At 63.4% G+C, this 57290-nt stretch carries 52 protein-coding genes and 2 tRNA genes (2 of these 54 running past the window's edge); 23 read left to right on the top strand and 31 right to left on the bottom strand.

Annotation, left to right across the window (positions count from 1 at the left end; translation table 11 throughout):
• The 4 genes from BLW08_RS17220 to asd form a co-directional block, all read left to right on the top strand.
• Nucleotides 1-119, top strand: partial view of a thymidylate synthase gene (locus BLW08_RS17220; protein ID WP_090817671.1) — the end only. The gene continues 685 nt to the left of window position 1, outside the view; only the last 119 of its 804 coding nucleotides appear in the window; its start codon lies off the left edge, out of view; it ends in the stop codon at nt 117-119.
• Nucleotides 116-715: a dihydrofolate reductase gene (locus tag BLW08_RS17215; protein WP_090817668.1), complete on the top strand. Its 600-nt coding sequence runs from the start codon at nt 116-118 to the stop codon at nt 713-715. Before BLW08_RS17220 ends, BLW08_RS17215 begins: the two co-directional genes overlap by 4 nt.
• 9 nt (nt 716-724) lie before the next feature.
• Entirely contained in the window at nt 725-946 is a 222-nt protein-coding gene (locus BLW08_RS17210) for an NF038396 family protein (protein ID WP_091326617.1), read from the top strand.
• A gap of 106 nt (nt 947-1052) precedes the next feature.
• Complete coding sequence (gene asd, locus BLW08_RS17205) at nt 1053-2195, top strand: aspartate-semialdehyde dehydrogenase (RefSeq protein WP_090817661.1); 1143 nt, start codon at nt 1053-1055, stop codon at nt 2193-2195.
• 83 nt (nt 2196-2278) lie between these two features.
• Here asd and BLW08_RS17200 read toward each other — a convergent pair whose 3' ends face one another.
• Nucleotides 2279-3412: a winged helix DNA-binding domain-containing protein gene (locus tag BLW08_RS17200; protein WP_091326615.1), complete on the bottom strand. Its 1134-nt coding sequence runs from the start codon at nt 3410-3412 to the stop codon at nt 2279-2281.
• Between the two features lie 85 nt (nt 3413-3497).
• Here BLW08_RS17200 and BLW08_RS17195 point away from each other — a divergent pair, with 85 nt between their 5' ends.
• Nucleotides 3498-3977 (top strand): hypothetical protein, encoded by a 480-nt coding sequence (locus BLW08_RS17195; RefSeq protein ID WP_090817655.1) that lies wholly within the window; start codon nt 3498-3500, stop codon nt 3975-3977.
• 44 nt (nt 3978-4021) lie between these two features.
• Here BLW08_RS17195 and BLW08_RS17190 read toward each other — a convergent pair whose 3' ends face one another.
• The 7 genes from BLW08_RS17190 to BLW08_RS17160 form a co-directional block, all read right to left on the bottom strand.
• On the bottom strand, nt 4022-5089 hold the full coding sequence (locus BLW08_RS17190; protein ID WP_091326613.1) for a UDP-N-acetylmuramate dehydrogenase: 1068 nt from the start codon (nt 5087-5089) through the stop codon (nt 4022-4024).
• A gap of 9 nt (nt 5090-5098) precedes the next feature.
• Nucleotides 5099-6394, bottom strand: a complete 1296-nt coding sequence (locus BLW08_RS17185; RefSeq protein ID WP_091326653.1) for an MFS transporter — start codon at nt 6392-6394, stop codon at nt 5099-5101.
• A 41-nt stretch (nt 6395-6435) separates the two neighbouring features.
• A complete protein-coding gene (locus BLW08_RS17180; protein ID WP_091326612.1) occupies nt 6436-6873 on the bottom strand; it encodes a MaoC family dehydratase in 438 nt (145 codons plus the stop codon).
• A gap of 2 nt (nt 6874-6875) precedes the next feature.
• The gene (locus BLW08_RS17175) at nt 6876-7325 is read right to left on the bottom strand and encodes an FAS1-like dehydratase domain-containing protein (protein ID WP_091326610.1); all 450 of its coding nucleotides are present in this window, start codon (nt 7323-7325) and stop codon (nt 6876-6878) included.
• A 49-nt stretch (nt 7326-7374) separates the two neighbouring features.
• Nucleotides 7375-7599: a DUF3188 domain-containing protein gene (locus tag BLW08_RS17170; RefSeq protein ID WP_091326609.1), complete on the bottom strand. Its 225-nt coding sequence runs from the start codon at nt 7597-7599 to the stop codon at nt 7375-7377.
• 147 nt (nt 7600-7746) lie between these two features.
• The gene (locus BLW08_RS17165) at nt 7747-8667 is read right to left on the bottom strand and encodes a DUF2797 domain-containing protein (protein ID WP_091326607.1); all 921 of its coding nucleotides are present in this window, start codon (nt 8665-8667) and stop codon (nt 7747-7749) included.
• A gap of 2 nt (nt 8668-8669) precedes the next feature.
• Nucleotides 8670-9533 carry an HpcH/HpaI aldolase/citrate lyase family protein gene (locus BLW08_RS17160; protein ID WP_090817637.1) on the bottom strand — a complete coding sequence of 288 codons (864 nt, stop codon included), beginning with the start codon at nt 9531-9533 and terminating at the stop codon, nt 8670-8672.
• 376 nt (nt 9534-9909) lie between these two features.
• Between BLW08_RS17160 and BLW08_RS17155 the strand changes: the two genes are divergently transcribed.
• The 4 genes from BLW08_RS17155 to BLW08_RS17140 are packed head-to-tail and all read left to right on the top strand — an operon-like array spanning nt 9910 to nt 13739.
• Nucleotides 9910-10938, top strand: coding sequence for an ABC transporter substrate-binding protein (locus BLW08_RS17155; protein ID WP_090817634.1), 1029 nt, complete (start codon nt 9910-9912; stop codon nt 10936-10938).
• A gap of 2 nt (nt 10939-10940) precedes the next feature.
• Nucleotides 10941-11831 (top strand): ABC transporter ATP-binding protein, encoded by an 891-nt coding sequence (locus tag BLW08_RS17150; protein ID WP_091326605.1) that lies wholly within the window; start codon nt 10941-10943, stop codon nt 11829-11831.
• Nucleotides 11831-12751 (top strand): ABC transporter permease, encoded by a 921-nt coding sequence (locus BLW08_RS17145; protein WP_091326603.1) that lies wholly within the window; start codon nt 11831-11833, stop codon nt 12749-12751. The genes BLW08_RS17150 and BLW08_RS17145 overlap by 1 nt, the downstream gene beginning before the upstream one ends.
• A gap of 55 nt (nt 12752-12806) precedes the next feature.
• The gene (locus BLW08_RS17140; RefSeq protein WP_090817623.1) at nt 12807-13739 is read left to right on the top strand and encodes a TauD/TfdA dioxygenase family protein; all 933 of its coding nucleotides are present in this window, start codon (nt 12807-12809) and stop codon (nt 13737-13739) included.
• 102 nt (nt 13740-13841) lie between these two features.
• Here the strand turns inward: BLW08_RS17140 and BLW08_RS17135 are convergent, their stop codons facing one another.
• From BLW08_RS17135 to BLW08_RS17115, 5 genes are all read right to left on the bottom strand, one after another.
• Nucleotides 13842-14801, bottom strand: coding sequence for an aldo/keto reductase (locus BLW08_RS17135; protein ID WP_091326601.1), 960 nt, complete (start codon nt 14799-14801; stop codon nt 13842-13844).
• A 45-nt stretch (nt 14802-14846) separates the two neighbouring features.
• Nucleotides 14847-16601, bottom strand: coding sequence for a glycoside hydrolase family 13 protein (locus BLW08_RS17130; protein WP_091326599.1), 1755 nt, complete (start codon nt 16599-16601; stop codon nt 14847-14849).
• Between the two features lie 77 nt (nt 16602-16678).
• Nucleotides 16679-17587, bottom strand: coding sequence for a carbohydrate ABC transporter permease (locus BLW08_RS17125; protein WP_090817613.1), 909 nt, complete (start codon nt 17585-17587; stop codon nt 16679-16681).
• A complete protein-coding gene (locus BLW08_RS17120; protein WP_091326651.1) occupies nt 17587-18501 on the bottom strand; it encodes a carbohydrate ABC transporter permease in 915 nt (304 codons plus the stop codon). The genes BLW08_RS17125 and BLW08_RS17120 overlap by 1 nt, the downstream gene beginning before the upstream one ends.
• A 23-nt stretch (nt 18502-18524) precedes the next feature.
• Nucleotides 18525-19784: an ABC transporter substrate-binding protein gene (locus tag BLW08_RS17115; protein ID WP_254779937.1), complete on the bottom strand. Its 1260-nt coding sequence runs from the start codon at nt 19782-19784 to the stop codon at nt 18525-18527.
• Nucleotides 19785-20035: 251 nt separating this feature from the next.
• Here BLW08_RS17115 and BLW08_RS17110 point away from each other — a divergent pair, with 251 nt between their 5' ends.
• Complete coding sequence (locus BLW08_RS17110) at nt 20036-21256, top strand: ROK family protein (RefSeq protein WP_091326595.1); 1221 nt, start codon at nt 20036-20038, stop codon at nt 21254-21256.
• 100 nt (nt 21257-21356) lie between these two features.
• On the opposite strand, the gene BLW08_RS17105 is transcribed toward BLW08_RS17110, so the two are convergent.
• The 9 genes from BLW08_RS17105 to BLW08_RS17065 all read right to left on the bottom strand — a co-directional run bounded on the left by BLW08_RS17105 (nt 21357) and on the right by BLW08_RS17065 (nt 30258).
• Nucleotides 21357-22925: a Na+/H+ antiporter gene (locus tag BLW08_RS17105; protein ID WP_090817601.1), complete on the bottom strand. Its 1569-nt coding sequence runs from the start codon at nt 22923-22925 to the stop codon at nt 21357-21359.
• 143 nt (nt 22926-23068) lie between these two features.
• Nucleotides 23069-23725: an NAD(P)-dependent oxidoreductase gene (locus BLW08_RS17100; protein ID WP_091326593.1), complete on the bottom strand. Its 657-nt coding sequence runs from the start codon at nt 23723-23725 to the stop codon at nt 23069-23071.
• A gap of 65 nt (nt 23726-23790) precedes the next feature.
• A tRNA-Met gene (locus BLW08_RS17095) sits at nt 23791-23864 on the bottom strand.
• A gap of 61 nt (nt 23865-23925) precedes the next feature.
• A tRNA-Thr gene (locus BLW08_RS17090) sits at nt 23926-23997 on the bottom strand.
• 130 nt (nt 23998-24127) lie between these two features.
• Complete coding sequence (locus BLW08_RS17085; protein WP_090817392.1) at nt 24128-24628, bottom strand: LysM peptidoglycan-binding domain-containing protein; 501 nt, start codon at nt 24626-24628, stop codon at nt 24128-24130.
• Between the two features lie 150 nt (nt 24629-24778).
• A complete protein-coding gene (locus tag BLW08_RS17080) occupies nt 24779-26935 on the bottom strand; it encodes a DEAD/DEAH box helicase (RefSeq protein WP_090817389.1) in 2157 nt (718 codons plus the stop codon).
• A gap of 380 nt (nt 26936-27315) precedes the next feature.
• A complete protein-coding gene (locus tag BLW08_RS17075; RefSeq protein WP_091326649.1) occupies nt 27316-27972 on the bottom strand; it encodes an MOSC domain-containing protein in 657 nt (218 codons plus the stop codon).
• A 67-nt stretch (nt 27973-28039) separates the two neighbouring features.
• The gene (locus BLW08_RS17070) at nt 28040-28714 is read right to left on the bottom strand and encodes a response regulator (protein ID WP_091326590.1); all 675 of its coding nucleotides are present in this window, start codon (nt 28712-28714) and stop codon (nt 28040-28042) included.
• On the bottom strand, nt 28711-30258 hold the full coding sequence (locus BLW08_RS17065) for a sensor histidine kinase (protein ID WP_091326588.1): 1548 nt from the start codon (nt 30256-30258) through the stop codon (nt 28711-28713). Before BLW08_RS17065 ends, BLW08_RS17070 begins: the two co-directional genes overlap by 4 nt.
• Before the next feature lie 152 nt (nt 30259-30410).
• Here BLW08_RS17065 and BLW08_RS17060 point away from each other — a divergent pair, with 152 nt between their 5' ends.
• Genes BLW08_RS17060 through BLW08_RS17050 form a run of 3 tightly spaced genes read left to right on the top strand, consistent with a single transcriptional unit; the run spans nt 30411 to nt 33849 of the window.
• Nucleotides 30411-31118: a Tat pathway signal protein gene (locus BLW08_RS17060; RefSeq protein WP_091326586.1), complete on the top strand. Its 708-nt coding sequence runs from the start codon at nt 30411-30413 to the stop codon at nt 31116-31118.
• A 2-nt stretch (nt 31119-31120) separates the two neighbouring features.
• On the top strand, nt 31121-32326 hold the full coding sequence (locus BLW08_RS17055; RefSeq protein ID WP_091326585.1) for a glutathionylspermidine synthase family protein: 1206 nt from the start codon (nt 31121-31123) through the stop codon (nt 32324-32326).
• Nucleotides 32323-33849: an APC family permease gene (locus BLW08_RS17050; RefSeq protein WP_091326583.1), complete on the top strand. Its 1527-nt coding sequence runs from the start codon at nt 32323-32325 to the stop codon at nt 33847-33849. The genes BLW08_RS17055 and BLW08_RS17050 overlap by 4 nt, the downstream gene beginning before the upstream one ends.
• Nucleotide 33850: 1 nt before the next feature.
• Here BLW08_RS17050 and BLW08_RS17045 read toward each other — a convergent pair whose 3' ends face one another.
• Complete coding sequence (locus BLW08_RS17045) at nt 33851-35215, bottom strand: glycosyltransferase 87 family protein (protein WP_091326581.1); 1365 nt, start codon at nt 35213-35215, stop codon at nt 33851-33853.
• Between the two features lie 190 nt (nt 35216-35405).
• Between BLW08_RS17045 and BLW08_RS17040 the strand changes: the two genes are divergently transcribed.
• The gene (locus tag BLW08_RS17040; RefSeq protein ID WP_091326580.1) at nt 35406-36581 is read left to right on the top strand and encodes an acyl-CoA dehydrogenase family protein; all 1176 of its coding nucleotides are present in this window, start codon (nt 35406-35408) and stop codon (nt 36579-36581) included.
• Here BLW08_RS17040 and BLW08_RS17035 read toward each other — a convergent pair.
• On the bottom strand, nt 36578-37189 hold the full coding sequence (locus tag BLW08_RS17035; RefSeq protein ID WP_175538739.1) for a TetR/AcrR family transcriptional regulator: 612 nt from the start codon (nt 37187-37189) through the stop codon (nt 36578-36580). The two genes, BLW08_RS17040 and BLW08_RS17035, sit on opposite strands and share 4 nt — an antisense overlap.
• 149 nt (nt 37190-37338) lie before the next feature.
• Between BLW08_RS17035 and BLW08_RS17030 the strand changes: the two genes are divergently transcribed.
• Genes BLW08_RS17030 through BLW08_RS17015 form a run of 4 tightly spaced genes read left to right on the top strand, consistent with a single transcriptional unit; the run spans nt 37339 to nt 43605 of the window.
• Nucleotides 37339-38673, top strand: a complete 1335-nt coding sequence (locus BLW08_RS17030; RefSeq protein WP_091326578.1) for an ABC transporter substrate-binding protein — start codon at nt 37339-37341, stop codon at nt 38671-38673.
• Nucleotides 38670-39617 carry a carbohydrate ABC transporter permease gene (locus BLW08_RS17025; RefSeq protein ID WP_091326576.1) on the top strand — a complete coding sequence of 316 codons (948 nt, stop codon included), beginning with the start codon at nt 38670-38672 and terminating at the stop codon, nt 39615-39617. Before BLW08_RS17030 ends, BLW08_RS17025 begins: the two co-directional genes overlap by 4 nt.
• Nucleotides 39614-40528, top strand: coding sequence for a carbohydrate ABC transporter permease (locus tag BLW08_RS17020; protein WP_091326575.1), 915 nt, complete (start codon nt 39614-39616; stop codon nt 40526-40528). Before BLW08_RS17025 ends, BLW08_RS17020 begins: the two co-directional genes overlap by 4 nt.
• Entirely contained in the window at nt 40528-43605 is a 3078-nt protein-coding gene (locus BLW08_RS17015; protein WP_091326573.1) for a glycoside hydrolase family 2 TIM barrel-domain containing protein, read from the top strand. Before BLW08_RS17020 ends, BLW08_RS17015 begins: the two co-directional genes overlap by 1 nt.
• Nucleotides 43606-43783: 178 nt before the next feature.
• Here BLW08_RS17015 and BLW08_RS17010 read toward each other — a convergent pair whose 3' ends face one another.
• A complete protein-coding gene (locus BLW08_RS17010) occupies nt 43784-45202 on the bottom strand; it encodes an MFS transporter (protein ID WP_091326571.1) in 1419 nt (472 codons plus the stop codon).
• Nucleotides 45199-45738, bottom strand: a complete 540-nt coding sequence (locus tag BLW08_RS17005) for a winged helix-turn-helix transcriptional regulator (RefSeq protein WP_090817346.1) — start codon at nt 45736-45738, stop codon at nt 45199-45201. The genes BLW08_RS17010 and BLW08_RS17005 overlap by 4 nt, the downstream gene beginning before the upstream one ends.
• Before the next feature lie 246 nt (nt 45739-45984).
• Between BLW08_RS17005 and BLW08_RS23925 the strand changes: the two genes are divergently transcribed.
• Nucleotides 45985-46782 carry a peptidoglycan-binding protein gene (locus BLW08_RS23925; protein WP_175538738.1) on the top strand — a complete coding sequence of 266 codons (798 nt, stop codon included), beginning with the start codon at nt 45985-45987 and terminating at the stop codon, nt 46780-46782.
• A 116-nt stretch (nt 46783-46898) separates the two neighbouring features.
• A complete protein-coding gene (locus BLW08_RS16995) occupies nt 46899-49037 on the top strand; it encodes a phosphocholine-specific phospholipase C (RefSeq protein WP_091326570.1) in 2139 nt (712 codons plus the stop codon).
• On the opposite strand, the gene BLW08_RS16990 is transcribed toward BLW08_RS16995, so the two are convergent.
• The 4 genes from BLW08_RS16990 to BLW08_RS16975 all read right to left on the bottom strand — a co-directional run bounded on the left by BLW08_RS16990 (nt 49034) and on the right by BLW08_RS16975 (nt 53457).
• On the bottom strand, nt 49034-50368 hold the full coding sequence (locus tag BLW08_RS16990) for a glycosyltransferase 87 family protein (protein ID WP_091326568.1): 1335 nt from the start codon (nt 50366-50368) through the stop codon (nt 49034-49036). The two genes, BLW08_RS16995 and BLW08_RS16990, sit on opposite strands and share 4 nt — an antisense overlap.
• Before the next feature lie 3 nt (nt 50369-50371).
• Nucleotides 50372-51541, bottom strand: coding sequence for a cystathionine gamma-synthase (locus BLW08_RS16985; protein WP_090817338.1), 1170 nt, complete (start codon nt 51539-51541; stop codon nt 50372-50374).
• Between the two features lie 46 nt (nt 51542-51587).
• Nucleotides 51588-52973 (bottom strand): cystathionine beta-synthase, encoded by a 1386-nt coding sequence (locus BLW08_RS16980; protein WP_090817335.1) that lies wholly within the window; start codon nt 52971-52973, stop codon nt 51588-51590.
• A 91-nt stretch (nt 52974-53064) separates the two neighbouring features.
• Nucleotides 53065-53457, bottom strand: coding sequence for a VOC family protein (locus tag BLW08_RS16975; RefSeq protein WP_090817332.1), 393 nt, complete (start codon nt 53455-53457; stop codon nt 53065-53067).
• Nucleotides 53458-53600: 143 nt separating this feature from the next.
• Between BLW08_RS16975 and BLW08_RS16970 the strand changes: the two genes are divergently transcribed.
• From BLW08_RS16970 to BLW08_RS16960, 3 genes are all read left to right on the top strand, one after another.
• On the top strand, nt 53601-54572 hold the full coding sequence (locus BLW08_RS16970; RefSeq protein ID WP_091326566.1) for a DNA-3-methyladenine glycosylase family protein: 972 nt from the start codon (nt 53601-53603) through the stop codon (nt 54570-54572).
• A 106-nt stretch (nt 54573-54678) separates the two neighbouring features.
• Nucleotides 54679-55653 carry an ATP-binding cassette domain-containing protein gene (locus tag BLW08_RS16965; protein WP_091326564.1) on the top strand — a complete coding sequence of 325 codons (975 nt, stop codon included), beginning with the start codon at nt 54679-54681 and terminating at the stop codon, nt 55651-55653.
• Nucleotides 55653-56465: an ABC transporter permease gene (locus tag BLW08_RS16960; protein WP_090817326.1), complete on the top strand. Its 813-nt coding sequence runs from the start codon at nt 55653-55655 to the stop codon at nt 56463-56465. The genes BLW08_RS16965 and BLW08_RS16960 overlap by 1 nt, the downstream gene beginning before the upstream one ends.
• On the opposite strand, the gene BLW08_RS16955 is transcribed toward BLW08_RS16960, so the two are convergent.
• Nucleotides 56466-57290: the 3' end of an AMP-binding protein gene (locus BLW08_RS16955; protein WP_091326562.1), read on the bottom strand. It continues 852 nt past the right edge of the window; the window shows 825 of its 1677 coding nt (coding positions 853-1677); its start codon lies off the right edge, out of view; the stop codon is at nt 56466-56468. It abuts the gene before it with no gap.

Raw genomic sequence — 57290 nt, 5'->3', positions numbered from 1 at the left:
ACTACCCGCAGCTGAAGATCCTCCGCAAGCCGGACTCCATTTTCGATTACACGCTGGATGACTTCGAGGTTGTGGACTACCGCCACCACCCCACCATCAAGGCGCCGATCGCGGTATGAGCACCTCTTCTTCCGACATTCCGGCACAGCTTCCCAGCGTCATTTTCACCCAGGAGACTGCCGCCACCATGACCGGCATCGGCATGATCTGGGCGCAGACCACCTCTGGCGTGATCGGCAAGGACGGCAGCATGCCGTGGCACCTGCCGGAGGATCTGAAGCACTTCAGCCAACTCACCACAGGCCACCCTGTCATCATGGGCCGCAAGACCTGGGAGTCCTTCCCGGAGAAGTACCGCCCGCTGCCCGGACGCACCAACATCGTGGTGACCCGCAACGCTGAATGGGCCTCCACGCCCGAGGCGGAGGGCGCTTTGGTGGTCTCCTCCCTTGACGATGCCCTGCTGGAATCACAGTTCGCACCCGGCGGCCACAAGGTGTGGATCATCGGCGGTGCCGAGATCTTCGAACAGTCCATGGGCATCGCCAACCTCGCGGTGATTACCATCATCGACGCCGACTGTGAGGGCGACACTTTCGCACCGGAACTCGGTGACGACTGGACCTTCGACACCATGGCGCCGGCCGAGGGCTGGCTCACCGCCAAGAACGGCACGAACTTCCGGTTCACCACGTGGCGACGGAAAGAAAGCTAGGAAAGCAGTATGTTGAAAAAACCTGAAACCCTGTTCGTGCTGGGCTACATGCTGCTGCCGCTCTTCGCCCTGATCTCCGCCATTGTGGGGCTGACCATGATCCTGGGTGGCAACCGGATTGTTGGCATCATCATCCTGGTGGTGGTGACGCAGGTATTTACCTTCGGTGCGTTCTTCGCCCTGCGCAAGCGCAAGGCCGTGTTGCTGCAAGAACCCGACATCGGACACTAGCCGCAGCGGGAGGCGCGCAGGCCGCCCGGCCAGGAGCCGACGTCGTACGTCGCACGCGTGACGTAACCAACAGCGGCAGTTTGCTCCCAAAGTTTAGACTTGGTGAATGACTACAGCAGCTAATCCGTCCGTAGGACTGGTCGGTTGGCGTGGCATGGTCGGCTCCGTCCTGATGCAGCGCATGCAGGAAGAGAACGACTTCGCCAACATCAACCCGGTATTTTTCTCCACCTCGAACGCAGGAGGTGCCTCCCCGTCCTTCGCTGATGGGGCCGGCAAGCTCGAGGATGCGTTCGATATTGAGACGCTGGCCAAGCTGCCGATTATTGTCACTGCCCAGGGCGGCGACTACACCAAGCAGGTCCATGGCGAACTCCGCAGCCGTGGCTGGGACGGCCTCTGGATCGATGCTGCTTCCACCCTGCGCATGAATGACGATTCGATCATCGTGCTGGATCCCATCAACCGAGATGTCATCGATGCCGGCCTTTCCGGTGGCGTGAAGGACTTCATCGGCGGCAACTGTACGGTCTCCTGCATGCTCATGGGCCTCGGGGGCCTGTTCAAGAACAACCTCGTGGAGTGGGGCACCTCCATGACGTACCAGGCCGCATCCGGCGGCGGCGCCCGCCACATGCGCGAGCTCCTGAACCAGTTCGGCACCCTCAACAATGAGGTCAGCAGCGAACTGGACGACCCCGCATCGGCCATTCTGGAAATCGACCACAAGGTTCTCGCAGCACAGCGCACCGGTGTGGACGCCACGCAGTTCGGTGTGCCGCTGGCAGGGTCCCTGATTCCCTGGATCGATGCCGACCTCGGCAACGGCCAGTCCAAGGAAGAATGGAAAGCCGGAGTGGAGACCAACAAGATCCTTGGGACCGGAAACGGCACAGCCGGCAAGGACCACATCGCCATGGACGGCCTGTGCATCCGCATCGGCGCCATGCGGTCCCACTCCCAGGCCCTCACTCTCAAGCTGCGCGAAGACCTGTCCGTCACGGAGATCGAGAACCTCCTGGCCAAGGACAACGAGTGGGCCAAGGTCATCCCGAACACCAAGGAAGCGTCCATGGCGGACCTGACCCCGGTGGCTGCATCCGGCACGCTTGACATCCCTGTGGGCCGTATCCGCAAGCTCGAAATGGGCCCGGAGTACATCAGCGCCTTCACCGTGGGCGACCAACTCCTGTGGGGTGCGGCCGAGCCGCTCCGCCGCATGCTCAACATCGCCACGGGCAAGCTCTAGCCCCTGCATTCAGTACGTCGCTAAACCCGCTGTTCCGTTGCTGTCCCGCACCGGAACAGCGGGTTTTCCACGTGTTAGGGGGTTCAGCCGGCCATGAACTTCAGGTAAGCACGACCCTGGGCCTGGAACGAGCGCTCAGCGGCCGGACCCAGCTGCCCTGTGAATGGCTCCGGCACGACACCGACGGCTTTGCCTTTCACCGTCCGCGCCCACGTCCCCACAACCTCACCGCCGGACACCATGATTCGCTTGAACACGCCGTTCTTCCCCGGCACCACCAACCCGGCGAACTCAGGGGCCAGGACCAGGCTCCGGTCCTGGTACCCGAGCAGATACTCATCGAAGCCGGGGAGAGCCAGCAGCGAGCGGGCGCCGGGGACGCCGTCGTCGAGCATTGCTGCCGTCTCCGGCGAAAGCCAGTAGCTGGCGCCGCCAAACGCCACCTCAACCAAACGATCCTGCACCTCCTTGAGGGCGGCACGTGCCTCGGTGAGCGGCACCTGGCTCCACCACGAGAAGTCCCTGACTGTCGCGGGGCCATGGCTGCGGATGTAGCGGAACAGCAACTCGGCAATCCCTTCCCCACGCCCCAGGTCCCGCGATTGCGGGATCCAGTCCTCGAAAGGCACGAACAGTTGCTGAACGCCCACCTTGCCGTTGGACACCGCCATGGGCCCTTGAACGAGCAGTGCGCGCTGGCACAGGCTGCCGAGCAAGTGGATGCCGCGTTGGGCCTTGGTGATCTGGCCTGCTTCCTCGAACGCCTGGAAGAGCTGCTCCCGGCTGGCACCGGCTGCGCCCTCTGTGGTTTTGAGCTCCTCAACGGTTTTGAAGGCGATGTCCCGGCAGTGGCTGATGTCGTCCGCGGTGATGGCCAGCTCGCGATGACGCCCTGCCACCATATTCATCAGCCTGTCGCTGGTGATTCCCAGTATCCACCGCAGGTCTTCAGGCGCGAGCAGGTGCAGGGTACCGCGCATCGGCCACGAACGGACCACGGTCCCGGCGTCGAGGGCTCTGCGGACATCCGAGGCCGCAGTACCGGGGACGCGCTGTCCCACCGCCCACAAGGCAGAGCCCAGGTCCTGTGCCTGCATGGCCGTCATCCAACGGACGGCGTCCGGGACTGAGGGAAACCCACCGGCCACCAGGCCTTGGCTGGCGAGCCGCAACCGGCCCATGACGCGCGGACTGAGGGTGGTGCGGGCTGAAAGCATGCTTCATCCTAAAAGGGCCTGCGGGCACAGGGAACCTTGCCGCGCTTCCCAGCCGCCTACCAGCAGCAGATCCTAGGATGGATTCATGCTTTTCGGTGATCTTGCTCCGTTTGTGCGGCCGCTGAGCCGGTGGTTGGCTACCGCCGGCTGGTTCTGCACGCTGGTAGGACTGGGCGCCGGGTTGATTGTGGCAGTGGGGACGGGCGTGAGCCTCTCCCCTTCCATGCAGGCCATCCAAACCGCCAGCTTGGTTGCCACGGCCGCAGCCGCGCTCCTGATCGGAAGTGCTGCGGCCAGCCAGCCCGTAGCCGAACGGGACGACGAGGCTCCAGAGCCTTGGTTCTACCCGGCGGCGGCAGCCCAGGTCCGCAGCTTCCTGCTTGGATCCATCGTGATGCTTCTGGGACTGCTGGGCTTCGCCATGGCCGGGCTGTTCATGCCCAGCGGACCATCCCCGCAAAGCATCGCATTCAGCCAGATCTTCCTGCTTGGCTCCGTCAGCTGCGGACTCACTTTCCTGCTGCTCAACAGGATCCTGCCCATCGCCGAGCGGCGGACGCGCTAACACCTGGGCCACGCTCCGCAAAGGGGCGGCATCCGGGGGAATGCCTAGAGGCTGACCCCGATCAGCAACGGCTCAGGGTGCAGTTCAATACCAAAACGTTCGACGACGCCGGTCCTCACCTCGCGCGCGATGGCCACCATGTCCGCGGTGGAGGCTGACCCCCGGTTGGTGATAGCCAAGGTGTGCTTGGTGGACAGGGATGCCCGCCCACCGGAAACGCTGGTCTCCTCAAGCCCGAATCCCTTGCCAAAGCCAGCGTGGTCGATGAGCCAGGCTGCGGAGAGCTTCACCAGTCCATCAGATCCAGCAGGATACTGGGGTGCATTGTCCGGCAGCCCTGCTGCACGATCCGCAGGCACAATCGGGTTGGTAAAGAACGAGCCCGTGGAATACGTGTCCCGGTCTGCCGCGTTCAGGACCATGCCCTTGGACGCGCGGAGCCGGAGCACTTCCCGACGCACATCGTTGGAGTAGGCGCGCTTGCCTGCGTCCACCCCCAGGACCCGGGCCAGCTCAGCGTAGCGGATGGGGGCACTCATTCGGCCCAGCGGCAACTGGAACTCCACCGTCAGCACCACGTAGCGGGGCGAACCCTCAACAGTGGTCTGCTTCAGGATCGAATCGCGGTAACCGAATCTGAGCTCGGAATTGGTGAAGGTCTGGACTGCGTTGCGCTCACGGTCCCATGTCCGCACGGCCGCAATGGTCTGTGAAACATCGGCTCCGTAAGCCCCCACGTTTTGAACGGGAGTGGCGCCGGTGGCCCCCGGAATCCCGGACAAAGCTTCCAGCCCGGACCATGCATGCAACACGGCGTGCTCCACCAGCGCATCCCAGTTGTGGCCGGCCTGCACCACCACGGACACACCGCCACAGCTGTCTTCGGAGTTCACGGTGAAGCCCTCGGACGCGATTTTCAGGACAGTCCCGGGGTAGCCGTCGTCCGAAATCAGGAGGTTGGAGCCACCGCCGATGATCAGCAGTTTCTCGCCGGCAGCGTCGGCCGAGCGAACGGCGTCGATGATGTCAGCTTCGGTACGGGCCTCCACAAAGTTTCCTGCGGGGCCGCCTACAGCGGCTGTGGTCAATTCGGAAAGCAGCGTTTGGGTCACCAATCAAGCCTAACGGGCTTCGTTGGCGTGCATGGACTGTGCCTGTTGCTTACCGGACAGGGGGGCCAGGAAGAAACTCACCACCAGCAGCGCCAACGGGGCCAGCAGCGAATGGAGGATCCCGAAGTGTTCGGCCAGAAGCCCCAGCAGCGGCGGACCACAAAGAAACGCCCCGTAGCCGATGGTTGAGACCACCGAGACGCGGGCCGCCGCGTGGACCGGGTCATCGGCGGCAGCGGACATCCCCACCGGGAACCCGAGCGATGCGCCAAGGCCCCACACGGCCAGGGCCACGAACGCGAGCCACGGAGCAGGGGCAAAAACGAAGAGCGCAAGACCCACGACGGCCGTGGCCGAGCACCAGCGCATCACCAGCACCCGTCCGAACCGGTCCAGGATGGACGTTCCCGCGAAGCGACCGATGGTCATGAACGTGACAAACAGCCCATAGCCAATTGCACCTGCGGCATCCGTTTGTCCATGGCCGTCAGCAAGTGCCAGGGCCACCCAGTCGCCGGCAGCGCCTTCGGCCAGCGCCAGGCCGAGGACCAGGACGCCGATCAGCAAGGTCCGGCGGTCACGCCAGGCAAGGGCAACAAGCCGCTTGTTGTCCAGCGGTGCCGGAGCTTCGCCTTGGGTACCCTCCCGGTCCGCCGACTCTGCGGTGATAATCGGGAGCGGTCCAGTGGACGGATCCTGGAAAGTATCTGGTTGAGCCGGGCGGAAAGTTTGCTGCGCGGGCGCTGTTTTCTCCGCGCGGAACCAGAAACCGGCGGTCACCACTGACGCCGTAACTACCACCCCGGAGATCAGGAAATGCCAGAACACCGGCAGGTGCACGGCAGCTGCCCAGGCACCAAAACCAGCAGCCGCTACGGTACCGAGGCTGAATGCACCATGCAGGTGCGGCATGATGTGGCGTTCCATGGCGCGCTCGAGGGCTGCTCCCTCCACGTTGGACGCTGTGTTCCAACTGGCCGTGCCGAGGCCAAGCACCACAAGTCCGGCCGCCACCACCAGCGGATTCGCCGCAACTGAAGCACCAAAACCCACAGTCACCAGGCCAACACCCACCATGGAGCTGCCGATCCTGGTGGTCAGCTTGGGCCCAAGCCGCAGCACGATGAGACCTGATGCGGAGATCGAAATGAACGATGCGACGGTCATGCACATCAGCAAAAGCCCGATGCCGCCGGGCGTGAGATCCAGTCCGTCGCGGATGGCGGGCAGACGCGACACCCACGTGGCAAACGCGATGCCGCTGGCAGCGTAGGAAGCAAGAACAGCGGCGCGCCACCGCGACATTTCAGTCGGAGTGGCGCGCCGTTGGAAGGTATTCAGTTGGTTCAAGAGACCTTCACAACCGCCTGGGACTTCATGAGGACTTTTTGGCCGGCAGCCACGACGGTGAGGTCGATGCGCGCGGTGCGGGCATCGGCGTCGAGCGCGCCCACTACGCCGGTGACGTCAATGACAGCGCCGGCTTCACCAGAGCCCGTGGTGTCGGTGACGATGACGGGCTTGGTGAATCGGGTCTGGTAATCGACGACGGCGGCTGGATCGCCCGCCCAGTCACTGACCAGTTGCACTGCGGCACCCATGGTGAACATACCGTGGGCTATGACGCCCGGCAGCTCAACGGAGGTCGCGAACGCTTCGTTCCAGTGGATGGGGTTGAAGTCGCCGGAAGCTCCCGCGTACTTGACCAGATCCTGGCGGGTAACGTCAATGCTGCGGGTGCCAATCTCCTGGCCAACCGTCAGTTCTTCGAATGTGGGGCTCATGGTTACTGTCCCTCTCCGCGGACCAGGATGGACGAGGTGGTGGTGGCGACCCTTTCGCCTGACGCGGTGGAAATTTCAGAGCGCGTGGTGATCATGGCTCCCCCACCCATGGCACGGACGCCGTCGACGTGCAGTTCGGCCACCAGGCGGTCGCCGGCAACGATGGCGCGGTGGTGGGTGAAGCGCTGGTCGGCGTGGACCACGCGGGAAAAATCGATGCCCGATTCAGGGTCCTCCACCAACTGCGCATCAGCGCGCTGGGCGACAATAATGGCAAACGTTGGCGGGGCGACGAGGTCGCTGTGGCCCAGGGCCTTGGCTGCCTCAACATCGAAATGCGCGGGGTTGCTGGCTTTCACAGCCTTCGCGAACTCGCGGATCTTTTCACGGCCGACGTCGTAAACCTCTGCGGCAGGGTAACTGCGACCCTGCAGGTCCGGATTAATACTCATGGTCCAACCCTATCGGGCCACGGGAAATTGCTGCCCCGCTGAGCGGGCCTTACTTCTTGTAGGTCTTGCGAATCTTTTGGCCTCGAATGACCAGTCCGGTGACATGCAGCAACAGACCCACACCGATCACGGGCAAGGACGCCATGGCCAGCCCTTGGTTGCCGGAGGTGTTTCCGACAATGGACAGGATGAGTCCGACGGCGATCAGTCCCATGGCGCTGAAAACCAGCGCTTTGTAGGACGTGGAGGCGGTGGCCCAGAATTCGTTCAGCACCGTCCAAGTCTACCGGGGCGCGGTTGGTGGGTTCGCGTGGGCCGGGTAACGGGAGGTGAGTGCGTTGCGAGGCCTGCTTTGCGCCCATAAACCCAGGAATACCCCGCAAACCGGGCCCCACAACTTAAGAGCACGGAAGATGAGGGGTCAGAAGAGCGAGTCCTGCAGCGCCGGGATCTCCGTGGTGTGAGGGCCCAACTCGATCTTGCGGCCCTTCAACCCACCGAGGTCCGCCACGAAGCTGCCCTCGATGTCATTGCCCGAAGCCTCTGGAAGGCCTGCCAAGGCAACCGCCCCTGAAAGCGCGTGGACCCGCAGCCCGTGCCCGCCGGCGTCGAAAGTTGCCGGGTAGGGGTGGCGCCGGCCTCCCCCAGCACCCGCCACACAGAGCCGCTCGGCAAATTCCGGGCGATCCCACTCTTCCTCCACCACCGAGTAACCGGTCAGGGCAAGGCCGCCCAACAGTTCGCGCACAGTGCGGGCGTGCCGGCGGTTCACCGCCGAAAGCTCGACGGCGGCACGCGGCTCCACAAGTCCGGCCACTTTTGCGGCGGAGCGGACCTGCTGGACGAGGCCGAGTTCGCGGGTCACGAGGTCCTCGAGCACGCGAACAACCCGTCCGTCCTCCGCATGGGCCACATAGGAAGCGTGGACGGCGCCTTGCTCGGCAAGCCGGTTCCATTTGCGCTGCCCCGAGGCCGTGCCAACTTTGGTGGCGCCGTTGGCGAAGGTGGCCACATAGAGCCAGTGCGGCTGCATGAGGTAGGCACGCAGGCCTGTGGGAACGGAACCGCCCCGGTGGAAATCGTGCATCAAGCGGGAATCGTCGCGCGCAAAGCACGCCCCGCACTGCTTGCCGCGCTCGGCCGGCGACTCGCTGCGGCAGGGAACATGCGTGCGGTCTCCCGGGCCGTGAACCTTGGTGTGGCCGAGGCACCACAGGCCGGGGATAACGCGCAGGCCCAGGGCTGAACCCTGGGCCAACGCAATATCAGTGAACCCTGCGTCCGGCGAGAACATCCTCAAAGCCGGTGACGAAGAGTCCCAAACGACTCCGTGAACCAGCATGGTTACAGGGAAGGCTGCACTCCGAAAGCGACCGCAAGCTTCATGATCTTCTCAGCGCGGCCCAAACGCGGGAGATCGGAACCGTCGCGGATGACGCGGCCGTTGGCCTCGAAGTCGTTCATGAAGTCCGTAGCCCAGGCAACGTCCGACGGCGTGGGGCTGATGACCTCGTTGATCACGGTGGTTTGGTCGATGGCCAGGCAAAGCTTGCCGGTCATGCCCATGGTCACCGTGATACCCGTCTGCTCGCGCAGGATGGGGTGATTGGTGCCGACAGTGGGGCCGTCGATGGGGCCCGGCAGGTTACCCACGCGGCTGGCGACGACGAGCTTTGCGCGCGGGTAGGCCATGGCCTCCGGGGTTGCCGCCATTCCAGTGTCGCGGCGGAAGTCGCCCGAGCCGAAGGCCAGGCGGAAGGCACCCTGGGCGCGTGCGATGTGGTTGGCTTCCTCAATGCCGAGGGCAGACTCCACCAGGGCAACCACGGGGGTCTTGCCGTCCATGCGGTGGTAGGACTCAGTGACCTGGTCAGCCGACTCGGTCTTGGCGAGCATCACGCCGAGCAGGCCGGGAGTACCACGCAGGCCCGCGAGGTCATCGGCCCAGAACTTGCTGGTGGCGTCATTGATACGGACCCAGGCCTGGCCGCCTGCGGTCAACCAGTTCACGACATTCTCACGCGCAGCATCCTTCTGCGACGGGTCCACGGCATCTTCAATGTCCAGGATGATGGCGTCAGCGCGTGAACCCGCAGATTCATCAAAAAGCTCCGTTTTCATGGCGTTCACAAGGAGCCAGGAACGGGCGATGTCGGCGGGAATGTTGCGGGTAGGCCGAATGGACTCGGCGGCGATGCTAGACGTCATGTATCTACCGTATCCGCCCTGCGGGCCGCAAGGCGAAGAAATCCGCCCGCTTGTGAGGATCAATACGAACTAAACCCCATATGACTGTGGGGTCCAACAGTATGAACGTCCGACGACGGTACCCGCCAGTCATATCCGGCGCGCCGGTCGCTGTTGTTCACAGTGCTCAACGCGGCGACTTGTGTCCCCCGGTTGCCCGGAATTGCCCAGGATTTCCTCCCGTGTCGGGCTGTTTCGCAGAGTTTCCAGGCGTTACCCGGGCGCTTCCCAGCCGCCGTCCCCATGGGCTTTCATCGTTCCCAAGCCTTTGCACAAGGTCCCCGGGCCTTTGCCTGGCCCGGCCACCCAACACCCCCAACCATCGAAAGTAGCTCCCATGAAACTGCATCTGCCCCTCCTGAGCGTCGCGGCCGCCGTCGTACTAGCGCTGACGGTGTCCGGCTGCGGCGGTGCAGCCGAAGCAGGACAAGCCAACCAAGCCGGCAACGAGGTCAAGGAGCTCCGGTACCAGGGCTCGGCCAACAACGTGACCTTCCCTGAACTTGCTGCGGACCTTGGCTACCTGGGCGACCTGAAACTGAACTGGGTGGGTAACACCACCAGCGGTCCGCAGGACATCCAGTCAGCTGCGACCAACCAGACCGATTTCGGCGGGGCGTTCTCCGGAGCGGTGGTCAAGCTGATCGAAGCCGGCGCACCCGTCAAGGCAGTGACAAATTACTACGGCTCGGATGAGAAGACCTTCAGCGGCTATTACGTGAAGGCGGACAGCACCATCAAGGAACCACGTGACTTGATCGGGAAGAAAATTGCCGTCAATACCCTGGGCGCGCACCACGAAGCCGTCATCAACACCTGGCTGACCAAGAACGGACTCAGCCAGGACGAGATCAAGCAGGTCCAGCTGGTCCCGCTGGCACCCAACGACACCGAGGAAGCCATCCGTCGCGGCCAGGTGGACGCAGGAACACTCGGCGGCGTACTTCAGGACAGGGCCATCGAGGCCGGCGGGCTGCGATCGCTGTTCAGTGACTTTGAACTGTTCGGAACGTTCGCAGGCGGCCAGATCGTGCTCCGCAACGACTTCATCGAGAAGAACCCGAACACCACCCGCACGTTCACCACAGGCGTTGCCAAAGCCATCAAGTGGGCAGCGGAAACCCCTCGGGATGAAGTCATTGCCCGGTTCACCAAGATCATCGACAGCCGCGGACGCAACGAGAGCACGGCCAACCTGAAGTTCTGGAAAAGCCCTGGCGTCCCGGACTCCGGCGTGATCCAGGACAAGGACTTCACCCGCTGGGAGGCGTGGCTCAGCTCGGCCGGCATCGTCAAAGACAAGCTCACCCCGTCCAAGTACTACACGAACGACTTCAACGAGCTCGCTGCAGCGAAGAAGGGATAGTCATGACAGCCAAAATCAGTCTCCGGAACGTCACCAAGGAATTCACAGTCCGGGCCACCAAAAACGCGGCAGCCACCCGGCTCACCGCCATCGACTCGCTGAGCCTTGACGTCCGCGACGGCGAATTCCTCACCCTGGTGGGGCCCAGTGGTTCAGGAAAGACCACACTGCTGGACCTCCTCGCTGGACTGTCCACGCCCACTTCCGGCGAAGTGCTGGTGGACGGCAAGCCCGTCACCGGGCCGGGAAAGGACCGCGCGGTGGTGTTCCAGCAGTATGCACTATTCCCCTGGCGGACGGCCTCGGCGAACGTCTCGATAGGGCTTGAGGGCGTCGGCCCGGACGGTAATAAGCTGAACCGCCGCGAACGGGCAGCCAAAGCAAAGGAATACCTGGCCTTGGTGGGGCTTGCCGGTTTTGAGGACCGCTATCCGCATGAGCTGTCCGGCGGCATGAAGCAACGCGTGGCCATCGCCAGAAGCCTGGCCTATGAGCCTGATGTGCTGCTCATGGATGAACCTTTCGCTGCGTTGGACGCCCAAACCCGTGAGCAGTTGCAAGACGAACTGCTGCGGATCTGGAAGGCCACGGGCAAGACGATCGTCTTCATCACCCACGGCATTGACGAGGCCGTGTACCTCGGCGAGCGCGTTGCGGTGCTGAGCGCACGCCCGGGCCGGCTCAAGGAAATCGTCGACATCGACATCCCGGACCGCGACGGCGAAGAGGACATCCGTTCCACCACTGCCTTCGTGGAGCACCGCCACCAGGTGTGGACGCTCCTGCACGACGAAGTACGCCGCGCCCAGGATGCCGGACACCGCAAGATCCTCCCGGATGGCAGCGCACCGGATGAGCCTGCCACCACCATCACTGAAAGGAGCGCGGCCTGATGACCACAACGCTTACGGCAACAAAAGCCGCACCCAAGCCGGCCGGACACGATGAGCCGGGTGCCGCCGTCGAACCTTCCCTCGCACTGACCGCACCTGAGGCAAGTACGACGCCGATCCTCGCCACTGCGCGGCGGGTGGCCTCGGTGGCGGGGTCCGTTGTGTGGAAGTCTGCAGCCATCCTGGCGTTCCTGGCGCTGTGGGAGCTTGGGCCGACGTACTTGGCCAGCCCCTCCACCCGCGTCTTCCTGCCGCCGCTGCACGAAGTGCTCCTGGCATGGGGAAAGCTCTTCGAGGCAGGCACCATCCAGGGCCACATCGCAGCCAGCCTCACCCGCTCGGTGGCCGGTTTCGGTGCGGCGCTGGTGGCAGGTGTCTCCTTGGGTTTGCTCATCGCCTGGTACGGACGGCTGAACTCGGTCCTGAATCCGTTGCTGGAACTGTTCCGCAATACGGCTGCCCTTGCCTTGCTGCCGGTGTTCACGCTGCTGTTGGGCATCGGCGAAGAATCCAAGATCAGCATCGTGGCCTATGCGGCGTTCTTCCCGGTGCTGCTGAACACCATTGCCGGAGTGAAGACCGTGGACCCGCTGCTGATCAGGGCTGCGCGTTCCTTGGGGCTCAACAGCTTCCGGCTGTTCCAGAAAGTCATTCTTCCGTCCGCTGTTCCCACGATCTTCACAGGCATCCGCATGGCCGGAACCGCCTCCATCCTGGTGCTGATTGCTGCCGAAATGGTGGGCGCCAAGGCAGGTCTGGGCTACCTGATCGTGAACGCGCAGAGCAGCTTCCTGATCCCGGACATGTACGCGGGCATCCTCACGGTCTCCTTGCTGGGCCTCGGCGTCAACTTCCTGCTGGTGGCCCTTGAACGGCACTTCTCCCGCTGGCGCACCGCCGTCGGTGCCGCAGCCTCCTAAACCCACCCACCCGCGGCACCTGCCGCAACCATCACAACAAGTAAGGAAACACATCATGACCGTCATTACCGAAACCAAACTCGAGTTCGCCAAGCTCGGCTCCCGCATCGGCGCCGAAATCCGCGGGCTGGACATCAGCGGAGACCTCAGCGAGGACACCGTTGCACAGATCAGGGCTGCACTCAACGAACACAAAGCACTGGTGTTCCGCGAAGCCAACATCCTCAGCGACGAAGCGCAGGTGAAGTTCGCGTCGCATTTCGGCCCATTGACCAAGGCACACCCGACCGTTGCCTCGGTGGAGGGTGAAGAGAACGTGCTGCCCGTGGACAGCGAAAACGGTTCGGCCAACAACTGGCACACGGACGTCACGTTCGTGGTCAACCCGCCTCAGGCTTCCACCCTGCGCAGCATTGACCTTCCCGCCTATGGTGGCGAGACCCTGATTGCGTCGTCGGCTGGCGCGTACCAGGACCTTCCGGAGGAACTCCGGAATTTCGCGGACACCCTGTGGGCCATCCACACGAACGACTACGACTACTCAGTGCCCAAGAACCTGGAGCATTCCAACGCCGAGGAGCGCCGCAAGGAGTTCACCCGCCTGAAGTTCGAAACCGCACACCCAGTGGTCAGGGTCCACCCGCTGACCGGCGAGCGCGGATTGTTCATTGGGGGCTTCGCCCAGCGGCTTCGGATTGTGGGTTTGTCCAACACTGAGTCCAAGGACATCATCCGCCTGCTGCAGGCATATGTGACGCGTCCGGAGAACGTGGTCCGGGTGAACTGGGAGCCCAACCAGGTGGTCTTGTTCGATAACCGCATCACCCAGCACTATGCACCGGACAACTACGACGGCCAGCCGCGCAAACTCAACCGCGTGACCATTGCCGGCGACATCCCCGTGGGCGTTGACGGCAAGGCCAGTCAGTCGATCCAGGGTGACTCCACCACGTACTCCGTGGTAGCCCCGCTCAGCAACGCGTCATAGGCGCACCCCGTGTGTTGCTGTCCTCACCCAACTGAGTCGCAGTCAGGCCGTTTAGAGCATTCATCACGGCCTCAACTGCGGCTCAGTTGGGTTAAAACCGGGTTAGGGAATATTGCTTCCCCGGGCCGCCACCCACAATCCGTACCACTCGGCGCGGGACATGGTGGCAGCCACGGAGGCGGCGTCAGCACAAGCTCCTATCCGGGCCGGGTTGGTGGTTCCCACCACCGGAGAAATTTTTGCGGGATGCTTCATGAGCCAGCCCAGCAGTACCGCTTCAGGCGTGGTGTCCTTCTCCCCCGCCAACCGTTCAAGCATCACCGCAGTTGCCGACTCGGCCGCTGACAACCCTTCAGGCGTCGCTCCGGTGTAGCGCCCCTGGGCCAGCGAACCGTAGGCCTGCAGCTCAATACCCTTGGTCATGCAGAGTTCCACAGTCCCGTGAGGGAAGCTGTACTCCAGATTCTCCGCATGGTTGACCAGCACTGTGCTCTCCAGCCAATCCCGTCGCAGCAGACTCATTTCCAGCTGGTTCGCCACGATGGGTGCCTGCAACTCGTCCTGCAGAAAAGCGATCTGCGCGCCGGACATGTTGGATACACCCAGCTGCCGTACTTTGCCTTCTGCCATCAACTGCCCGACGGCGTCCGCTGCCTCGCGCGGGTCCATCAACGGATCGGGCCGGTGCAGGAGCAACACGTCCAGGTAGTCCGTTTGGAGTCGTTTCAGGCTTTGGTTGACCCGTTCAAGGATGGCTTCGCGGCTGAGGTCATAATGAGTGTCCAGCCCGCGCTCGCCCAGCCTGATACCGCATTTGCTTTGCAGCTGGATCTTTTCGCGCAGGCCTTGCGAACGGACGAGGACTTCACCAAACACGGCCTCGGACTTGCCGCTGCGGTAAATATCCGCATGGTCGAACAGCTCAATGCCAATCCCCTGCGCGGCCTCGATCACGGCAGCGGCTTGATCGATCTCTGCCGCACCATAGGACGTACCGTCCCACGGCCCGCCGAGTCCCATGCAGCCGTAAATGAGGCGTCCCCGCCCGTTCGCGTTCGTCATAGCTTCAGTCTTCTGCCGCAGCGTCCAATGACAGTGGCGCCACGCTTACGCGTTGCTGACAATCCACACGGTGGTATCTGCCGGCAGCTTGCCGTCTGTCAGCGGTCCGCTGGCCACGGCCACCTTCCCTTCGGGGAGTTCCACAGCCTTGCTGCCGAAGTTGGTGACCGTGTGCCAGCCGCCGGGGCGGCTGAAATGCAGCACGTCCTGGTTGCCGGTCTCCACCCAGTCGAGTTCCTCATCGGCCTGGAGTTCGCTGCGAAGACGCAGGGCATCGCGGTAGAGCTCCAGGGTGGAACCCTCCACGCCCTCCTGCTTGGCCACGGCATAGTCGGAGAACCATGCCGGCTGCGGCAAGTGCGCAGCACCTGTACCGAAACCGAAGGACGGGCCTTCGGCCGTCCACGGCAACGGCACGCGGCAACCGTCGCGACCAATCTCCACTCCAGGATTGCGGAAGAATGACGGGTCCTGGCGCTCTGAATCTGGGATTTCAGATACTTCACGCAAACCAAGCTCTTCACCCTGGTAGAGATAAGCAGAGCCGGGAAGCGCAAGCAGCAAGAGCGTTGCCGCACGTGCACGACGCAAGCCGAGTTCGACGTCGAGCTCTTCAGACGGTGCGCCGGCCAGAAGCCAGCCCTTGCCGTCCTGGCCCTTGGGCTCGCTGCCAGTGATGTCCTGGGCTGCGTTGGTGCCATGCGCCACCGAGCCACCCTTGGGCAGGCCGTAGCGGGTGGCATGGCGGACGACGTCATGGTTGGAGAAGACCCACGTTGACGACGCTCCGGACTCCTTGGCAGCCACCAGGTTGTCCGTGATGATCTTCTTGAAGGACGCGGCATCGAAATCGGACTGCAGCAGGTCAAAGTTGAATGCCTGGCCGAGTCCTTCCGGGCTGGCGTAGCGTGCACGCCGGGACTCGTGGACCCAGGCTTCCGCCACGGCGGTGCGGGGAGGGTTGTATTCGTTGAAAAGCTTCCGCCACTCGGCATAGACCTCGTGGACCTCGTCGCGGTCCCAGAACGGGTGGGAACCATCGGTGAAGCCATCGGTTCCATGTGCCTTGGCCTCAAGGTCCGCCTTCATGGGCAGCGGCTCCGAAAGATCCTTGGCCATGCCGTGGGCCACGTCGATGCGGAACCCATCAACGCCGCGATCCGACCAGAAACGCAGGGTCTTCAGGAAGTCCTCGCGGATCTCCGGATTCTCCCAGTTGAAGTCCGGCTGCTCCTTGGCAAAGATGTGCAGGTACCACTGGCCCGGCGTGCCATCAGGCTCGGTAATGCGCTCCCAGATGGGCCCACCGAACACGGAGTCCCAATCCGACGGCGGCAATTCACCGTTCTTGCCCCGGCCATCACGGAAAATGTAGCGCTCGCGGGCGGCGGAGCCTTTAGGCGATGCCAGCGCTTCCTTGAACCACTCGTGGCGGTCGGAGGAATGGTTGGGAACAATGTCCACCACGATCTTGATGCCGGCCGCATGCAGGGCTGCCGCCATCTGGTCGAAGTCCTCAAGGGTCCCCAGCTTGGGGTCCACGTTGCGGTAATCGTCAACGTCGTAACCGCCATCAGCGAGCGCGGAGGGATAGAACGGACTCAGCCAGACGGCGTCGATCCCCAGTTCCTTCAGGTACGGGACTTTGGCCGTGATGCCCTTGATGTCGCCGATTCCATCGCCGTTCGCATCGGAGAAGCTGCGCGGGTAGATCTGGTAGACAGCGGCTTGCCGCCACCAGTTCGGGTCGGACATGCGGTGGGCGTCGGTACGGTGTGCCTGTGCGGCGGAGGTGCTCACGAAACTCCTTTGATTTAGATTCTAAATTTATATCCCGGACCAGTATGAAACGCCCGGGCATTGAAGGTCAATAAGGCCTAGCCCTTAACAGCTCCCTGGGTCACCCCGGCCATGACCCACCTCTGTGTGAAGAGGTACGCGACGATCGCCGGCGCCATGGCCATCAGGTACGAGGCGAAGGACACGTGGTAGTTGTTGCTGAACTGGGTCTGGAACAGGTTCTGCCGCACAGGAAGCGTCTGAAGTGCGGGATCGGAAATGATCAGCGACGGCATCATGAAGTCATTCCATGCATAGAGGAACGCGAAGATCCCTACGGTTGCACTCATCGGCGCGAGCAACGGAAAGATCAGCTTCCAGAAGGTCTGCCATGTTGTGGCACCGTCGATTCTGGCACTCTCCTCAAGCTCCATGGGGATGGACCGGAGAAAGGCGGTGAAGAGCAGCACGCTGAAGCTCAGCTGGAACATGGTGGCCAGCAGGATCACACCCAAGGGGTTGTCCAGGCCCAGGCGGCCCGTGAGCTGGATTTGCGGCAGCGCCACCACTGGGAACGGAATGAACATTGCCCCCAGCAGGTAGAAGAACGAGTACCTGAACAGCCGGCGTTCCCAGTTGCGCACGATTGCGTAGGAAGCGAAGGCGGCCAGGATGATGGTGGCCAGAACAGTCCCCGCAGTGACCAACAATGACATCGCGGCGCCCACGGGAAAGTTGGTCAAAGTCCAGGCCTGAACAAATCCGTCCATGCTGAACGGGGCCGGGAGGGAGAAGGCATTCCCATCGACAGCCTGCCCCTGGGTCTTGAACGCCATCGAAACCGTGACATATAGGGGAAGGAGCACGGTCACCGCGCACAGAATGAGAATGGTGGTTGCTGACCAGTTCACCCGTTCAACGGCAGGAGTTGACCTGCGCCTGTTGTTCCCGGCGGGGGTTTTCCGAACCTGGGGTTGGTCGATTTCAAGGGTTGCTTGGTTGGTCATCAGAGTGCGTTCCGTCCGCGAGTCAGCGATAGCTGTACGAGAGAGATAACGATGGCCACCACGAAGAAGATCGTTGCGTTGGCCATCTGGTAGGCGTAGTCACCGCCGTTGAAGCCTGCGATGACGGTCATCGCGATGCTTCTGGTTGAGGTTCCCGGGCCACCGTTGGTCAGGCCGACAATGATGTCGTAAGCGTTGAGGAAGCCTTTGAAGCCCAGAATGATGTTGATGACCACGTAGCCGGAGACCAGCGGGAGCGTGATCTTCAGCAGTTGCTGGAACTTGCTGGCGCCATCGATTTCCGCGGCCTCATAGACATCCCCGGGCACAGCAACAAGGCCGGCAATGTAGATCAGCAATGCCCCGGGCACAGCCTGCCAGGCCGTTACCAGCACGATGGCAACCCACGCGAGGTCAGGATTGGCCAAAAGGCTGCTTTCCAACCAAGGAATGCCGGCCGCAGCACCGAGCGAGGGCAGGGAATTGGAGAACAGGAAGTTGAAAACGTAGGCGATGATGATGCCGGAGACCACCATGGGAATGACAAAGATGGTCCGCAGTGCGGACTTCATCCGGATGCGCGACGTGAGTCCGACGGCCAGGAGGAAGGCCACTGCGTTGACTGCGATCACTGTGACGATGGAGAACCCGAAGGTAAACAGATAGCTCTGCAGAATGGCCGGGTCACTGAAGATCGCGACGTAGTTGGTCAGTCCAACGAAATCCCAGTCACCTATTCCAATGGAGTTGGTGAAACTGAAGAAGATGCCGATGATCCCCGGAATGGTGATGGCCAGGGTGAACAGGATGAGGCTGGGCACGAGGAAGACGTAGAAAATGGGTTCGACGCGTCGCCTGCTGCGTTGTTTATGGGGTTGCCCAACGGACGTGGTGGGCCTGGTGATGATGGACATGGTGTTGACTCCCTGGTTCTGCACTACTGGCGGAACGCCAGGCGCGCCCAATCTGCGTCGAGGGTACGGAGGGTGGAGGCAGGGGGTGCGCCGAAGACGATTGCCTGCGTGTAGTTCATGATCGGGATGGTGCGCGGAACCAGCACCGATGGGCCCTGATAAACCCGGGCGTTGTTGTAGTACTCCACCATCCCTTCAATGCGGGGGTCGGGTTTGTTGGAAGAATCCTTGGTGGGCGTGAACCCCAGCTGCGATTCGTTGTAGGCGTCGATCACCTCAGGCCGGTACAGGTACTCGAGGAAGTCGCGAGCAGCATCCTTATGCTTGGACGCCTCCGGAATCCAGGCCGCGAGGTCTACGTTGACGCGGACGCGCAAGTCCTGCGGGTCTTCCGTCATAGGCAACGGGAAGGTTCCGAGCGACAGCCCCGGGGCTGTCTTGGCGATCTCGCTGAACGCCCACGGGCCCTGCAGATACATGGCAGCCTTGCCCTGCGAGAACGCCAGGTTGCCGTCGCCATATGCCCGGCTTGCAGCGTCCTTGTTGACGTAACTCCTGGCCAGCGTCAACATCTTCTGGACGGGCTGGTCAAAATCCTTCTGGAAGGACACTGAAGACTCCGGCCCGACGTCCACTCCCTCGGCCTCAAGTTCCTTAAAGAACCCGAGGCTGTCCACCTGGCCGCCCACCGAATAGTCAAACCACCCCTGCGCGATGGTCCAGTCATCCTTCCATGTGGCATAAAACGGCGTCACTCCGGCGGCTTTCAGCTTCTCGCACGCCCCGATCAATTCGCTCCAGGTCTTGGGCACGGCAATGTTGTTCGCAGCGAAGATTTCCTTGTTGTAGATCACCGAGGATGCCATGACCGAGTACGGCAGGGCGCTGGTCCGGCCAGGATAGGAACCGTACTGATCCATGAGCGGCTTGAGGTCATCGCGGATGCGGGACGCCGCTTCTGCTCCGGACAGATCACTCAACACTCCGCGCTGAACGAACCGGGAAGTCTCCATGTTGTAGTTGGCAAGTGCAATGTCCGGCGGATTGCCGCGAACGAAGCTCGCGGACACCACGTCCACTCCGGACGTGTCCAGTACCACTTCGGTGTGGTCCTGTGAAGCGTTGTAGTCAGCCACGAGCTTGGTCATGAAGCCGATGGCCTCCCGCTTGCTGAACGTGAAACGGATTGTCTCTTTGCCCGACTCCCCGGTGCAGCCCGAGAGGAGACCAGCAAGCAGCGCCAGTCCCAATCCCATAGCTGCGAAGCGTTTCCTGCGTGTCATTTTCACAGACACCGTTGCCCTTTCGTCTTGCGGACCGCAGTGGCCGCATTGCCATCGTGCGGCGGACCGTGCTCTTCGCCACCCGAAGTTTAGATAGGAGATAAATTTATTACCTATCGCTAACCATGGTCAGTGATGGGCGCCACAGGGTCAAGCCATGGGTGAAATGCGTCGTCATCTAAATTTATGCACTAAATTTAGAGAGACCGCCCTATCAATCCGATGGACGGCTGGAAAGTGGGAGCACCCAAATGCAGACCGGGACTGCACCGTCAACCCAATTGGTGCGCAGGGTCAACGCCAGCGCCATGCTCAAGGCGATGCGCGGCGCCGGCGTGGTCACCGGCACTGAACTCATGGCTGCCACCGGACTCTCGCGCGCAACCGTCATCTCCATCTGCGATGAACTGGTCCGGCTGGGATGGCTCCAGGAATTGGAGAACCAGCGGGGCGCCGGAGACTACGTCAAGGGCCGCCCCGCGCGCCGATTCATCTTCGACGACAGCGCGGCAAGTGTGATCGGGATCGACATCGGTGCCACCAAGATCACCGCAATCGTGGCTGACATGGCCGGGGCATCCCTGTCGAAGGTGACCATGCCTTTCCGGACCTACAACGTGCCCGCCGACGAGCGCGCCGATGTGCTGGATCGGATCGCCGCGGACGCCCTGCACAAAGCCGGCGTATCCGCGGACTCTGTACTCGCAGTGTCCGTTGGAGTTGCGGCCCCCGTGAGCCGCGACGGCGAAGTCCTCACGGCACAGGAATTCTGGAAGTCCTTTGATGTCCGCCGGATTGTGTCCGAGCGGCATGGATGGCAGGTGCTCCTCGAAAACGACGCCAACCTCGCAGCCCTCGCCGAAAGGTGGCAGGGTACTGCGCAGGGAGTCGACAACCTTGTGGTCATGCTTGCCGGTGACCGTCTTGGCTCCGGCATCCTCGAGTCCGGCCGTTTGCTCCACGGGCAGGTGGGCGCCTTCGGGGAGCTGGGATATCTGGACCATGTGGACGGAGTGGGCGACACCTTCGGCATAGCGCATTACGCTGCGCTGTGGGGGCGGGAAGCCGTCCAGGACCCCGCGTCTGCGCTGCGACTGCTCTGCGATGGCGATCCCGAAGCATTGACCGCGGAAATGGTTTTCACGGCAGCTGCGGACGGTGACGCTGCCGCCCGCAAAGCCTTGGACCGCGTAGCGCACCGCATGGCCCGCGTCATCGGCTCCATCAGCACGCTGGTTAATCCTGAACTGGTGGTGATCGCAGGAGGCGTCGCGGCATCTGCCCACGCCTTGTTAGCGGACATCGGGAAGGAACTGCCGGACTTCACGTTCACTCCCCCACGCATTGCAACCTCCGTCCTGGGCGATGGCATCGTGTCCCTCGGCGCCATCCGCCACGCACTGGACTACGTGGAGGAGCATGCCCTGGACCTCTACCCCGCATCACTGCCCAAGCACCCGGACGCCGGCTAGCGCTGCGCTGTCCGGCACTGCGCTGTCCGGAACTCGGCTGTCCGGCACGCTGTCCGCCCGCCCCGAGTACTGCCTGGCATTACCCAGCCGCGGCGTGGCCCTATTCCGGCATTGACATGGTGCGCAGGTCCAACTGCCGGAGGACGCGATCGGCCACTTCAGGATCAGTGCCAGGTTCGTTGCGCGCTGCCACTACCTCTTGGCGGGCAGCATCGAGGGCGATGGTCTGGACCGCGATGGACAGCTCCCGTCCGCGCTTTCGTTTCTCCGAAGCCGACTCGTTCTGCAGCGTGCCGTCCAACAACTCAGCATGCAGGCGGCGCATTTTCTCCTTGACCAAGGCCACTTTCTCGGCCGGAAGTTCCTTCATGAGTTCGTGGTCCTTCAGCGCTGCTACAGCCGCTGACTGGGCACGCTTGGCCAGGAGCTTCGCGGCATCCTGCTCGTGCGAACCGTCCTCCGTGGCTTTGAGTACCCTCATGAGCCACGGCAGCGTCAGGCCCGGGAGGACCAGCGTCGCCAGGAGGACTGCGCAGGCAATCACCAGGATTTCGTGCCGGGCGGGGAAGTCGCTGCCATCCGGCAAGGTCATGGGGAGGGCCAAAGCCAGGGCCAACGTGGCGAGGCCCCGCATTCCGCACCACGTCAGAATCAGAACTTCCTTGGGGGATGTTGGAAGCAGGTTCCTGCGCCTGCGGGCCGTCAGGGAAAGAAGGCCGAACCACAGGTATCGGACCACGAACACCAGGACGCAGATCACCACAGCCATACCGATCATCCCGAAGATCGCAGTTCCTTCATCGCGGATGACATGGCGGATCTCCAGGCCCACCAGCCCAAAGGCCAGGCCAGTTGCGAGCAGCTCCACCACGTCCCAGAAGGCAGTCCTCGTGACGCGCTCGGCGGCGTCCTGCGGCCGCGTGTGGCGCTGCAGTTCCAAAGCGGTGACGACGACGGCCACCACACCTGAGGCGTGCAGCTCTTCCGCGAGAATGTAGGCCGCGAAAGGCACCACCAACGTGACAGCGCTGCGAGCCACCATGGAGGTGACCAGCTTGGTGATGAACTTGGTCAGCCAACCCATCGCGATACCAATGATGACGGCAAGGGCTGCGCCGATCACGAACTGCGGGATGACCTCCGGCCCAACTTCCTTACCGGACATCGTGGCAGCCACCGCAGCCTGGAAGATCACGATGGCTGCGGCGTCGTTGAAGAGCCCTTCGCTCTGAAGGACCGTGATGAGTCGCCGGGGCATGTGGACCCGGCCCGCCACGGACTCGACGGCCACAGGGTCCGGTGGGGCAACCATGGCACCCAAAGCGATTGCTGCCGGAATGCCAATTCCAGGGATCATGAGCCAGGCGGCGCCTGCCACCACCGCCGTTGAGACCACCACCAACGCCACGGCCAGGAGCAACAACGTCCGCCACCGCACCCGGAAGACCGCCCAAGAACTCTTCTGGGCCGTAGCGAACAGGAGTGGCGGGAGGAAGATCGGCAGGATCAGCTCGGGCGAAATCTCGAACTCGGGGAAGCCCGGAATGAAGGTGAGAGCAACAGCCAGGAGCAGCATAAGAACCGGATATGGGAGCCGGAGCCGGTCCCCCAGGCCCACTGCCACCACTGTTGCAAGCAGCAACCCGACAATGAGCGCCAACTGATCCATGTTCCTGCTTCCCCAGAGGTTGTAAGGCCCTTCCCCGGGCCGGCCGAAAAAGTTCCCTACCAACATATCCCGGAGTACAGGCGGCCAGGCTCCCGGCGGCCGGACCACCTGGAGCCGGGCGCCAGAGCCAGCCCGCTTCGGCGTTAGTCCCCCGTCAGGGCGTCCACCACGTCCTCGGTTCCATCCTTGAAAGCGATGGTCCGCCGGATGGTCCCCGGCAGTTCGAGGACCGCTGCGGTCACCAACGCCACGTTTGCCCTGGAGGTGTGGGTACCATCACCGGGGTTGGCGGGGTCCGTCTGGATCAGGCCGGTGGCCGGCTCATCCGTGAGTGCTCCCGGGCCCAGGACGGTCCAGTCGAGTCCGGTGCTGCGGAGGTAGTGGTCAGCAGCGGCTTTGGCTTCTGCGTAAGCAAAGAACGGATTGTCTTCAGGGACACCGTGGTCCTTGTCCGCCCCGAGGTAGGACACCATCACGTACCGCGGGACTCCGGCTTCGGCGGCGGCATCCATGGAACGGATGGCGGCATCACGGTCCACGGCATAGGTCCTGTCCGGGTTGCCACCGCCGGCACCGGCTGACCACACCACGGCGTCATGTCCTTTGAGTGCCTGCGCGAGTTCCGCCGTCGTCGAGTTTTCTGCGTCCAGCACCTCAGCAGTGGCTCCGGCGTCCGTGACATCTGCCACATGTTCGGGATTCCGAATGAAAGAGGTGACGTCGTGACCTTCGCCACTAAGAATGCGGGACAGATGCAGGGCCACTTTCCCGTGGCCGCCAATGATTGCAATTCGGCTCATGGACCCATTCTGTCCCACCGAACGAAAAAAGACCCCGCAGGCAATATCTGCGGGGTCTTGCTCTGTAGCGGTGGGGAGGCTCGATCTCCCGACCTCACGATTATGAGTCGTGCGCTCTAACCAACTGAGCTACACCGCCACGAATGAGAAAAACCTGTGCCAAGCCGGTCAAAACCGCCTTGACACAGGCCCTCATTCAGAGCCCCCCACCGGAATCGATCCGGTGACCTCGTTCTTACCAAGAACGCGCTCTACCACTGAGCTAGGGGGGCAACGAGTAAATACTCTACCGGACGTTTTCAGAAGCTACAAATCGGCGAAACAACGCGGAAAAACGGCGCCGACACAATTTGCGAAGTCGCCGTTTTCCTGATCCAAATCCGGTTCAATAGACCGTCACCTTCAGGGCAGGCGAAGCACCTGTCCCGGGTAGATCAGGTCCGGGTTGGGGACGGTATCGGCGTTGGTGGCTATCAACGCACCAAGGTCCACACCGAACTGGGCAGCAATGCCACTCATGGTGTCCCCCTGTTCCACCACAACCTCCGTGACCCGCGGCGCCACCGGCCCGGGCTGCCCCGCCCCTGCAGCGGCCTCAGAGGCCGCCTCCTGCGCTTGCGGCTGAATCTCCGGGGCGTCGGGTTCCAAGCCCTCCTGAGCGGCCTCCTGCACCGCTGCCGCATCCGCAGCGGCCTGCTGCTGGGCCGCCTCGGCTGCAGCCGCCTCTGCCGCGGACTTGTCAGCCGCGGAAACCCCGACGACGGCGGCATCCTCTGCGGCCTGGCTCACGGCTGTCTGGTCCTCCGGCGTGGTCCCGGGAGCGGCATGCTCCGTGTGATCCTTTTCACCGTGGTCTTTGGCGCCGAATCCCAGGTTCTTCCTCACGTTGTCCAGCAATCCCATGGAGCACCCTCCTGTGTTCTGCGGCCAGTCGGCCGGCACCTTGATGGTACGGCGGGGCGCGGGCGCATGTAACCCCGTTAAACGCCTCAGGGGCCGGCTGGAAAGCCGGCCCCTGAGGGGAATTACTGGGTTTTTACCACCCGCAGGTGTTTACCACTTGCCCTTGCGGTTGAAGTCGCGGTTGCTGCCTTCACCGCCGGTACGGGGCTTGCGGGCTCCGTCACCGTGACCACCGAAGCGTGAGCCGCTGGCCTGGCCGCGGTCGCGGTCGCCGTAGCTGCCTGCGGTGCGCTCGGAACGGTCGCTGTAGGAGCGGCCACCACGGTCAGCGGAGGTACGCTCGCCGTCGGACTTACGGAAGTCCTTCTTGAAGCCACCGTTGCCCTTGAAGTTGCCGCCGCCGCGGTTCTCGCGGTCACCATAGCCACCGCGTCCACCGCCCTGGTAACCGCCACGGTCGCTGTTCGGCTTGCGGCCGTTGTCCAGCTCAAGGTGGATCAGCTCGCCACCGATGCGGGTGCGGGACAGTGCGCGCAGCTGCTCGGGGCTCAGGTCTGCCGGGAGCTCCACCAGGGAGTGGTCCGAGCGGATGTCGATGCCACCGATCTGTGCGGAGGAAATGCCACCTTCGTTGGCAATGGCGCCAACGATGGAGCCCGGCATGACGCGCTGACGGCGTCCGACGGCGATCCGGTAGGTAGCGTTGCCCTCGGTGAGTGCACGGGTGGGGCCACGGGAACCGAAGCCATCCTTGGAGCGCTCACGCTTCTGGTACTCAGGAGCTGCAGGCAGTTCCTTGACCAGCAGGGGCTGACCACCCTGCGCCATGACGGCCAAGGCTGCTGCGATCTCGGAAGCCGGAACGTTGTGCTCTTCCTCGTAGGAGGAGATGAGATCGCGGAATGCTGCAACATCCTCGGACGCCAGGGTCTCAGTGATGCGCTCGGCGAACTTGCCCAGGCGCAGCGTGTTGACGGTTTCTGCGGTGGGAAGGTGCATCTGCTCCACCGGCTGGCGGGTTGCCTTCTCGATGGAACGCAGCAGGTACTTCTCGCGCGGCGTCATGAACAGGATGGCGTCACCGGAACGTCCTGCACGGCCGGTGCGGCCGATGCGGTGCACGTAGGACTCGGTGTCGTGCGGGATGTCGTAGTTGATGACGTGGCTGATGCGCTCAACGTCAAGACCACGGGCAGCGACGTCGGTGGCCACGAGGATATCGATGCGGCCTTCCTTCAGCGCGTCAACAGTGCGCTCGCGCTGCTGCTGCGGGATGTCGCCGTTGATGGCGGCAGCCTGGAAACCGCGGGACTTCAGCTTGTCGGCGAGGTCCTCGGTAGCCATCTTGGTGCGCACGAAGGCAATAACGCCGTCGAACTCTTCCACCTCGAGGATGCGGGTCAGGGCGTCCAGCTTGTGCGGGCCCATGACCTGAAGGTAACGCTGCTTGGTGTTGGCACCGGTGGTGGTCTTGGACTTCACCGAGATTTCAGCAGGGTTGTTCAGGTACTGCTTGGACATGCGGCGGATCTGGCCCGGCATGGTGGCGGAGAACAGCGCAACCTGGCGGGTTTCGGGGGTCTGCTGGAAAATCTGCTCCACGTCATCGGCAAAGCCCATGCGCAGCATCTCGTCAGCTTCGTCAAGTACCAGGTACTGGAGCTCGGAAAGGTCCAGTGAACCCTTGGCGATGTGGTCGATCACACGGCCCGGGGTACCGACAACAACCTGCGCACCGCGGCGCAGTCCGGCCAGCTGCGGGCCGTATGCCGAGCCACCGTAAACCGGGAGAACGGTGAAGTCGTCAATGTGCTTGGCGTAAGAGGTGAAAGCCTCGGCAACCTGGAGGGCAAGTTCACGCGTCGGGGCCAGGACCAGTGCCTGGGTCTTGCGTGACGGACCGTTGAGGTCGTGGAGCTCGGCCAGGCGGGAGAGGGCCGGAACAGCGAAAGCTGCGGTCTTGCCGGTACCGGTCTGGGCCAGGCCGACGACGTCGCGGCCTTCAAGGAGCAGCGGGATGGTGGCTGCCTGGATGGGTGACGGCTTTTCGTAGCCGACATCCTGCAAAGCGGCCAGAACACGGCCATCGATACCAAGATCGACGAAGCGGACGCCTTCTTCTTCCTCTTCTTCTGCCTTGGGGGCAGGAGCTTCGGTGAAGGCGGGGGCTGCAGACTCGGCTGCAGCGTTCTCGACGGGGGCAACGGCAGCAACCGGTGCTTCAGCTTCGGCGGGTGCCGTGGTCTCGGCTGCTACAGCGGACTCAGCGGTCTGGGCGTCGAAGTTTTCGTTGAGATTTTCGGTCATAGGGGGAAATTCCTCATCCATAGGGCAGTCGGCGCGGCCCGGTTGGGCTTGGCCGCAGTACTCGTCGCGGAGGCAGGCAAAGTGCCCTGCTCCCGCAAGAAGTCCGGCGCTATCGCAATCCCATGGCAGGACTTCCCGCTGCATCTCTTGGCTGCTATCCCAGCAGTCTGTACAGCGTTTTCTTTAGCCGGCTCTCCCTATGAAAATGCCCGCACACAATTGCGGGCCCCAACACTTACCAGTCCTGCCTCAAGAATTGGGCAGGAGAAAGGGATTTCCGGAGTGGGGGATATTTCAAGTGTAGGGCACGTAGCACCCCCGCCGCGAGTTAAGACCCCCGGGTAGCCGGGTGAGCTTGTTCACACCCGGCCTCGAAGCTGCTAGAGTCCGCTCCTCCGCAGGACTTTCTCAAATTCAGGACGGTAGTCATCCTGCAGGCGGATCTCCCCGTCAGCTTCGGCATCGAGCAGGATATGGACCATGTCCGTGGTGGGCTCACTGAACCACTGCCCCACGGTGATGCCATGTTTGGGGATGAAGGTGCGGTGGATGTGGTCGCCGGCGGAGATGCTGCCCGCCTTGATCACCCGAAGGTAGGTACCCACCCTCCCGGCCTCGGAGAATCTCTTGACCCACGTGGGCTCCCCCAGCACACGCTGGAAGGTGGCGCAGGGGGTCCGGGGGGATGTCACCTCCAGCTCCACGTCCAAACCGATCTTCCACCGTTCGCCGATGACTGCCCCGGTGGTTTCAATGCCTGCCACGCGCAGGTTCTCCCCGAAGATGCCGGCTGGAAGGTCCCGCTGCAACTCAGCTGACCAGTAATCGGCGTCGGGCTGCGAATAGGCGTAGACGGCCTGGTCTTCCCCGCCATGGTGCACACGGCTGGCCTGCACATCTCCGTGGATGCCCAACTTGTGGACTTTGACCGGTCCCTCGACGGGACGTTTGTCGATGGCGGTGACGCCCACGCCTCCAAGGGGGTCCGGAAGCAGCTGGTGGACACGGCAGACGGCAAGAAGGGATGCGGTGTTCATGGTCACAGTCTACGGATTCCGGCGGCCCAGCCCACGAATCCGGGAGACAGGAAACAGGAAACCCGGATCACGGATCAAAGCGGTAGCCCATGCCCGCTTCTGTGTGCAGGTGGCGCGGCTCGGCCGGATCACGCTCCAGTTTGCGCCGCAGCTGGGCAATGTACACACGCAGGTACTGGGTTTCCTTGGCGTAGGCCTGCCCCCAGACCTGGGTAAGAATCTGTTGCTGGCTCACCAGCTTGCCCTTGTTACGGACCAGGAGCTCCAGGATGTTCCACTCAGTGGGAGTCAACCGGACTTCCGCGCCGTCCTTCACGATTTTCTTGCCCGCAAGATCCACCATGAAATCCGCGGTGGCCAGGGTGGGTTCCTCGTGCTCGGTGACAACACGGCGGGAGGCAACCCGGAGGCGGGCAAGCAGCTCATCCAGACCGAAGGGCTTGGTCACGTAGTCGTCCGCACCGGCGTCGAGCGCTTCCACTTTGTCTTCCGAAGCGTGCCGGGCGGACAAAACAATGATGGGCATGCTGCTCCAGCCACGGATCCGACGAATAATCTCCACGCCGTCCATGTCCGGCAGGCCAAGATCCAGGACCACGATCTCCACGGGCTGCTTGGCCACAGCCTGGAGGGCATCGGCGCCAGTGCCCACCGACAGGGCCTGGTAACCGTGGGCCTGGAGGGTCACCTGCATTGCCCGGGCAATCCGGGCTTCGTCCTCCACAATGAGTACCAGCGTCATTGCGCGTCACCGGTCCACAACGGCAGGGTGACCACCATGGTCAGGCCTCCACCCGGCGTCGGCTCCGCGGCAAGCCGGCCACCCATGGCCTCGCTGAACCCCTTGGCCACGGCAAGTCCCAAGCCAATCCCGCCGCCCGCAGCAATGCCGCCCGGTCCGATTCCACTCCCGGGAACAGCCGACGGCGAATCACCAAAACGTTGGAATGGCTGGAACATGGTGAGGACTTCCTGGTGGCCCACTCCCCTGCCGTGGTCCACAATCCTCAACTCGCCGGCGGGCCGGTCCCCCAAGGTAATGCCGGCGCCGGCGCGGGCGGTCAGGACCACGTCAGAGTCCGGCGCATACTTCACCGCATTTTCCACAATGTTGGCCACCACGCGCTCCAGCATCCCGGAATCGGCCTGGACAGGGGGAAGGTTGGCCGGCAGTTCGTTGCGGAGGCGCTCCCGTGGGACTCCCCTCAGCGCCTGGGGCAGGACATCGGCCCAGACAATGCCGGTCAGCAAGGGGTTGACAGCATCGGCCGTAATCCGGGACATGTCCAGGAGGTTGTCCACCAGGTGGTCCAGGCGGTCTGCGTACTCCTCGATGGTCTCCAACAGTTCCCGCTCCACCTCCGGCGGAAAATTCACGTCCTCCTGGCGCAGGCTGCTGACCGCAAGCTTGATGCCAGCCAACGGCGTCCGCAGGTCATGCGACACGGCACGCAGAATGGAGGTCCTCATCTTGTTGCCCTCGGACAGCCGGACATTGTCCCTCCGGCTCTTCACCAACTGCTGGCGTTCCCGCACGGCCACCACGAAAGCCCCGAACGCAGCCAGCAGCCGCTGCCGTTGAGGGGACAAGGGCCCACCGCGCAGCAGCAGCGTGTAATGGGGATCGACGACGGCGGCGTGGTCCGCTGCGGCATGGGTCACCGGCGGATTGGGGCCGGCGCTCGCCAGGACCTGCCACGTCGGCTGCATGCCGGATCCTCCATGTGCCGGGGCTCCGGGAGCCGATGAACCCAACAAAGTCACGGCCTCCATGCCCAGGTTGCTGCGAACCTTCTCCAGGAAGGTTTCCAGGCTGCCATCAGAGCTCAGGATGCGCAGGGCAAGTTCGCTGAGCGCGGTGGCTTCCGCTCCGGACCGCGCCGCTTCCTGCGCACGCCGGCTGGCAAGGCCCACCGCGAGCGCCACGCCACAGGCCACGGCCAGGAAGACCACCAGCGTGAACAGCGTGGTGGGATCGGCGATGGAGAGCGAGCCAACAGGATCGGCCGAGAAGTAATTCAGGAGGAAACTGCCCAGCACCGCCGCAACTACAGCCGGCCACAATCCGCCGATCGCGGCCACGGCAACGGCTACTGCCAGTTGCAGCAACATGATCATGGCGAAGTTACGGAAATTGAACACGGTGACCAGGAGCTCGACGGCGGGCGGCAGCAAAAGTGCCAACACCAGGCCCGTGATCACCCGGCCTTTGCCTATGCCGCGTACCGCCGGCAGCCGCAGCAGCACGCCGTCGTCGCCGTTGCTTTGTGCCTCAGGTACCGCCATGGCTCCATCCTTACATGGTTGGCCGCGTGGGCAGTTCTCCCCATTTCCGTCCGTCACCCGTGCCGGAGCTGCGTGCAAGGACTAGGCTTGCTCTGAGCATTCTGGTCCGGCGTGGCGCCGGACACTTCAACGGTCTATCCAGGGGGATATTCATGGGCCCGAAAGACAGCCCTGACGCAGCCGGCAACAACGGCGGCAGCAGGGACAACAACAGCGAGTTCGGAGCGGGCAACAATCCGCCCAAACCCCCACCTTGGCAAGTGCCCAAGCCTGAACTCCACCCCGAGCTGTTCACCCCTGTTGAGGGCGGCCCGGAGCAGGAAAAGAGTACGGGCAAGGGCAAGAAGCGTCCAGCGCCGGCTGCAGCATCCCAGGGCCAGGCAGGAGCATCAGAGCCTGGCCAGCCCCTCCCTGTCATTGACCCCTTCGCCAAGGAACGCGAGCGAGGGGCAGCTGAGGCAGCGAAAAAGAAGAAACGCTCCCAACGCCGAACCGTGGTTGTGGGCTTGGGTGTGACCGCCCTCCTGGCCGGAACCATCACCGCGATCGTTGCCAGCAATGAGCAGGAAGCCGACTACGCGCAGGTCTGCTTCAATGAGGAAACCGGCGAGCGCGTTGATGACAACGAGTGCAACAACAGCAGCTCTGCCGGCCGGAGCTCGGCCATTTATGCCTGGTACTTCTACTCCCGGGGAGCCAGCGTTCCCGCCGTGGGGCAGAACCGCAGTTCCTACCCGAGCTTCACCAAGACCGTACCCACCGGGGCCAAGACGGCCACGGGGTACAGCACCAAGGGCGGCACGGTCAGCCGCGGCGGCTTCGGCAGCAGTTCCAAAAGCGGCGGAAGCTCAGGAGGCTAGGCGTGCGTCGACTGCACTCCGAGCCCAGGCCGGACTGGAAGCAAAAGATCGAAGAACAGGGCTTGGTATTTTCCACCACCACCATGCCCGATGGCCGAAAAATCGAATACTGGAACGAGTCGGCGTACTACGAATTCACCATGGACGAGGTGGAGACGCTGGAGATGACTGCCGAGGACATGCACATCATGTGCCTGGAAGCAGCAAAGTACCTTGCCACCGGAGCCATGGGCGATATCGGCATTGGACAACAGGCACTGGAGCTCGCCGGCGAATCCTTGCTGGCCGCGGACATGGACATCTACGGCCGCTTCGACTTCATCTATGACGGCAAGGGCGGCCCGGCCAAGATGCTGGAATACAACGCCGACACCCCCACCGGGCTGATCGAAGCATCCGTTGCCCAGTGGTTCTGGCTGCAGGACGTTTACCCGGAAAAGGACCAGTGGAACGGAATCCATGAAGCCCTGATCCGGCAGTGGAAGAAGCTGCAGTTCAGGACCGGCATGAGCACCCTGCACGTGGCGCACTCCGAGGCTGAGGAGTCCGGCGAGGACTGGATGACGGCGGCCTACATGCGGGACGTCGCAAGCCAAGGCGGGTGGACCACCATCGGCATCAACATGTCCGATATTGGCTGGGATCCCAACCTGAACCGCTTCGTGGACCTGGACAACTTCATGATCAGCACCATGTTCAAGCTGTACCCGTGGGAGCTGATGATGAAGGAGCCGTTTGGGCACCGCCTCCTCCAGCGTGCCCACAACCCACGATGGGTAGAACCGGCATGGAAGATGCTGTTATCCAACAAGGCATTGTTGGCTGCGCTTTGGCACCTCTATCCGGATCACCCGAACCTGCTGCCTGCCTACCTCGGCGATCCTGGTCCACTCAAGGAATGGGTGGCCAAGCCCCTGCACGGACGTGAAGGCGACAACATCCGCATCCACGCTCCCGGCATCGAGATCCAGCAGCCGGGCGGTTACGGACGTGAAGGCTGGTGCTTCCAGCAGTACCACTCCCTGCCGGACTTCGACGGAAACCATCCCGTCCTGGGCCTCTGGGTAGTGGATGGCGAATCCGTGGGTTGTGGCATCCGGGAATCCGATGGGCCCATCACGGACTACTTCTGCCGCTTTGTTCCCAACACCATTGACGCCCCGGCGCCCATCGCGCCCCCTGCTACTTCCTACGGAGCTGCACTATGAGCACTGAAACCTCGACGCCGGGTAGCGGCTCAGCGGGCGGCGACCGTACCGCCGTCGTACCTCCCAAAGGCCTCCATGCCGGAATCCTGGACCTCGGCGATTCCGTGATGCTGGGCCTTGCGTCCACCGCGCCTGTCTATTCGCTGGCGGCCACGCTGGGACTCATTGTTGCCGTGAACGGCAACTACACTCCCCTGATCCTTGTTCTCGGCTTCATACCGGTGCTGTTCATTGCCTACGCCTTCCGTGAGCTGAACAGTGCCATGCCGGACTGCGGGACCACCTTCTTCTGGGCGCGCAAAGCCTTTGGACCGTGGGCGGGCTGGTTGGGTGGCTGGGGTGTGGCGCTGGCCGGGGTGGTGGTCCTGGCCAACCTGGCACAAATTGCCGGCAAATACCTGTGGCTGCTGGTGGGCGATGGTTCCTTGGCCGACAACACGTGGCTGGTCACGGCCACGGGCGTGCTGTTCATCGGGTTCATGACCTACGTGAACCACCGCGGGATCCGGCTGGGCGAACATGTCCAGCGCACCCTGACCTACATTCAGTACATCTCGCTGGGCATCTTCGCGGTGGCCATTGTTTTCCGGATAGCCGGTGGAGCGCCTGAAGGCCAGGCCTTCGATTTTGAATGGTTCAACCCGGCTGGCGCTTTTGCGGACCCGGGCGCAGTGGTTCACGGCGTGTTGCTGGCGTTGTTCATTTACTGGGGCTGGGACACCTGCCTGGCCCTCAATGAGGAAACCGAGAACCCGGCCAAGACCCCGGGCCGCGGCGCAGTCATCTCGGCATTCGTCCTCATGGCCATCTACGTTTCCGTGGCACTCCTGGTGATGATGTACGCCACGATCGGAACCGATGGCATAGGCCTGGGCAACGAGGCGAACCAGGATGACGTGTTCCTGGCCATGAAGGACGTCGTCCTGGGCCCTTGGGGCTGGCTGATCATCGTGGCAGTACTGGCGTCCGTCCTGTCCTCCACACAGACCACCATCCTGCCCACCGCACGCGGAACACTGTCCATGGGTGTCCACGGTGCGCTGCCACCGCGTTTCGGCAAGGTCCACGAGCGATTCCAGACTCCGGGCTTCTCCACGCAGGTCATGGGCGCCGTAGCTGTGGTCTATTACGTGGCCATGAGCTTCCTCAGCGAAAACCTGCTCTCAGACTCCATCAGCGCCATCAGCTTGTTCATCGCGTTCTACTACGCCCTGACCGGCTTCTCCTGTGTGTGGTTCTTCCGCTCCACGCTCCGGGAGTCCGCCCGCAATCTGTGGTTCCGTGGGATCCTGCCGTTCCTCGGCGCACTGTCCCTCACTGCGGCGTTCTTAATTTCCGCAGTCCAGATGTGGGACCCGGCCTACGGAGACACGCAGATCTTCGGGATTGGCGGGGCTTTCGTCAGCGGCGTGCTGCTGCTGGCCTTGGGCGTCGTCCTGGCTGTTGTGTGCCGCTTCGCTCCCTCCACGCGTGGCTACTTCACAGGTGCGCGGCCGGAGATTGGAGTGGTGCGCGGCGAGTAGGCTACGGGGCCTGGCGTCGGGCCGCAGCCCACTGACGCAACCGGGTGGGCACGTCAGGCACCTCATCGGTTCGGACGGAGTTCCTCCGAAGCGCCACGAACCAGCAGATGAGGATAGCCACAGCACAAAACACTCCGGCGCTGGATGCCATGATCCAAAGTCCGGGAGTCTGGACGTTCAGGTCAGCGGACCCCAGCGCCAGGCCGATGGTCTTCGGTGAGAAGAAGAACACGGCTGTGGATACAGCCAGGACGGCCCCCATGACTATTCTCTGGGTCTTGTAGCGGGCCGGGGTTTCCTTGATGGTCCAGGCGAAGGCGGGCAGGACCACGGCCATCCATACCCAGTGGTGCGACCAGGAGACCGGGCTGATGAGCAGCATGGCCAGTGCCGTCGTCGAGATTGCCAGGACGCGGGCGCCTTGCGCGCTGGCTGCCCTGATCAGCAAGGCTGCCAGCACTATGGTGGCCAGGCTCAACGCGAGCCACGGCAGGGTCACGGAGTCGTGCGGGACACCAAAATGCAGCAGCGCACCCTTGATGGAGAGGTTGTCCACGTATCCGGCGCCGCCGATGCGTGACGTGTCAGGAAGGATCTCCAGCCAAAACTGCAGGGATTCCGCCGGCCGCAGCAGCCAGCCGAGCAGCACAGTGGCAGCGAAGCCGATGGCCATGTTCGCCAGCCCACGCCAGTCCTTCCGCATCAGGAAGTACAGGCCAAATACCAGCGGGGTCAGCTTGATACCCGCGGCGACCCCCACCAGGAAGCCGCTGCCCCTGAAGCCCCGGCGCTTGGAGAAGCCGCCCAGCAAATCAATGACCATCAAGCCCATGAGCAGGATGTTGATCTGCCCGAACGCCAACGTCTCCCGCCACGGCCCCAGGAACACGACGGCAAGGAACAGTGCGCACGCTATCCAGCAAGCCTTGGTGGAAGACAGCGCACTGCGCAGGTCAGGCTTGGAGGACCAGTACCGGACGATCGTCACGGCGACCCAGGCGGCCAGTGCCACGCCCGCAACGTTGAACAGCATCAGCGCCGCCGCTTGGGGCATCCGCGCCAGCAACCCGAAGACCAGGGCTGCGAAGGGCGGGTACGTAAACGGAAGCTGCGGTCCGCCGGCCGAGGCAACGCTGGGACCGTAGAGTTCCGAAGGCGCTGGGCCCGCTTGGTTCAGGATGCTTCCGCCGAACCAGTAGACACTGAAATCCAGGCCTTGTTTGGACCAGTCCGCGAGCATCATCCATACGGGCACTATCAGCACGGCCAACGGCAGCAAACGGAGCAAAACCGAGGATCGTGATGCTTTTTTGCGCGGTGCTGCGGCATCCGCCGTGGCCCGTAAATCGACGTCAGGCAGTGCCATACAAAATCCCCCAAGTTAAGCAAACAGCAATGGGGGAAGTGTGCGACCCCCGTTCCATAGTACTGAAAGGGCTCCCCCGGTCCGTCGGCCGCCGCCCGCCGGCACTGGGCTGCCGCCTGCCGGCACTCGGCTGCCGGTGCGCTGGCCCGCGGCTGCCGGTCCGCTGACCCGTGGGGCCTAGGATGCTGGCATGAGCGATTCAACGACGAACACCTCCGACGTCCTTGCCTTGGATTCCCTGCTGACCTCGGACGAACTGGCCCTCCGCGAGAAGGTCCGCGATTTCACCGCCCAGCGGATCCGGCCACACATCGCCCGCTGGTACGAGGACGCAGTTTTTCCGCGGGAGATCGCGCCCGAGTTGGGCGAGCTCGGCGTCCTGGGCATGCACTTGGAGGGGTACGGCTGTCCCGGCCGGTCCGCCGTCGATTATGGATTGGCGGCGATGGAACTGGAAGCCGGCGATTCCGGGATCCGCACGTTCGTGTCGGTGCAGGGCTCCCTCGCCATGACGGCGATCCACACATGGGGCTCGGAAGCACAGAAGGAGCAGTGGCTACCCCGCATGGCGGCCGGCGAGTTGATTGGATGCTTTGCCCTGACGGAACCGACCGCGGGTTCGGACCCATCGTCCATGACAACGTTTGCCCGGGAAACGGGCGACGGCTGGGTGTTGAACGGTGCCAAGCGATGGATTGGCCTGGCCTCGATTGCCGATGTCATGGTGGTCTGGGCCGGCACCGATGACGGTATCCGCGGCTTCCTGGTTCCGGCGGGGACCTCCGGGGTGACCGCGACGCCCATCGAGCCGAAGCTCTCCATGCGCGCATCGGTTCAGTGCGATGTAACGTTCGACGACGTGCGGCTGGCACCGGATGCCATCCTCCCGGGTGCCAGCGGACTTCGGGGACCATTCTCCTGCTTGAACGAGGCCCGCTATGGAATCGCGTGGGGTGCCATGGGCGCGGCACGCGACTCGTACGAGGCCGCCCTGGAGTACGCAGCCAACCGCCTCCAGTTCGGCAGGCCGCTGGCGGGCTACCAGCTGACGCAGGAGAAACTGGTGAACATGCTGGTGGAAATCCAGAAGGGCACCTTGCTGGCATTGCATCTGGGCCGCCTGAAGGATGCCGGTCATCTTCAGCCCCAGCAGATCTCCCTGGGGAAGCTGAACAACGTCCGCGAGGCCATCAAGATCGCAAGGGATGCCCGGACCATCCTCGGTGGGAACGGCGTCACGCTGGATTACTCACCGTTGCGGCATGCCAACAATCTGGAATCCGTGCGGACTTATGAGGGCACGGACGAGGTGCACACCCTGATCCTGGGCCAGCACATCACAGGAATTGGAGCATTCCGCGGCTAACTTTCCGGGAGGACCAGGAGCTTGAAGTAGCCGCGCAGGCCCTTGGCGACATCCACGTCGTCGGGGGCCAGCAGCCACTGGGTCTGAAGCCCGTCCCACAGGGCAACCAGGGACATGGCGGCTTCATCGGGATCAATGCCGGGCCGCAGCCTGCCCTGGGCCGCCAGTTCAGCGAAGCGCCGGGCATAGCTCTTGCGCAAACGTTCAAAGCGCTCGGTGAAGTATTCGCGACCGGGGTGCCCATCGGTGACGGACTCGGCGCACAGCACGGTGTACAGCTCAATCACGCCCGGAATGTCCTCGTTGAACAGCGCTGTACGGATCACGGAGTCCACCAGGCCTTCCTCCATGTCATCGGGGAAGGAGCCGCTGGTGATTTCATCGCGCCGCTTCAGGACCGCCATCAGGAGCTCGCTCTTGGAGGGGAAGTAGTGCAACAGGCTTGTCTGGCTAAGGCCAACGCGGTCGGCAACCTCTTGCAGGGATCCGCCACGATAACCACGGGCAGCAAACACGGCATGAGCAGCGTCCAGGATGGTCCGGCGCCGCTCCTCGGATTTCGCGTAGGGGCCCCGCCTCGCTGCGCGGCCCACGTCCTTTGTGGTCATGGCTAGCCAGTGTACATGCGTGTTACGGGCCAGATCTAAAATTCGAGTGGTTACTCGAATTTTCTGTTACCGTGGTCACACTTGCTGCGGTTGGACCCCAAGAATCCACACGCCGGCATAGTCAACCTGACACGAAGAGGTGAAGGCTCATGACCCGTTTCACGCGAAGACAACTCCTGGGCGCCGGCCTGGGCACAGCGGCCATGGGCCTGCTGGCTGGGTGCGCAACTCCAGGAACACAGTCCGTCAACGCTGCCCCGACCATTCCCGCCGCCGGAGGGCCCGTGAGGCTCACCTACTGGGCCTGGCTCAAGGACTTCCAGAACGTGGCCGATATCTGGAACGCGGCGAACCCGAATGTCCAGGTGGACGTGGTGTGGATTCCCGGCGGCAACGCGGGCGGCTACCAAAAGCTCTACTCTGCCCTCGCCGCCGGAGGTGGACCGGACCTGGCCCAGGTTGAACTGCGCTCCATCCCCGAGTTCATGCTGGTCAACGGACTGGTGGACCTTTCCCGCTACGGCGCCAACCAGCATTCGCACCTCTACGACCCCACGTTGTGGAAGCAGGTCAGCTACACCGGCGGAATTTACGGCATTCCCCAGGACTCAGGGCCTATGGGCTTGTTCTACCAGCCGGCCATCTTGGACAAAGTGGGCGCAGGCACCCCGAAAACCTGGGACGAGTGGGCCGGTGTTGCCGCGGAACTAAGGGCCGTTGACACGTATCTGGACTGCTTCCCCATCAGTGACGCCTCGCCCTTTGCCTCCTTCGCTGCACAGGCCGGAGCTGCATGGTTCCGCCCGGAAGAGGACGGCTGGGTCATCAACATGACTGACGAGGCCACTCTTAACACTGCCCGCTTCTTCGACAAAGCGATCGACGACGACCTCGTCACCACCGCCTACGGCGCCTTTTCGCCGGGCTGGTTTGCGGCCGCAGGCAAGGGCGGCATTGCTTCGACCATTACCGGCAGCTGGGGCGATGCCCTGGTTGAGGGAGTCAGCGGCTCCGAAGGCAAGTGGCGGGTTGCGCCCATGCCCACATGGGGCAGCACGGGATTCGGCTCCACCTACCTGGGCGGCTCCACTGCGGCCGTCCTGGCCAACAGCAAACACCCCCGCGAAGCACTCGACTTTGCCGTGTGGCTGACCACCTCCACAGAAGGAATCGATGCCGAGATCAAGAACAGCGGCATCGGCTGGTCACCCAACCCCGACTTCATCGGCTCGGACCGCCAGCAGCCCTCTGCGTTCTTCGGAGGCCAGCGTTACAACGAGGAAGTCTTCGTACCGGCCACGCAGCAGCAGAACCCTGACTGGTCCTGGTGGCCGGTGACCCAACAGTCTTTCAACATCCTCAGCGATGGTTTCCGTAAGAAAGCTTTCGGTACCTCTTTGGTGGATTCCATCGCGGCTTCCGAGCAGCAGATCATCACCGTTTTCAAGAACAAGGGCCTCACGATCCGGAAGGAAACGGCATGACGACAACCCGCACCGCCCCTACCGCGCAGCGTCCCGCCGCAGCTGCCCGCCGCCGCAAAAGGACAGGCGCCGCCGCACGTGCACCCTGGCTCCTGCTGGCACCGTTCCTGGGGCTCTTCATCCTCACGTTTCTGCTCCCCATTGTGGTGGCCATCATGTCCAGCTTCACCAAGGTGACGCGCAGCGGGCTCTTTGGCGAAGCTGGGGTGACCAGTGAGTTTGCCGGCTTCAGCAACTACGCCCAAGCTCTGGCAGATGGCAGCTTCGTGGCCTCCATCGGCCGGATGCTGCTGTTCGGCATTGTCCAGGTGCCCGTCATGATCGTGTTGTGCACCGTCCTGGCCCTGATGTTGGAATCGGCCTCCGCCAAGTGGCCGGGCTTCTTCCGCGCCGCGTACTTCCTCCCCTACGGCGTACCGGGCGTCATCGCCACCATCCTGTGGTCCTTCCTGTATGTGCCCGGGCTCAGTCCCTTGTTTGACGCGGCCAAAATCGTAGGGCTGACGCCCGATTTCCTGGGCGCCAACAGCGTGCTGTGGTCCATCGCCAACATCGTCACCTGGAGCTACACGGGCTACAACATGCTGATCATCGTTGCGCAGCTGAAAGCCATTCCGGTGGAGCTGTACGAGGCAGCCAAGGTGGACGGTGCGTCTACGTGGCGCGTGGCCCGGAGCATCCAACTCCCACTGATCCGCCCGGCGCTCATGCTCACCACAGTGTTCTCCATCATCGGAACCTTGCAGCTGTTCGCGGAGGCCCAGGTCCTCAAGACCGTGGCCCCGGCCATCGACAGCCAGTACACGCCCAATCTCAGTGCCTACACAACAGCGTTCGCCTACAACGACTACAACGTCGCTGCCGCCCAATCGGTCATCATTGCCGTGGCCGCGTTCGCCCTGTCCTTCGCCTTCCTCGCACTCACCAACAGGAAGTCATCATGACCGCCACAGCCACCAAGCAGCCCACAGCCACTGCCCGCAGCCAAGCTGCTGCGGGTCCGGACCGCTCAGCCGGACGACGCCGGTCCTCCACCATCATCGTCACCGCACTTTTGGTGGTGGTGGCCCTGTACTTCCTGATTCCTGTGTACTGGGTCTTCGTTGCCTCCACCAAGTCCACCGCCGATCTCTTCTCCACCAACGGCTTCTGGTTCGCTCCCACGTTCTCCTTGTGGGATAACATCGGCCGTGTTGTCAGCTATGACAACGGGATCTTTGGCCGCTGGTTCCTGAACTCCGCCATCTACGCAGGAGTTGGCGCCCTGCTGGCCACCTACTTTGCAGCTGCGGGCGGCTACGCCCTGGCCAAGTACGAGTTCCGGGGACGCAACCTGGTGTTCGGCACCATCCTGGGTGGCGTCCTGGTTCCAGGCACGGCAACAGCCCTGCCACTGTTCCTGCTGTTCAGCCAGCTCGGCCTGGCCAACACCTACTGGAGCGTCCTCCTGCCGTCGCTGGTGTCCCCGTTTGGCTTGTTCCTCTGCAGGATCTACGCGCAAGCCACCGTGGATACCTCGTTGATCGAAGCTGCGAGGATCGATGGTGCCGGGGAACTCCGCATTTTCCACACCATCGGGCTGAAGGTTCTGACCCCGGCGCTGGTCACGGTGTTCCTGTTCCAACTGGTGGGTATTTGGAACAACTTTTTCCTCCCGCTGGTGATGCTCTCCGACTCAGAGCTCTACCCCATCACGCTCGGCCTGAACAACTGGCTCAGCCAAGTGGACCGTTTGCCTGAATTCTATGAACTGACCACGGGCGGGGTGCTGCTTTCCATCATTCCGCTCAGTATCGCCATGGTTGTCCTGCAGCGCTTCTGGCGCGGCGGACTGACAGAAGGAGCCGTTAAGTAATGACCGACGCCAGCTACATCACAGACCGTGGTCCGGGTTCAGGTAACCGCCTCCCCGCCCGTTCGTGGCTGCACACCGATGCCCCCACGCTCTCTCTGAACGGCCAGTGGCGCTTCCGGCTCCTGGCCGGTGCGCCCGGTACCCCGGGTGGACGCGGTGTCCTTCCCGCCGGAGAAGCCGTTGAGGGAGTCGCCCAGGAAACACTGGATGATTCCGCCTGGGACCAGATTGCTGTGCCTGCGCACTGGGTACTGGAGGGCGAGGGCCGCTACGGGCGCCCCATCTACACGAATGTGCAGTTCCCGTTCCCCACTGATGCTCCCCACGTCCCGGATGACAACCCCACCGGCGACTACCGGCGGACTTTTGAGGTACCGGAAAACTGGAACGACGCCGGTAAGACAGTCCTGCGGTTCGACGGCGTCGAATCCCGCTACAAGGTGTGGCTCAACGGAACCGAGATCGGAGTAGGTACGGGCAGCCGGCTGGCCCAGGAATTCGATGTCACAGAGGCTGTACGTCCTGGCCGGAACGTGTTGGCCGTCCGCGTTCACCAGTGGTCAGCTTCCAGTTACATCGAGGACCAGGACCAGTGGTGGATGCCGGGCATCTTCCGCGATGTCACCCTGCTGGCGCGTCCAGCAAAGGGCATCGACGACGTCTGGTTGCGGACGTCGTTCAGCAACGGCACCGGTGGGATCGACCCCGAAATTACGGCGGATGCGGACGCGTTCCCCCTCCGTTTGTCGGTCCCCGAGCTGGACGTCGACGTCGTGTGGTCCTCCCCTGCCGACGTCGCCCCGGTGGTGATCGCCGCCGTCGAGCCTTGGTCCGCAGAAGTGCCGCGGCTGTACACCGCGACGGTGGCCGGCACGGGTGAGACCATCACCCAGAAGATCGGTTTCCGCACGGTGGAGATCCAAGGCGACCGGTTCCTGGTAAACGGCAAGCGCGTGGTGTTCCACGGCGTGAACCGTCATGAAGCCCATCCGGACCGCGGCCGCGTGTTCAATGAGGATTTTGCCCGCGCCGACCTTGCCCTGATGAAGCAGTTCAACGTCAACGCGATCCGCACCAGCCACTACCCGCCGCACCCGCGTTTGCTGGATATTGCAGATGAGCTGGGGTTCTGGGTGATCCTTGAGTGTGACCTTGAGACCCATGGCTTCGAGCGGCATGGTTGGGTGGGCAATCCCAGCGACGATCCCGCCTGGCGCGAAGCCTACGTGGACCGTATGGAGCGCACAGTGGAGCGGGACAAGAACCATCCCTCCATCGTCATGTGGTCCCTGGGCAACGAGTCCGGCACCGGTTCCAATCTCGCGGCGATGTCCGCCTGGGCACATGCACGCGATACCGGGCGGCCGGTCCACTATGAGGGCGATTACACCGGCGCCTACACCGATGTTTATTCGCGGATGTACTCCTCCGTGCCGGAAACCGAGGCGATCGGCCGCGACGATTCCGGCTCGCTCCTTCTGGGCTGCTCCGCCGCCGAGTCCGCGCGGCAGCGCACCAAGCCGTTCATCCTGTGTGAGTACGTCCATGCAATGGGCAACGGCCCTGGTGCGATCGACCAGTACGAGGACCTTGTGGACCGCTACCCCAGGCTGCACGGTGGCTTCGTCTGGGAATGGCGCGACCACGGTATCCGCACCACCACAGCTGACGGCACGGAGTTCTTTGCTTACGGCGGTGACTTTGGCGAGGTTGTCCACGACGGCAACTTCGTCATGGACGGCATGGTCCTCTCAGACTCCACACCCAGCCCTGGGCTCTTTGAATACAAGCAGATCGTGGCTCCGGTTCGATTTGGCTTCGCCACGGAAACGCTCGACGGCGGCACGCGCCGTTTCGTCTCCGTCGCCAACCTGCGGCACACCGCCGACACCTCGGACGTCGTGCTGCGATGGCGCACCGAGGTGGACGGTGCGGTGCACGCTTCCGGCGAGCTGGACATCATCACCTCCGAGGGTGCGCCCCTGGCCGCCGGGGATACAACCCGGATCGGCTTACCGGAGTTCGCAGCCGTGGCATCCGGTGAATGCTGGCTCACCGTGGAGGTGGCTCTCCGCAAGGACACGGCCTGGGCCGACGCCGGGCATGTGATCTCCGCTGCCCAGCTGGAACTGGCCCGGGCACGTCCCCGTTTGGTGGCCCCGCGTCCGTTGAGCTTGGACCGACGTGCCGACGCTGCTGCTGAGGGGACCGTGTCCCTGGGCCCTGCCCGTTTCGAGGAAGGCCGGCTGGTCTCGCTCGCCGGACTCCCCGTGTCCGGGCCACGCCTTGAGTTGTGGCGCGCACCCACGGACAACGATCGCGGTGCAGGGCGCGGCAGCTACGACCTCGCCGACCCATGGCTCAACAACGGCGACGGCGTCCCTGCTCCATCCATGGAGGCGGTGTGGCGTGCTGCCGGTCTTGACCGGCTGGCCGGCAGGGTGGAGAAGGTCTCTGCCGACGATTCAGCCGTGGTGGTCGGCACCCGCTACGCGGCCGCGGACGCCGCACATTGGGTCTCCGTGGAGGAGAACTGGCAAATTTCCGACGGCGGGCTGTGGCTCCGCCTGGACATTGTTCCAAGCTCCGGGTGGAACATCATCTGGCCGCGGGTGGGGGTGCGTTTTGACCTGCCGGGATCCGTGGACAGTGTCTCCTGGTTCGGCACCGGACCCCTGGAGTCGTACCCGGACAGCATGCACGCCGCACTGGTGGGCCGGTACGCAGCAGGCATCGACGATCTTTCGGTGAACTACGCCAAGCCCCAGGAATCGGGACATCGCAGTGCTGTCCGTTCACTCGAGCTGCAGAATGCCGGTGATCCGTGGCTTCAGTTCAACGCCGTTGCCGACTCCCGTGGCCGCCTGCCGGGCTTCACTCTTGCCCGGCACACTGCCCAGGAGATCTCCGCGGCGGCACACCCGCACGAGTTGCCGCCCAGTCACGGCAGTTTCCTGTACCTCGATGCCGCCCAGCACGGACTCGGTTCAAGGGCGTGCGGACCGGATGTGTGGCCGGACTACGCCTTGCGGCCGGAAGCCCGGACACTCACGTTCCGGATCACTGAAGCGGGCTAGATCCACCGTTGCGGGGCCTACTCTGCGCCCTTCCTTGCTCCCGAAGCGCGCAGAGCGGGCCCCACAACGCCACCCCTTGCGTTGCGGGGCCTGTTTTGCGCCCTTCCTGGCTCCCGAAGCACGCAGAGCGGGCCCCACAACAGAACCCCCTGCGTTGCGGGGCCTGACGGACCCCGTATCAGGCAACCGCCACGGGTTCCTTCTTCGCTGCGTCCTTGCGGATGGTCGCGCTGATGACCGCGGCCACTGTGCACATGGCAGCGGCACCAAGCCAGGCATAGTTGTAGTGCCCGGTGGCGTCACGAATGAAACCAGCGGCGAGCGCGGCCGCGGCAGCCCCGAGCTGGTGGGCTGCGAAGACCCAGCCGAACACCACCGAGCCGTCCGCGCCGAACACCGAGCGGCAGATCGCTGCGGTGGGTGGCACGGTGGCTACCCAGTCCAGCCCATAAACCACCACGAAGATGATCATGCTTGGTTCTACTGACGAACCCAGCAGCAGCGGCAGCACCACCAGGCCGATCCCCCGGAACTGGTAGTACACGGCCAGCAGGACTTTGGGGTTGAAGCGGTCGGTCAGCCAACCGGAGGCAATGGTCCCCACGATATCGAAGATCCCGACGACGGCCAGCAAACCTGCCGCCGTGGTTTCCGGCATACCGTGATCATGCGCCGAGGGAATGAAGTGCGTGCCAATCAGCCCGTTGGTGGTGGCCCCACAGATCGCGAAGCCCGCTGCCAACGCCCAGAAAGTCCGCACCTTGCTGGCACGTTTGAGTACCTGGAGTGCCCTCACAGCGGCGTTGGCCGAGTCCTTGGGAGCGGAAGCCGCGGACGACGCAACCGGATGGTCCGCGCTGGACGTGGTGCCGGCGTCGGCCGCTTCGGCATCGGGAACGTCGGCACCATACGGCAAGACCCCGACGTCGGCGGGTGAGTTCCGCAGCCAGCGCAGCACCAGCGGGACAACTGCGAGCGCACCGGCGGCGATGAGAAGCGAGGCACCCCGCCATCCGGGATTCTGCGCCAGAGCAGCAATGAAGGGAAGGAACACCAACTGGCCCGCAGCGCTCCCTGCAGTCAGGATGCCGATCACCAGTCCACGGCTCTTGGCGAACCAGGTGTTGGCGATGGTCGCGGCGAAGACGAGGGCCATGGAGCCTGTACCGAGTCCGATCAGCAGGCCCCACGTCAGAAGGATCTGCCAGGACTGATTCACCAAGACGGTGAGCGCTGAACCCATGCCGATGAGGCACAGCGCCAGCGAGGTGACTTTCCGGATGCCGAAGCGTTCCATCAGGGCGGCAGCGAACGGCGCCGTCAGCCCGAACAGGACCAGGTTGATGCTGACCGCCAGGGACAACACCGTGGTGGACCATCCGAATTCCTGCTGCAGGGGGACCATCAGCACTCCAGGTGCTGCACGGAAACCGGCCGCTCCTACCAAGGCAAGGAAGGCTACTGCGGCAACAATCCAGGCCGGGTGGATCCGGCGTCGTTTGCCTGAGGGAACACCCTTCGTTCCGGACTGGATTCCTGTCTTTTCCTGGACCCCCGTCTTTTCCGGCGGAGTCCCTGTGACATCGGGAGCGGTCATGCGGAGATCTCCGTTTCGGGGGTGAGGGTTACGGGAGTTTGGGTTTGGGTGGGTGCGACGGCGAGTGGCAAGGCATGGGCGCTGCGTTTGAAGCTGTGCCAACTGGTATTGGCGGCCGTGAGGGCTATGCCGCAGTGTGTGCAGGTGTCCGCTGACATGGTGGACTGTCCGCACTCCGTGTGGATGACCTTCATGTGAGACACCTCGTTGGGGGCGTCAAGGTGTTTTTCGGCCCAGATAATGATGGCGTTGAGGACTGGCAACGCGTCCTCGCCCTTGGGAGTGAGGACGTACTCCTGCCGGGTCCGGGTTCCGTCCAGGTACGGGCGCTGGGCCAGCAGACCTGATTCCACCAACCAGCCGAGCCGCTTGCTGAGGACGTTGTCCGCTACCTCAAGGCGTTGTTTGATGGCATCGAAGCGGCCATTGCCGAAGAAGATCTCCCGGAGGACCAGGCTGCCCCAGGGATCCCCAAGGACGTCGAGGCCCCGGGCGAGGCTACACGTGCGGGCAGACCAGTCAGAACGAAGAGGCATGAGCACAAAGTATCTGACTTTTCTAAAGAAAGCTAGGTCGAGACGCTTCGTGAAAGTTCACGTCAACCATGGCCATCAGCTGCCCCTCCTGCCGCCAGCACCCCCGAAACCAAGTAGCGCCCCATAAAAGACGAGTATCCCCATCGGGTTCCCAACCGCCAGGGAGTTCCTACAATCAAAAGTGTCTGGGGATTCTGAATATCCATTCCGGCTTCCTTAGCGGATCCACTCCCGCTTGGAGTTCCCATGACTCTGCACGGCGACCCACAACTGCCCCTCCCTCCGGCAACCGAAGCACCCTTCCGATTCCGGCGCGGAGCGCCTGGCGCAACCCTCAAGTCCCTTGTGGCGGCTGGAACCATGCTTGTGGCCATTGCCATGACGCCGCCGCTTCCGGACTTCGGCCCGCCCCAGCCTGCCGGCTCATCCATCGCCCTGGACTCGGTGTCATTCCAGCGCCTGGCGACTCCCGCCATCGCGGGTCCTCCACATGATCCGGCTGCACCAGCGCCAGCCGAACCTCCAGCCGAACCAGCACCAGCCGAACCTCCAGCCGAGCCACCGGTCGCAGCCCCGGAGGAAGCCCCGGAGGAAGCCGCCGCACCAGCTCCAGCCGAGCCTCCAGCCGAAGCTCCCGGGACGCCGTCCGCCGTCGTGATTCCGCCAACCGAGGCCGCCCCACAGCCCCCGGCCACGGAGCCCCAGCCGGCACAGCCCGGCTGGACCATCTACGTGGCCGGATCCGGAGGTCAGGATCTGGTTGACGCATGCATCGGGCCGATCCACTTCACGCCGACCGACAGCTACTCCCTGTTCATTACCGAACACGATTTCTGCGGCGGTTGGGCACGGTTCTCCGGCATCGGAGTGGGCCAGCCCGTCACCCTTGCCGGCTATGGAAGCTACATAGTGACAGCGCGTGGACAGGTACCGTTGGGCGGCACCACCAGCGATGTCCTGGCCGTCTTCGGCGGCTTTCCCAGGGCCGTACTGCAAACGTGCATCCCTGGAACCAGCCAGATGCTGGTGATAGCGCTCAATTAAAGAAACCCAGCGTGATCTGCGCGACACACCCCGCTGGTTTGCCTTGGTTTCATCGGCGGTTCACTCGACGTGCCTACGCTTGCCCGGTCAACTCTGACCACGAAAGGCACTCCTGAATGTCCTCGAATATCCCCGATTCGGTTAATCGTTCAACCAATACGAAGGGACTGTCCCGTCGCGGATTCCTCGGTACCGCCGCTGCCGCAACGGCACTCGCAGCTACCGGGTCCCTCTTGCCTCCCTCAGTACAGGCTGCGATGGCAAAGCCCGTGCCGCCGGGAAGCCTGCAGTCCATCAAGCACGTGATAGTTCTCATGCAGGAAAACCGCTCGTTTGATCATTACTTCGGCTCCCTGCGTGGCGTCCGCGGCTACGGCGACAAGGCGATCACGCGTCTTCCCAACGGCACGTCGATGTTCGAGCAACCCCGGGCCACGGGCGGGAGCGTGCTGCCGTTCTCCCTCCGCAAGGCGGCGGAACTGGCTGGCAGGCCGGGTTCCGATATCCAGTACCTGGGCGACCTGGACCACTCCTTTGCGGGCACCACCACCGCGTGGAACAACGGCTGGTGCGACAAGTGGATTCCGGCAAAAAGCGCGTCCACCATGACGTTCTACCAGCGCCAGGACATCCCGCTGCAGTACGAGCTCGCTGACACTTTCACCATCTGCGACGCCTACCACTGCTCTGTCAATGGCTCCACCAACCCCAACCGCAATTATCTGTGGAGCGGCACCACCGGCAACGAGCCGGCCAGCACCAAACGTGCCGTGACCAACGCCGCCTACAGTTACACGCACGGTGGCTACAGCTGGACCACCTACCCCGAGCGCCTGGAAGAGTCCGGTATCTCCTGGAAGATCTACCAGGACTGGGACAACTTCACGGACAACGCCGTGGAGTACTTCCAAAACTTCAAGGCGATAGGCCGCAAGATGCTGGCGTCCGTGGAAGGAAACTTCCGGACCACCGAAGAGTTCTACGACACGATCAAGGGCAAGGCGCCCGCTGAGCAGGATCGCCTGCTGGCCCAACTTGAGCAGGGCCGCGCCGTTCTCACGGACTCCGAGAAATCCCTGTTCGACAAGGCCATGTGGCGCGGCCGGCCCAACACTCTCCTGGAGCGACTCAGCGCTGACATAGCCGATGGAACCCTGCCGAGGGTCAGTTGGCTGGTGCCGTCTGCAGCGGATTCCGAACACCCGGGAGCATCCACTCCCGTGGGCAGTGCAAACTTTGTCTACCGCTTGCTGGACACCGTCGCCAGCCACCCGGACACATGGAACAGCACGGCGATCTTCCTGAACTTCGACGAGAATGACGGCTACTTTGACCACGTCCCTCCGCCCGTCCAGCCGCGCCCTGCGTCCGGCGAGTCCACCGATTGGACCACCGCCCAGCCCATCGGACTCGGCCCCCGTGTTCCCATGACGGTCGTCTCACCATGGACGGTGGGAGGCTACGTCAGCTCCGAGGTCTTCGACCACACCTCCGTCATCCGTTTCCTGGAACGCTGGACCGGTGTGCAGGAACCCAACATCTCGCCGTGGCGCAGGGAAGTCTGCGGCGACCTGACCGGCGTTTTCAACTTCCAAACGCCCGGCACGCCCCCGGTTCTGGACCACCCAGGCGCCGTGCCCGCCAAGATCAGCCGTTGGCGCCCAAATCCCCCGGAAATCCAGGTGGCCCCGCTTCAGGAGCCCGGCCCCCGCCCAGCCAGGCCACTCCCCTACCGGCCACAGGTCTCAGCAACGGTCCGGCCTGGCAAGCTCGCCCTGGCTCTGGGCAACAGCGGCACACGGTCCGCTCACTTCACCGTGTATGGCTATGCGGGCGAAGTCTCCGAACCCCGGCACGTGGACGTCTTGGGTAGCCAGAAGGTGGAACTCCCCCTCGCCTCCGGCACTTTCGACGTCGTCGTCACCGGTCCCAACCGGTTTCAGTACGAACTGACAGGTACGACGACGGGCGCCGCGTCCGGCGTCGACGTCACCGTTAAAGGTCGCCGCGGTAAGAAAGCCGTGGAGCTGGAGTTGCGCAATGACGGCACCGAAACGTTAACACTGCAGCTGGAGTCGCTGCAGTATGCGCCGAACAACCACACCGTGAAACTCAAGGCCGGGCATACGAAGAAGGTCGGTTGGGACACCCTTGCTGGTTGGTACGACGTTCAGGTGACGTCGGCAGAGGACAGCTCTTTCAGGCGTCGCCTGACCGGCCGTGAAGAAGACGGCAACGAGGGCATCTCCGGCTAGGTCCGGTGTGGAGAATCCGGTCCTTGTTCGTTGTTCGCGCCGTACACCGGAGAGGACAACGAACGGGGGCCGGATTCGACGGACCGTGCCCGGGAGGGCCGGTAGGCCAAAACCCAGTAGACCAGCATGGCGATCCCGCACACCACACCGAGGCTGGAGACCATGAGCTGCCACTGGGTCTGTGGGTCCTTGCCCCACTCGGCAGCACCGGCCCACACTGCCAGATTCTTAGGGGTCATGTAGAAGGCAATGGTGGAACAAACCACAATGACCCAACCGGCCGTACGCATCTTCCCGGTATGTGAGGGAACCCGGTGCATGGCGAACGCCATGCTAGGCAGGGCAACGGCAACCCATACCCAGTGGTGCGACCACGAAACGGGGCTGATCAGAAGCATCAGGATGGCCGTGGCGGAGACTGCAATGAAGTTCTCGTCAGCATCCACAGCCCACTTGATGACCAGGGCAGCAATGAACGCCAACCCCAGGGACAGGACCAACCACAGCAAACTGGTGAGCGGGGAGTCCGGCATGCCGAAGTGCAGCAGCAGCCCCTTGACGGACAGATTGTCCACATACGCCGGTCCACCGATACGGCCGGTGTCCGGCAGGATGGTGGTCCAGAAAGCAAGTGAAGCTTGCGGCAACGCAGCCCATGCCACCGCGATGGAGCCGAAGAAACCCGCAGCCATCCAGCCAAGTGCTTTGAAGTCGCGGCGGACCAGGAAGTACAGACCGAATGCCAGCGGCGTGAGCTTCACCCCGGCGGCCAGGCCGATCAGGAGGCCGGCGGGCCAGCGGATGGCGCCTGCGCGCACTTTTCCGTAGAGCAGGAAGTCAAGCAGAATCACACCCATCAGAATGATGTTGATCTGGCCGAAGACGAACGTGTCCCGCCATGGTCCCAGGAGCAGTATGGCCCCTGTGCCCACCAAAGCCGTGGTGCGGAACCGGTAATCGGCGAAGGCCTCCCGCCAGGTGGTCGCCCGAAAGTAGTGCTTGGCCAAGGAAGCGGCTACCACTGCGGCCCCCACCAAGGCCACCACGATGAACACCAGGCTGCTGGCAAAAAAGCCCATGGCTGACAGTCCGGCGAAGAGCAACGCCGCGAAGGGCGGGTACGTGAACGGCAGGCCTTCCCGGACGGCGTAGAGATCGCCGCCTTCCAGGACCTTGTCGCCACCGTAGAAGTACACCTCAAAGTCGTTCAAGGCGGGCTGGTAGTCGGTGTACAGGAACCACACTGCAACGGCGAGGGTCAATGCCCCCGCCACGGTGAGGGTCCAGCCACGCCTGGCGGTGGAAGCCACCGGGTGAGAAAGGGAAGTCACGTGTTAGCCGTTGCTGATCTTTGTGAACGCCTGCTCAAGGTCCGCGATCAGGTCCTCGGCTTCTTCGATGCCGCAGGACAGTCGCAGGAGGTTGACGGGAACAGCCAGCTCGGTGCCCTTGACGGAGGCGTGGGTCATCTCGGAGGGGTAGTTCATGAGGGATTCGATGCCGCCCAGTGACTCCGCGAGGGTGAAGACGGACGTGGATTCGGCAACCGTGCGTGCTGCTGCCTCGCCACCCTTGAACTGAACGGACACCATGCCGCCGAACTTCTTCATCTGCTTGGCTGCAAGCTCGTGGCCCGGGTGGTCAGGAAGGCCCGGGTACAGGACAGCTTCCACCTCGGGACGCTGCAAGAGCCATTCAGCCACCGCCTGGCCGTTCTCGCTGTGGCGGTCCATGCGGACGCCCAGGGTCTTCAAGCCACGGGTGGTCAGGAAAGCATCCATCGGGCCGGAAACAGCACCAACGGCAAACTGGATGAACCCGATTTTCTCCGCAAGCCCAGCGTCCTTGACCACGATGGCACCGCCCACAACGTCGGAGTGGCCGCCGATGTATTTGGTAGTGGAATGGACCACGACGTCGGCCCCCAGGGCCAGCGGCGTCTGCAAGTAGGGAGAGGCGAAGGTGTTGTCCACCACCAGGAGGGCACCGGCGTCGTGCGCCACGGCGGCGAGTGCCTCGATGTCGGTGATTTTCATCATCGGGTTGGACGGCGTCTCCACCCATACAATGCGGGTCTTGTTCGCTGTGACTGCTGCAGCCACGGCATTGAGGTCTGACATGTCCACGGGCGTGTTGCCGATGCCCCAGTCACCCAGGACGCGATTGATGAGACGGTACGTGCCACCGTAGGCGTCGTTACCCAGGACGATGTGATCGCCCGGGCGGGCGACTGCACGGATCAGGGAGTCTTCGGCAGCCAGGCCCGAGCCAAAGGAGAACGCGGCTGTTCCACCTTCCAGTGCGGCCAGCTGCTCCTGCAAAGCGTCGCGCGTTGGATTCCCGCCGCGGCCGTATTCGTAGCCGGAGCGCAGGTTGCCGATGCCGTCCTGGGCGTAGGTAGAGCTGAAATGCAGCGGCGGCACCACGGCACCGGTCCGCGGTTCAAAGGCCTGTCCGGCGTGGACGGCGCGTGTATTGAACCCGGCGTTGTTGGTGGCAGACATGGAAGCTCCTCTGTGTTCGTTGGACGATTGGATCGGGCGCGGAGCGCTAATTGCTCAGGTACGCCAGAAGGTCGTGGCGGGTCAGGATGCCCACCGGGGCGCCCGCAAAGGTCACCATCACGGTGTCGACGTCGGACAGCAACTCGCGTGCGGCGGAAATGGTTTCCAGTGAGCCAATCACGGGCAGGCGGTCACCCATGTGTTCGGAGATCTTGTCGGTCAGTTTGGCTTCGCCGCGGAAGAGTTTGCTGGTGAGGCTTCGCTCGTCCACGGCTCCCATGACCTCGCCCATCACCACGGGCGGCTCCTGTGAGAGGACCGGGATGTGGGAGACACCGAACTCGTTCATGATGTTGATGACATCGCGGACGGACTCGTTGGGATGGATGTGCACCAGGTCCGGCATCTCACCGGTCTTGGATTTCAGGACTTCGCCCACGGACGCTTCTTCACCGCCGGAAAGGAAGCCGTAGGAACGCATCCATTGATCATTGAAGATCTTGGCAAGGTAGCCGCGGCCGGAATCCGGGAGGATCACCACAACCACCGCGGACTCGTCCAGATCCTTGGCTGCCTGCAGCGCGGCCACCACGGCCATGCCGGAGGAGCCACCCACCAGGAGGCCTTCTTCCCTGGCCAGGCGGCGGGTCATGGAGAAGGAGTCGGCATCGGAAACGGCTATGACGTCGTCCGGCACGGAGGGATCGTAGTTGTCGGGCCACATGTCCTCCCCAACGCCCTCAACAAAGTACGGGCGGCCCGTGCCGCCTGAGTAGACCGAACCTTCCGGGTCCGCGCCGATGACCTTGACCCGGCCGCCGTCGGACTCTGCCCGGTCAGCGGAGACCTGCTTGAGGAAGCGGCCCGTGCCGGTGATGGTGCCGCCCGTTCCGGCGCCGATGACCACGTGCGTGACCGTGCCATCGGTGTCCTGCCAGATTTCCGGCCCGGTGGATTCGAAATGGCTTCCGGGAGCGGCAGGGTTGGAGAACTGGTCCGGTTTGAAAGCGCCCGGGATCTCGCGGACCAGGCGGTCGGAAACGCCGTAGTAGCTGTGGGGGCTGTCGGGGGCAACGGCCGTGGGCGTCACCACAACCTCGGCACCGTAGGCCTGCAGGACGGCGCGCTTGTCCTCGCCCACTTTGTCCGGCACAACAAAAACGCACTTGTAGCCCTTTTGCTGCGCCACGAGGGCCAAGCCCACACCCGTGTTCCCCGACGTCGGCTCAACGATGGTCCCACCTGGCTTGAGGCGGCCGTCCTTCTCCGCGTCTTCGATCATCTTCACGGCGATCCGGTCCTTGATGGATCCGCCGGGATTGACGTATTCGAGCTTCACGAGGACGGTGGCTTTGATCCCGTCCGTTACGTGGTTGAGCTTGATGAGCGGCGTATTGCCGATGAGGTCCAACACGGACTGGGCATACTTCATAGGTACAAAGTTACCGCCTGCCTGCAGTGGGTCTTGCTTCGGCCCCGTACCCGGCAACCACGGCCCGGGCGGGCAAGGGGCAGGGCACGGACTACGTTCCGGCGGAGGTGTCGGTCTGCCACACACCCAAAACGTTGCCCTCGGTGTCCTTGAAGTAGGCGTACCAGCCCATGGTGGGTACTGCGTCCTTGGCCTGGACCACACTGCCCCCTGCGGATTCCACCTGTGCCAGGGCAGCATCGATGTCGTCCACGTCAATGGTGATGATGGGCGTCGTGAGGGTTTCCGTCCGCGGGAACAATGCCCCGTTGATGGCACCCGGCTCCTTGGGGGTTCCTGTTTGCTCGTCGGAGGGGGCGGTAATGGCGATGGTGTAGTCCATCCCTTGCATGGGGCTCAGATTCCAGCCGAAAGCACTCTCATAGAAAGTGTTGGCCCGCTCTTTGTTGTCCGTAGGAATCTCAAAATGCACTATTGCGGCCATGATTGGCGCTCCTTGCTTCCTGGAAATGTTACTGGGATGTGGCGCGGCCCACCCGCGCCACATCAGGGAGTCTAGCGTTGGCCGCCTGCCGCCGTAAGGGCTCCCAGGAGCAGATTGTCAGCCGGGCGTGGGACCATGAAAACATGACCATCGCAGAGGCCCCGCCACTTGTTGCGGCCGCGGCAGATGCGGCCGCTCGATGGCACCCCGGCGGTTCCTTCCGCTTGGACCAGACCATGTTTCCGCTCATGCGCGGCAACGCTGATCCCTCCTTCGCGGCGCACGCCAATGGTTTCTGGACGGCCTTCACCACCGCCTCCGGACCGGCCACCTTGAGGCTCTCCGCGGGCGGTTTGGGGGCTGGTTCCTTTGTGGATGCCCAATCGTGGGGACCCGGAGCCGGGGATGCGGTTGCCGGAGTGCCGCGGCTGTTGGGCGCGGAGGACGATTGGTCCGGCTTTGACGAGCCCGCGTTCCATTCCACGCTCCCGCGCCTCGTCACGGAAGCACGACGTCGGAACCTGGCTGTGCGGCTGCCTTCCACCGGGCGGGTGGTTGACTCCCTGGTGCCCACCATTTTGGAGCAAAAGGTCACCACTTTGGAGGCGAGGCGAGGCTACCGGTACTTGATGTATCGCCATGGGACGCCGGCGCCGGGCAAGGCCCCCGCGGGGCTCTTGGTCCCTCCCACCGCCAGGCAGTGGTTGGCCATCCCGTCCTGGGAGTGGCACAAGGCCGGGGTTGGACCACAACGTTCAGCCACTGTGATGCGGGCGCTGCAGTCCGCCGTCGCGCTTGAGCGGCTGGCCGGGGTGGACTCCGCCCAGGCCGGCGCCAAGCTTCAGACCATTCCCGGTATTGGCATTTGGACCGCAGCTGAAGTTGTCCAGCGGACGCACGGTTGCCCGGATTCAATCTCCGTGGGCGACTACCATCTGGCGTCCTACGTGGGTTATGCCCTGACCGGCAGGAAGACTGATGACGCCGGCATGATCGAACTGTTGGAGCCGTGGCGTGGGCATAGGCAACGCCTGGTGAGGATGTTGTATTTGAGCGGCTTCCGGAAACCCACTTTCGGGCCGCGAATGACCGTTCAGGATCACCGCGGGCACTAAGTTTTCATCGCGGACGGGAGCTGTCCGCAAGGGCATGGACGACCCTCCCCGGCGGGTATACCTTGGCGCGTAGGAGCCATCACCAGCCGTCCATGGAGTCCCTGGAGTGACCGTGATCCACACCAAGAAACTCACCAAAACCTTCACCGTGAAGAAGGAAACGGTGGAGGCCGTCAAGGGCGTGGACATCGACGTCGCCCCGGGCGAACTCGTCGCCTTCCTGGGCCCTAACGGTGCAGGCAAGTCCACCACACTGCGCATGCTCACCACGTTGCTGAAACCAACGTCGGGGTCGGCCACGGTGGCAGGGGTCGATGTCCAGAAGGATCCCGCCGGCGTCCGTGCCCGCATCGGGTACATCGGCCAAGGCAACGGCGGTGGGCACAGCTACCGTGTGATCGACGAACTCATCATGCAGGGCCGCTTCTACGGGATGAACACCAGCGATTCGAAGGCCCGGGCTGAGACGCTCATGGCGTCCCTCGACCTGGGCGACCTCGCCAAGCGGACGGTCATCAAGCTCTCCGGTGGGCAGCGGCGACGCATGGATGTGGCGCTGGGGCTGATGCACTCCCCCGGCCTTCTGTTCCTGGATGAACCGTCCACGGGCATGGACCCCCAGAACCGCGCCAACCTCTGGGAGCACATCATGCGGATGCGCGAGGAACACGGGACCACCATCGTGCTCACAACGCATTACATGGACGAGGCCGACTCCATGTCCGAGCGCGTGATCGTGATCGACCACGGCACCATCATCGCGGACGACACCGCCTCCCGGCTCAAAGCGAACCTCGCCGGTGACCTGCTCGCCGTGGAGGTTGCCGCAGGCTCGGCGTCCGAGGTACGTGGCTTGCTGGGCCGCGCGGCCGCCGAAGGCGACATCCAGGAGAACGCGTACGACGGCGTGGTCCGCTTCCGCCTCCGGCTGGCACAGGGCGCACGGCTTGCGCCGGGGCTGCTGAAGGAAATGCACGACGCCGGCGCTCCCGCCCAGTCGCTGGAACTCAAACCGCCTACGCTTGACGACGTCTTCCTGGAACTCACCGGCCGCAGCCTGCGGGAAGGAGCTGAAGTCTGATGATCGGACAAGCCGTGAGCCCTGGAGTCGTCCTCCAGAAACGTGGGCCCCGGAGCGTCGTGACGGATACGTGGTTCGTGTTCTGGCGGGAGATGTTGTTGCCGCTGAGGGATCCGTTCTCGCTGATTTTCTCCCTCATCCAACCGTTGGTGTTCCTGGGGCTGTTCGGGCCCTTGTTGGGCTCGGCTGTTGGTGCCCCGGCGTTCGGTGGCCAGTCGACGCTGCAATGGTTCCTCCCGGGCGTGGTGGTGATGATTGCGCTGTTCGGCACTTCGATGACCGGCTCAAACCTGCAGTACGAACTGATGACCGGTTCCTACGAGCGGATCCTGGCCACCCCGTTGTCCCGGTCTTCGCTGATGATCGGCCGGGCGCTGAAGGAGTGGGCTCCCTTGGTGGTCCAGGGCCTGCTGATCTCAGTGGTGTGCATCCCGTTCGGCTTCGTGTTCCATCCGCTGCATGTGCTCTTGGGGTTGGTCATCCTGGGCATCTTCGGCATCGGTCTGGGCGCCCTGTCCTACGCGTTGGCGCTGGTCTCGCAGAACAAAGAATGGATCTTCTGGGGCGTGCAGCAAACTTTGCTGTTCCCGCTGATGATCCTCTCCGGCATCATGCTGCCCATCGAGGCGGGTCCGGGGTGGATGAAAGTGGCCAGCCTCTTCAATCCCCTGACCTACCTGGTCAACGCCGAACGGGAGCTGTTTGCCGGACGCATTGGCATGGATACGATGTGGGGACTCGTCGCCGCCGTGGTGACTGCCGCCGTCGGGCTTGTGGTGGGAATCCGGACCATCAACCGGAACACCAACTAGCTACAGGTGCAGGCGGGAGACCGCTTCCTGCCGCATCTCCACTTTCCGTACCTTGCCCGAGACCGTCATGGGGAAGCTCCCGCGGACATCGATGTAGCGCGGGATCTTGTAGTGGGCCAGCTTTCCCCGGCAGTACTCTGCAAGGTCCTCGACGGTGAGCGTGGTCGCGCCGGGTTTAAGGATGATGCAAGCCATGAGTTCCTCGCCGTACTTATCGTCCGGAACACCGATCACCTGAACGTCCTGGATGGACGGGTGCAGGTACAGGAATTCCTCGATCTCGCGGGGATAGATGTTCTCGCCGCCGCGGATCACCATGTCCTTGATGCGGCCCTCGATCACCACATAGCCGCCCTGGTCCATCCGGGCAAGGTCCCCGGTGTGCATCCAGCCCTCGGCGTCGATCGCCTCTGCGGTCTTATCCGGCTGGCCCCAGTAGCCCTGCATCACCGCATAACCGCGTGTGCAGAGCTCCCCGATCACACCATGCTCCACTACCTCGCCCGAACCCGGATCCACGATCCGGCTCTCCAAATACGGCATGGTCCGGCCCACCGTGGTGGTGCGCTGCTCCAAGGTGTCCCCGGCCCTGGTCATGGTGGAAACCGGCGAGGTTTCCGTCATGCCATAGCAAATGGCCACATCCACCATGTGCATCTCTTCGATTACCCGGCGCATGACCTCAATGGGACATAGGGAACCGGCCATCACACCGGTCCTGAGCGTCGAAAGATCGTAGGATCCGAAATCCTCCAGCGCCAACTCTGCGATGAACATGGTGGGCACTCCGTACAGCGACGTCCCCCCGAAGTCCTGCACGGCTTC

This window comes from Arthrobacter sp. cf158 (genome assembly GCF_900106835.1).
In the GTDB taxonomy this organism is placed as follows: Bacteria; Actinomycetota; Actinomycetes; order Actinomycetales; family Micrococcaceae; genus Arthrobacter.
The sequence above is the reverse complement of the archived record's forward strand: the minus strand, read 5'-3'. Positions and strand labels throughout refer to the sequence as shown.

Coding starts and splice junctions, on each gene's coding strand:
- BLW08_RS17215 (WP_090817668.1), top strand. CDS start 116: ATGAGCACCTCTTCTTCCGACATTCCGGCACAGCTTCCCAGCGTCATT.
- BLW08_RS17210 (WP_091326617.1), top strand. CDS start 725: ATGTTGAAAAAACCTGAAACCCTGTTCGTGCTGGGCTACATGCTGCTG.
- asd (WP_090817661.1), top strand. CDS start 1,053: ATGACTACAGCAGCTAATCCGTCCGTAGGACTGGTCGGTTGGCGTGGC.
- BLW08_RS17200 (WP_091326615.1), bottom strand. CDS start 3,412: ATGCTTTCAGCCCGCACCACCCTCAGTCCGCGCGTCATGGGCCGGTTG.
- BLW08_RS17195 (WP_090817655.1), top strand. CDS start 3,498: ATGCTTTTCGGTGATCTTGCTCCGTTTGTGCGGCCGCTGAGCCGGTGG.
- BLW08_RS17185 (WP_091326653.1), bottom strand. CDS start 6,394: ATGTCGCGGTGGCGCGCCGCTGTTCTTGCTTCCTACGCTGCCAGCGGC.
- BLW08_RS17180 (WP_091326612.1), bottom strand. CDS start 6,873: ATGAGCCCCACATTCGAAGAACTGACGGTTGGCCAGGAGATTGGCACC.
- BLW08_RS17175 (WP_091326610.1), bottom strand. CDS start 7,325: ATGAGTATTAATCCGGACCTGCAGGGTCGCAGTTACCCTGCCGCAGAG.
- BLW08_RS17165 (WP_091326607.1), bottom strand. CDS start 8,667: ATGCTGGTTCACGGAGTCGTTTGGGACTCTTCGTCACCGGCTTTGAGG.
- BLW08_RS17160 (WP_090817637.1), bottom strand. CDS start 9,533: ATGACGTCTAGCATCGCCGCCGAGTCCATTCGGCCTACCCGCAACATT.
- BLW08_RS17155 (WP_090817634.1), top strand. CDS start 9,910: ATGAAACTGCATCTGCCCCTCCTGAGCGTCGCGGCCGCCGTCGTACTA.
- BLW08_RS17150 (WP_091326605.1), top strand. CDS start 10,941: ATGACAGCCAAAATCAGTCTCCGGAACGTCACCAAGGAATTCACAGTC.
- BLW08_RS17145 (WP_091326603.1), top strand. CDS start 11,831: ATGACCACAACGCTTACGGCAACAAAAGCCGCACCCAAGCCGGCCGGA.
- BLW08_RS17140 (WP_090817623.1), top strand. CDS start 12,807: ATGACCGTCATTACCGAAACCAAACTCGAGTTCGCCAAGCTCGGCTCC.
- BLW08_RS17135 (WP_091326601.1), bottom strand. CDS start 14,801: ATGACGAACGCGAACGGGCGGGGACGCCTCATTTACGGCTGCATGGGA.
- BLW08_RS17125 (WP_090817613.1), bottom strand. CDS start 17,587: ATGACCAACCAAGCAACCCTTGAAATCGACCAACCCCAGGTTCGGAAA.
- BLW08_RS17120 (WP_091326651.1), bottom strand. CDS start 18,501: ATGTCCATCATCACCAGGCCCACCACGTCCGTTGGGCAACCCCATAAA.
- BLW08_RS17115 (WP_254779937.1), bottom strand. CDS start 19,784: ATGACACGCAGGAAACGCTTCGCAGCTATGGGATTGGGACTGGCGCTG.
- BLW08_RS17110 (WP_091326595.1), top strand. CDS start 20,036: ATGCAGACCGGGACTGCACCGTCAACCCAATTGGTGCGCAGGGTCAAC.
- BLW08_RS17105 (WP_090817601.1), bottom strand. CDS start 22,925: ATGGATCAGTTGGCGCTCATTGTCGGGTTGCTGCTTGCAACAGTGGTG.
- BLW08_RS17100 (WP_091326593.1), bottom strand. CDS start 23,725: ATGAGCCGAATTGCAATCATTGGCGGCCACGGGAAAGTGGCCCTGCAT.
- BLW08_RS17085 (WP_090817392.1), bottom strand. CDS start 24,628: ATGGGATTGCTGGACAACGTGAGGAAGAACCTGGGATTCGGCGCCAAA.
- BLW08_RS17080 (WP_090817389.1), bottom strand. CDS start 26,935: ATGACCGAAAATCTCAACGAAAACTTCGACGCCCAGACCGCTGAGTCC.
- BLW08_RS17075 (WP_091326649.1), bottom strand. CDS start 27,972: ATGAACACCGCATCCCTTCTTGCCGTCTGCCGTGTCCACCAGCTGCTT.
- BLW08_RS17070 (WP_091326590.1), bottom strand. CDS start 28,714: ATGACGCTGGTACTCATTGTGGAGGACGAAGCCCGGATTGCCCGGGCA.
- BLW08_RS17065 (WP_091326588.1), bottom strand. CDS start 30,258: ATGGCGGTACCTGAGGCACAAAGCAACGGCGACGACGGCGTGCTGCTG.
- BLW08_RS17060 (WP_091326586.1), top strand. CDS start 30,411: ATGGGCCCGAAAGACAGCCCTGACGCAGCCGGCAACAACGGCGGCAGC.
- BLW08_RS17050 (WP_091326583.1), top strand. CDS start 32,323: ATGAGCACTGAAACCTCGACGCCGGGTAGCGGCTCAGCGGGCGGCGAC.
- BLW08_RS17045 (WP_091326581.1), bottom strand. CDS start 35,215: ATGGCACTGCCTGACGTCGATTTACGGGCCACGGCGGATGCCGCAGCA.
- BLW08_RS17040 (WP_091326580.1), top strand. CDS start 35,406: ATGAGCGATTCAACGACGAACACCTCCGACGTCCTTGCCTTGGATTCC.
- BLW08_RS17035 (WP_175538739.1), bottom strand. CDS start 37,189: ATGACCACAAAGGACGTGGGCCGCGCAGCGAGGCGGGGCCCCTACGCG.
- BLW08_RS17030 (WP_091326578.1), top strand. CDS start 37,339: ATGACCCGTTTCACGCGAAGACAACTCCTGGGCGCCGGCCTGGGCACA.
- BLW08_RS17025 (WP_091326576.1), top strand. CDS start 38,670: ATGACGACAACCCGCACCGCCCCTACCGCGCAGCGTCCCGCCGCAGCT.
- BLW08_RS17020 (WP_091326575.1), top strand. CDS start 39,614: ATGACCGCCACAGCCACCAAGCAGCCCACAGCCACTGCCCGCAGCCAA.
- BLW08_RS17015 (WP_091326573.1), top strand. CDS start 40,528: ATGACCGACGCCAGCTACATCACAGACCGTGGTCCGGGTTCAGGTAAC.
- BLW08_RS17010 (WP_091326571.1), bottom strand. CDS start 45,202: ATGACCGCTCCCGATGTCACAGGGACTCCGCCGGAAAAGACGGGGGTC.
- BLW08_RS17005 (WP_090817346.1), bottom strand. CDS start 45,738: ATGCCTCTTCGTTCTGACTGGTCTGCCCGCACGTGTAGCCTCGCCCGG.
- BLW08_RS23925 (WP_175538738.1), top strand. CDS start 45,985: ATGACTCTGCACGGCGACCCACAACTGCCCCTCCCTCCGGCAACCGAA.
- BLW08_RS16995 (WP_091326570.1), top strand. CDS start 46,899: ATGTCCTCGAATATCCCCGATTCGGTTAATCGTTCAACCAATACGAAG.
- BLW08_RS16985 (WP_090817338.1), bottom strand. CDS start 51,541: ATGTCTGCCACCAACAACGCCGGGTTCAATACACGCGCCGTCCACGCC.
- BLW08_RS16980 (WP_090817335.1), bottom strand. CDS start 52,973: ATGAAGTATGCCCAGTCCGTGTTGGACCTCATCGGCAATACGCCGCTC.
- BLW08_RS16975 (WP_090817332.1), bottom strand. CDS start 53,457: ATGGCCGCAATAGTGCATTTTGAGATTCCTACGGACAACAAAGAGCGG.
- BLW08_RS16970 (WP_091326566.1), top strand. CDS start 53,601: ATGACCATCGCAGAGGCCCCGCCACTTGTTGCGGCCGCGGCAGATGCG.
- BLW08_RS16960 (WP_090817326.1), top strand. CDS start 55,653: ATGATCGGACAAGCCGTGAGCCCTGGAGTCGTCCTCCAGAAACGTGGG.